The sequence below is a fragment of the Streptomyces sp. NPDC102274 genome (assembly GCF_044766385.1).
Lineage (GTDB): Bacteria > Actinomycetota > Actinomycetes > Streptomycetales > Streptomycetaceae > Streptomyces.
Window position 1 is genome coordinate 57,672 of record NZ_JBIWLW010000019.1, and the last position, 55,573, is coordinate 113,244.

Annotated in this window: 53 protein-coding genes and 1 pseudogene (2 of these 54 only partly in view); 26 read left to right on the top strand and 28 right to left on the bottom strand. The window is 70.2% G+C overall.

Annotated elements, in window-relative coordinates; translation table 11 throughout:
• From ACIRQP_RS24450 to ACIRQP_RS24490, 9 genes are all read right to left on the bottom strand, one after another.
• Nucleotides 1-583, bottom strand: partial view of an ADP-ribosylglycohydrolase family protein gene (locus tag ACIRQP_RS24450; RefSeq protein WP_403893252.1) — the 5' portion only. 851 nt of this gene lie to the left of the window's left edge; only the first 583 of its 1,434 coding nucleotides appear in the window; its start codon is at nt 581-583; its stop codon lies beyond the left edge, outside the window.
• Complete coding sequence (locus tag ACIRQP_RS24455) at nt 583-1,755, bottom strand: ADP-ribosylglycohydrolase family protein (protein ID WP_403893253.1); 1,173 nt, start codon at nt 1,753-1,755, stop codon at nt 583-585. Before ACIRQP_RS24455 ends, ACIRQP_RS24450 begins: the two co-directional genes overlap by 1 nt.
• Nucleotides 1,752-2,930 (bottom strand): ADP-ribosylglycohydrolase family protein, encoded by a 1,179-nt coding sequence (locus ACIRQP_RS24460; protein WP_403893338.1) that lies wholly within the window; start codon nt 2,928-2,930, stop codon nt 1,752-1,754. The genes ACIRQP_RS24455 and ACIRQP_RS24460 overlap by 4 nt, the downstream gene beginning before the upstream one ends.
• 59 nt (nt 2,931-2,989) lie before the next feature.
• A complete protein-coding gene (locus ACIRQP_RS24465; protein ID WP_403893254.1) occupies nt 2,990-4,096 on the bottom strand; it encodes an ADP-ribosylglycohydrolase family protein in 1,107 nt (368 codons plus the stop codon).
• Between the two features lie 37 nt (nt 4,097-4,133).
• The gene (locus ACIRQP_RS24470) at nt 4,134-5,453 is read right to left on the bottom strand and encodes an ABC transporter substrate-binding protein (protein WP_403893255.1); all 1,320 of its coding nucleotides are present in this window, start codon (nt 5,451-5,453) and stop codon (nt 4,134-4,136) included.
• A complete protein-coding gene (locus ACIRQP_RS24475) occupies nt 5,453-6,316 on the bottom strand; it encodes a carbohydrate ABC transporter permease (RefSeq protein WP_403893256.1) in 864 nt (287 codons plus the stop codon). The genes ACIRQP_RS24470 and ACIRQP_RS24475 overlap by 1 nt, the downstream gene beginning before the upstream one ends.
• Entirely contained in the window at nt 6,313-7,272 is a 960-nt protein-coding gene (locus ACIRQP_RS24480; protein WP_403893257.1) for a carbohydrate ABC transporter permease, read from the bottom strand. The genes ACIRQP_RS24475 and ACIRQP_RS24480 overlap by 4 nt, the downstream gene beginning before the upstream one ends.
• A 14-nt stretch (nt 7,273-7,286) precedes the next feature.
• Nucleotides 7,287-8,333, bottom strand: a complete 1,047-nt coding sequence (locus tag ACIRQP_RS24485) for a LacI family DNA-binding transcriptional regulator (protein WP_403893258.1) — start codon at nt 8,331-8,333, stop codon at nt 7,287-7,289.
• A 430-nt stretch (nt 8,334-8,763) separates the two neighbouring features.
• A complete protein-coding gene (locus ACIRQP_RS24490; RefSeq protein ID WP_403893259.1) occupies nt 8,764-10,221 on the bottom strand; it encodes an MFS transporter in 1,458 nt (485 codons plus the stop codon).
• 164 nt (nt 10,222-10,385) lie between these two features.
• On the opposite strand from ACIRQP_RS24490, the gene ACIRQP_RS24495 reads away from it, so the two are divergent.
• Nucleotides 10,386-10,841, top strand: coding sequence for a MarR family winged helix-turn-helix transcriptional regulator (locus ACIRQP_RS24495; protein ID WP_403893260.1), 456 nt, complete (start codon nt 10,386-10,388; stop codon nt 10,839-10,841).
• A 174-nt stretch (nt 10,842-11,015) separates the two neighbouring features.
• On the opposite strand, the gene ACIRQP_RS24500 is transcribed toward ACIRQP_RS24495, so the two are convergent.
• From ACIRQP_RS24500 to ACIRQP_RS24515, 4 genes are read right to left on the bottom strand one after another with little or no spacing between them, the layout of a single operon-like run.
• On the bottom strand, nt 11,016-12,164 hold the full coding sequence (locus ACIRQP_RS24500) for an XdhC family protein (RefSeq protein ID WP_403893261.1): 1,149 nt from the start codon (nt 12,162-12,164) through the stop codon (nt 11,016-11,018).
• Nucleotides 12,157-14,367 carry a xanthine dehydrogenase family protein molybdopterin-binding subunit gene (locus tag ACIRQP_RS24505; protein ID WP_403893339.1) on the bottom strand — a complete coding sequence of 737 codons (2,211 nt, stop codon included), beginning with the start codon at nt 14,365-14,367 and terminating at the stop codon, nt 12,157-12,159. The genes ACIRQP_RS24500 and ACIRQP_RS24505 overlap by 8 nt, the downstream gene beginning before the upstream one ends.
• An 8-nt stretch (nt 14,368-14,375) precedes the next feature.
• The gene (locus tag ACIRQP_RS24510; protein WP_403893262.1) at nt 14,376-15,368 is read right to left on the bottom strand and encodes an FAD binding domain-containing protein; all 993 of its coding nucleotides are present in this window, start codon (nt 15,366-15,368) and stop codon (nt 14,376-14,378) included.
• Complete coding sequence (locus tag ACIRQP_RS24515) at nt 15,365-15,967, bottom strand: 2Fe-2S iron-sulfur cluster-binding protein (protein ID WP_403893340.1); 603 nt, start codon at nt 15,965-15,967, stop codon at nt 15,365-15,367. Before ACIRQP_RS24515 ends, ACIRQP_RS24510 begins: the two co-directional genes overlap by 4 nt.
• Nucleotides 15,968-16,195: 228 nt before the next feature.
• Here ACIRQP_RS24515 and ACIRQP_RS24520 point away from each other — a divergent pair, with 228 nt between their 5' ends.
• Nucleotides 16,196-16,837 carry a TetR/AcrR family transcriptional regulator gene (locus tag ACIRQP_RS24520; RefSeq protein ID WP_403893263.1) on the top strand — a complete coding sequence of 214 codons (642 nt, stop codon included), beginning with the start codon at nt 16,196-16,198 and terminating at the stop codon, nt 16,835-16,837.
• A 52-nt stretch (nt 16,838-16,889) separates the two neighbouring features.
• Here ACIRQP_RS24520 and ACIRQP_RS24525 read toward each other — a convergent pair whose 3' ends face one another.
• Nucleotides 16,890-17,741 (bottom strand): helix-turn-helix transcriptional regulator, encoded by an 852-nt coding sequence (locus tag ACIRQP_RS24525; RefSeq protein WP_403893264.1) that lies wholly within the window; start codon nt 17,739-17,741, stop codon nt 16,890-16,892.
• Between the two features lie 86 nt (nt 17,742-17,827).
• Between ACIRQP_RS24525 and ACIRQP_RS24530 the strand changes: the two genes are divergently transcribed.
• Both ACIRQP_RS24530 and ACIRQP_RS24535 read left to right on the top strand, forming a co-directional pair.
• The gene (locus tag ACIRQP_RS24530; protein WP_403893265.1) at nt 17,828-18,631 is read left to right on the top strand and encodes an SDR family NAD(P)-dependent oxidoreductase; all 804 of its coding nucleotides are present in this window, start codon (nt 17,828-17,830) and stop codon (nt 18,629-18,631) included.
• 190 nt (nt 18,632-18,821) lie between these two features.
• Nucleotides 18,822-19,160, top strand: coding sequence for a hypothetical protein (locus ACIRQP_RS24535; RefSeq protein WP_403893266.1), 339 nt, complete (start codon nt 18,822-18,824; stop codon nt 19,158-19,160).
• An 80-nt stretch (nt 19,161-19,240) separates the two neighbouring features.
• On the opposite strand, the gene ACIRQP_RS24540 is transcribed toward ACIRQP_RS24535, so the two are convergent.
• Together ACIRQP_RS24540 and ACIRQP_RS24545 are read right to left on the bottom strand one after the other, a co-directional pair.
• Complete coding sequence (locus tag ACIRQP_RS24540; protein ID WP_403893267.1) at nt 19,241-19,543, bottom strand: SCO4225 family membrane protein; 303 nt, start codon at nt 19,541-19,543, stop codon at nt 19,241-19,243.
• Between the two features lie 66 nt (nt 19,544-19,609).
• Nucleotides 19,610-19,948 (bottom strand): MerR family transcriptional regulator, encoded by a 339-nt coding sequence (locus ACIRQP_RS24545; protein WP_403893268.1) that lies wholly within the window; start codon nt 19,946-19,948, stop codon nt 19,610-19,612.
• A 410-nt stretch (nt 19,949-20,358) separates the two neighbouring features.
• On the opposite strand from ACIRQP_RS24545, the gene ACIRQP_RS24550 reads away from it, so the two are divergent.
• Complete coding sequence (locus ACIRQP_RS24550) at nt 20,359-20,793, top strand: DUF6010 family protein (RefSeq protein ID WP_403893269.1); 435 nt, start codon at nt 20,359-20,361, stop codon at nt 20,791-20,793.
• A 338-nt stretch (nt 20,794-21,131) separates the two neighbouring features.
• Here the strand turns inward: ACIRQP_RS24550 and ACIRQP_RS24555 are convergent, their stop codons facing one another.
• Both ACIRQP_RS24555 and ACIRQP_RS24560 read right to left on the bottom strand, forming a co-directional pair.
• Entirely contained in the window at nt 21,132-21,632 is a 501-nt protein-coding gene (locus tag ACIRQP_RS24555) for an SRPBCC domain-containing protein (RefSeq protein ID WP_403893270.1), read from the bottom strand.
• The gene (locus ACIRQP_RS24560) at nt 21,629-21,949 is read right to left on the bottom strand and encodes an ArsR/SmtB family transcription factor (RefSeq protein WP_403893271.1); all 321 of its coding nucleotides are present in this window, start codon (nt 21,947-21,949) and stop codon (nt 21,629-21,631) included. The genes ACIRQP_RS24555 and ACIRQP_RS24560 overlap by 4 nt, the downstream gene beginning before the upstream one ends.
• A 402-nt stretch (nt 21,950-22,351) precedes the next feature.
• Here ACIRQP_RS24560 and ACIRQP_RS24565 point away from each other — a divergent pair, with 402 nt between their 5' ends.
• The 8 genes and pseudogenes from ACIRQP_RS24565 (at nt 22,352) to ACIRQP_RS24600 (ending at nt 31,723) form a co-directional block, all read left to right on the top strand.
• Nucleotides 22,352-23,302 carry an arsenic resistance protein gene (locus ACIRQP_RS24565; RefSeq protein WP_403893272.1) on the top strand — a complete coding sequence of 317 codons (951 nt, stop codon included), beginning with the start codon at nt 22,352-22,354 and terminating at the stop codon, nt 23,300-23,302.
• Between the two features lie 202 nt (nt 23,303-23,504).
• Nucleotides 23,505-24,773 (top strand): ABC transporter substrate-binding protein, encoded by a 1,269-nt coding sequence (locus tag ACIRQP_RS24570; protein WP_403893273.1) that lies wholly within the window; start codon nt 23,505-23,507, stop codon nt 24,771-24,773.
• A gap of 39 nt (nt 24,774-24,812) precedes the next feature.
• Nucleotides 24,813-24,986 (top strand): annotated as a pseudogene (locus ACIRQP_RS24575) (hypothetical protein); the annotation flags it as partial.
• The gene (locus tag ACIRQP_RS24580; RefSeq protein ID WP_403893341.1) at nt 24,920-25,780 is read left to right on the top strand and encodes a carbohydrate ABC transporter permease; all 861 of its coding nucleotides are present in this window, start codon (nt 24,920-24,922) and stop codon (nt 25,778-25,780) included. The pseudogene ACIRQP_RS24575 and the gene ACIRQP_RS24580, both read left to right, overlap by 67 nt.
• 4 nt (nt 25,781-25,784) lie before the next feature.
• Nucleotides 25,785-26,660 (top strand): carbohydrate ABC transporter permease, encoded by an 876-nt coding sequence (locus ACIRQP_RS24585; protein WP_403893274.1) that lies wholly within the window; start codon nt 25,785-25,787, stop codon nt 26,658-26,660.
• Nucleotides 26,661-26,823: 163 nt separating this feature from the next.
• Nucleotides 26,824-29,322, top strand: a complete 2,499-nt coding sequence (locus tag ACIRQP_RS24590; RefSeq protein ID WP_403893275.1) for a SpoIIE family protein phosphatase — start codon at nt 26,824-26,826, stop codon at nt 29,320-29,322.
• A 133-nt stretch (nt 29,323-29,455) separates the two neighbouring features.
• Complete coding sequence (locus tag ACIRQP_RS24595; protein WP_403893276.1) at nt 29,456-30,343, top strand: hypothetical protein; 888 nt, start codon at nt 29,456-29,458, stop codon at nt 30,341-30,343.
• Nucleotides 30,344-30,547: 204 nt separating this feature from the next.
• Nucleotides 30,548-31,723: an epoxide hydrolase family protein gene (locus ACIRQP_RS24600; RefSeq protein ID WP_403893277.1), complete on the top strand. Its 1,176-nt coding sequence runs from the start codon at nt 30,548-30,550 to the stop codon at nt 31,721-31,723.
• A gap of 64 nt (nt 31,724-31,787) precedes the next feature.
• Here ACIRQP_RS24600 and ACIRQP_RS24605 read toward each other — a convergent pair whose 3' ends face one another.
• Nucleotides 31,788-32,807 carry a helix-turn-helix transcriptional regulator gene (locus ACIRQP_RS24605; RefSeq protein WP_403893278.1) on the bottom strand — a complete coding sequence of 340 codons (1,020 nt, stop codon included), beginning with the start codon at nt 32,805-32,807 and terminating at the stop codon, nt 31,788-31,790.
• Nucleotides 32,808-32,908: 101 nt separating this feature from the next.
• Here ACIRQP_RS24605 and ACIRQP_RS24610 point away from each other — a divergent pair, with 101 nt between their 5' ends.
• The 3 genes from ACIRQP_RS24610 to ACIRQP_RS24620 all read left to right on the top strand — a co-directional run bounded on the left by ACIRQP_RS24610 (nt 32,909) and on the right by ACIRQP_RS24620 (nt 35,020).
• The gene (locus tag ACIRQP_RS24610) at nt 32,909-33,487 is read left to right on the top strand and encodes a DinB family protein (RefSeq protein ID WP_403893342.1); all 579 of its coding nucleotides are present in this window, start codon (nt 32,909-32,911) and stop codon (nt 33,485-33,487) included.
• A 208-nt stretch (nt 33,488-33,695) separates the two neighbouring features.
• Nucleotides 33,696-33,923, top strand: coding sequence for a hypothetical protein (locus ACIRQP_RS24615; RefSeq protein ID WP_403893279.1), 228 nt, complete (start codon nt 33,696-33,698; stop codon nt 33,921-33,923).
• Nucleotides 33,920-35,020 carry a winged helix DNA-binding domain-containing protein gene (locus ACIRQP_RS24620; protein WP_403893280.1) on the top strand — a complete coding sequence of 367 codons (1,101 nt, stop codon included), beginning with the start codon at nt 33,920-33,922 and terminating at the stop codon, nt 35,018-35,020. The genes ACIRQP_RS24615 and ACIRQP_RS24620 overlap by 4 nt, the downstream gene beginning before the upstream one ends.
• A gap of 110 nt (nt 35,021-35,130) precedes the next feature.
• On the opposite strand, the gene ACIRQP_RS24625 is transcribed toward ACIRQP_RS24620, so the two are convergent.
• A complete protein-coding gene (locus tag ACIRQP_RS24625; protein WP_403893281.1) occupies nt 35,131-35,577 on the bottom strand; it encodes a DUF2690 domain-containing protein in 447 nt (148 codons plus the stop codon).
• Between the two features lie 531 nt (nt 35,578-36,108).
• On the bottom strand, nt 36,109-37,053 hold the full coding sequence (locus tag ACIRQP_RS24630) for an aldo/keto reductase (RefSeq protein WP_403893282.1): 945 nt from the start codon (nt 37,051-37,053) through the stop codon (nt 36,109-36,111).
• Nucleotides 37,054-37,136: 83 nt separating this feature from the next.
• Here ACIRQP_RS24630 and ACIRQP_RS24635 point away from each other — a divergent pair, with 83 nt between their 5' ends.
• Complete coding sequence (locus ACIRQP_RS24635; RefSeq protein ID WP_403893283.1) at nt 37,137-37,811, top strand: TetR/AcrR family transcriptional regulator; 675 nt, start codon at nt 37,137-37,139, stop codon at nt 37,809-37,811.
• On the opposite strand, the gene ACIRQP_RS24640 is transcribed toward ACIRQP_RS24635, so the two are convergent.
• Nucleotides 37,803-38,888 (bottom strand): protein kinase family protein, encoded by a 1,086-nt coding sequence (locus ACIRQP_RS24640; protein WP_403893343.1) that lies wholly within the window; start codon nt 38,886-38,888, stop codon nt 37,803-37,805. The two genes, ACIRQP_RS24635 and ACIRQP_RS24640, sit on opposite strands and share 9 nt — an antisense overlap.
• Before the next feature lie 400 nt (nt 38,889-39,288).
• On the opposite strand from ACIRQP_RS24640, the gene ACIRQP_RS24645 reads away from it, so the two are divergent.
• The 8 genes from ACIRQP_RS24645 to ACIRQP_RS24680 all read left to right on the top strand — a co-directional run bounded on the left by ACIRQP_RS24645 (nt 39,289) and on the right by ACIRQP_RS24680 (nt 48,516).
• The gene (locus ACIRQP_RS24645) at nt 39,289-40,692 is read left to right on the top strand and encodes an aldehyde dehydrogenase family protein (protein WP_403893284.1); all 1,404 of its coding nucleotides are present in this window, start codon (nt 39,289-39,291) and stop codon (nt 40,690-40,692) included.
• Nucleotides 40,689-42,212 carry a sugar ABC transporter ATP-binding protein gene (locus ACIRQP_RS24650; protein WP_403893285.1) on the top strand — a complete coding sequence of 508 codons (1,524 nt, stop codon included), beginning with the start codon at nt 40,689-40,691 and terminating at the stop codon, nt 42,210-42,212. Before ACIRQP_RS24645 ends, ACIRQP_RS24650 begins: the two co-directional genes overlap by 4 nt.
• Nucleotides 42,209-43,273, top strand: a complete 1,065-nt coding sequence (locus tag ACIRQP_RS24655; RefSeq protein ID WP_403893286.1) for an ABC transporter permease — start codon at nt 42,209-42,211, stop codon at nt 43,271-43,273. Before ACIRQP_RS24650 ends, ACIRQP_RS24655 begins: the two co-directional genes overlap by 4 nt.
• A complete protein-coding gene (locus ACIRQP_RS24660) occupies nt 43,270-44,247 on the top strand; it encodes a sugar ABC transporter substrate-binding protein (RefSeq protein ID WP_403893287.1) in 978 nt (325 codons plus the stop codon). The genes ACIRQP_RS24655 and ACIRQP_RS24660 overlap by 4 nt, the downstream gene beginning before the upstream one ends.
• Complete coding sequence (locus ACIRQP_RS24665) at nt 44,247-45,710, top strand: mucin-5B (protein ID WP_403893288.1); 1,464 nt, start codon at nt 44,247-44,249, stop codon at nt 45,708-45,710. The genes ACIRQP_RS24660 and ACIRQP_RS24665 overlap by 1 nt, the downstream gene beginning before the upstream one ends.
• 243 nt (nt 45,711-45,953) lie before the next feature.
• Nucleotides 45,954-46,925, top strand: a complete 972-nt coding sequence (locus tag ACIRQP_RS24670; RefSeq protein WP_403893289.1) for an ATP-binding cassette domain-containing protein — start codon at nt 45,954-45,956, stop codon at nt 46,923-46,925.
• Nucleotides 46,922-47,710 carry an ABC transporter permease gene (locus ACIRQP_RS24675; RefSeq protein WP_403893290.1) on the top strand — a complete coding sequence of 263 codons (789 nt, stop codon included), beginning with the start codon at nt 46,922-46,924 and terminating at the stop codon, nt 47,708-47,710. The genes ACIRQP_RS24670 and ACIRQP_RS24675 overlap by 4 nt, the downstream gene beginning before the upstream one ends.
• Before the next feature lie 5 nt (nt 47,711-47,715).
• Nucleotides 47,716-48,516 carry an ABC transporter permease gene (locus ACIRQP_RS24680; RefSeq protein ID WP_403893291.1) on the top strand — a complete coding sequence of 267 codons (801 nt, stop codon included), beginning with the start codon at nt 47,716-47,718 and terminating at the stop codon, nt 48,514-48,516.
• 55 nt (nt 48,517-48,571) lie between these two features.
• Here ACIRQP_RS24680 and ACIRQP_RS24685 read toward each other — a convergent pair whose 3' ends face one another.
• Entirely contained in the window at nt 48,572-49,669 is a 1,098-nt protein-coding gene (locus tag ACIRQP_RS24685; RefSeq protein ID WP_403893292.1) for a glutamate--cysteine ligase, read from the bottom strand.
• 336 nt (nt 49,670-50,005) lie between these two features.
• On the opposite strand from ACIRQP_RS24685, the gene ACIRQP_RS24690 reads away from it, so the two are divergent.
• Nucleotides 50,006-51,034, top strand: coding sequence for an aldo/keto reductase (locus ACIRQP_RS24690; RefSeq protein WP_403893293.1), 1,029 nt, complete (start codon nt 50,006-50,008; stop codon nt 51,032-51,034).
• Here ACIRQP_RS24690 and ACIRQP_RS24695 read toward each other — a convergent pair.
• The 5 genes from ACIRQP_RS24695 to ACIRQP_RS24715 all read right to left on the bottom strand — a co-directional run.
• Nucleotides 50,965-51,363 (bottom strand): hypothetical protein, encoded by a 399-nt coding sequence (locus tag ACIRQP_RS24695; protein ID WP_403893294.1) that lies wholly within the window; start codon nt 51,361-51,363, stop codon nt 50,965-50,967. The genes ACIRQP_RS24690 and ACIRQP_RS24695 overlap by 70 nt on opposite strands.
• Entirely contained in the window at nt 51,360-52,196 is an 837-nt protein-coding gene (locus ACIRQP_RS24700; protein ID WP_403893295.1) for a family 1 encapsulin nanocompartment shell protein, read from the bottom strand. The genes ACIRQP_RS24695 and ACIRQP_RS24700 overlap by 4 nt, the downstream gene beginning before the upstream one ends.
• Entirely contained in the window at nt 52,177-53,280 is a 1,104-nt protein-coding gene (locus ACIRQP_RS24705) for a Dyp-type peroxidase (RefSeq protein ID WP_403893296.1), read from the bottom strand. The genes ACIRQP_RS24700 and ACIRQP_RS24705 overlap by 20 nt, the downstream gene beginning before the upstream one ends.
• Before the next feature lie 263 nt (nt 53,281-53,543).
• Complete coding sequence (locus ACIRQP_RS24710; RefSeq protein WP_403893297.1) at nt 53,544-54,281, bottom strand: class I SAM-dependent DNA methyltransferase; 738 nt, start codon at nt 54,279-54,281, stop codon at nt 53,544-53,546.
• An 89-nt stretch (nt 54,282-54,370) separates the two neighbouring features.
• A protein-coding gene (locus tag ACIRQP_RS24715; protein ID WP_403893298.1) for a hypothetical protein crosses the window boundary here: on the bottom strand, nt 54,371-55,573 show its 3' portion. 324 nt of this gene lie beyond the right edge of the window; only the last 1,203 of its 1,527 coding nucleotides appear in the window; its start codon lies off the right edge, out of view — the gene reads right to left on this strand; it ends in the stop codon at nt 54,371-54,373.

Sequence of the window (55,573 nt, forward strand, 5' to 3'; positions counted from 1 at the left end):
TCTCGGCGAGGGAGGTGGGGCGGGAGCGACGGTTCCAGGGGTACGCCGCCGCGATCCGCGGGTCCAGGTTCCGTTCGGTGAACCAGGTGTTCAGGGGCCAGTTGCCGGTGGAGCGGGCGATGGCGCGGATGCCGTCGAGGGGGAGTTTCTCGACGGGCTTGCCCAGGACGCAGCCGATCGCCCGGCCCAGCCAGGCCGCGTGCAGGCGGTCGGTCTCCGATCTCGGGCCCGGCTCTGATCTCGGGCCCGGCTCCGGTCGTGGGTCCGGCTCTGATCGTGGGTCCGGCTCCGGGTGTCGACCGAACGGCTCGTCCTCACGTACGGCACGGGCCCGGAATACGGTCGGTTCCGCTGCCGCGAGGGGGGACGGGAGCTGGGCCAGTTCGTCCAGCAACGCCTCGGCGAGCAACCTCAGTTCGGGCGAGGCCGGTTCCGGTGACGCGCCGGCTCGCTCCGGCGCCAGATGGCCGCCCGCCGCGATCCAGCGGCGTTCGATCTCCGTCGCGTCCCGGCCGTCCTGTGCCGCCTGGCGCAGCTCGTGCCCGATCAGGTCCTCGGGCTGTACCCAGGTCAGTCGGAGCATCAGAGCCCCGCGACCGTTGTGAAGGCGGCCTCGTGGGCGCGGCGCCGCTCCAGGTCGCGGGCGTACACCTCGCGCGTGACCCGGGCGAGGGAGGCCGCCGGGGCATGCAGATCCAGCCTGCTGGCCCGCGCGATGTCCGTGCTCCATTCCTTCGGCACCGAGCCCTCGCCGTACAGGGCCCCCACGATCGCGCCGCTCATCGTGGCGATCGAGTCGCAGTCACGGCCGTAGTTGACCGAGCCGAGCACCGTGTGCCGGAAGTCGCCGCGACCCACCAGCAGCATGCCCAGAGCGACGGGGAGTTCCTCGATGGAGTGCAGACGAGAGGGGCGGCGGGCGCCGAGAGACGGCTTGCGGTACTCGGGGCCGACCGTGTCGAAGGGAGCCACTGCCTCGCGCAGCGGGGTCAGCGCGTCCTCGAAGTCGTCGTAGCGTGCGGCCACCTCGCACACCGCCTCGATCGCCGACTTCGTGCCGTCCTTCGCCTGCTTCAGGGCATCCCCGACGACGGACTCGGGCGTCGCGCCCGGCGTGAACGCGGACGCGACCGCCGCCGCGAAGACGCCCGCCGCCTCGCGGCCGTACGACGACTGGTGCGCGCCCGCGACATCCAGCGCCTCCTCGTACGCCTTCAGCGGATTGCCCGCGTTGACCGCGCCGACCGGCGCCATGTACATCGCCGCACCGCAGTTGACGATGTTGCCGACGCCCGCCTCGCGCGGGTCGATGTGTCCGTAGTGGATACGGGCGACGATCCACTTCTCCGCGAGGAAGATACGCTGGAGGGGCAGCGCCTCCGCCTCCAGCTCCGGGATCCAGCGGGGGGTGGTGATCAGGTCGGGGACCAGGTGATCGGCGACCGCGTACGCGTCGAGGTGGTCGCGGACCTTCTCGTAGACACGGATCAGGGCGTGCGTCATCAAGGTGTCGTCGGTGACGTGGCCGTCGCCCTTGTGGTATGGCGCGATGGGCCGCGCGGTCTTCCAGTCGTCCTTGTGGAACGGTGCCACGATGCCGTGCACCCGGCCGCCGTGCCGCTCGGCGATGGCCTCCGGGGTCCAGCCCTCGACCGGGCCGCCGAGCGCGTCGCCCACGGCGGCTCCGACGAGGGTGCCCGCGGTGCGGTCCTCCAGTGACGGGACGGGACTCGTCGGGTTGTGGGACGTGGTCATGCTGAGATTCCTTCGGAAGAGGGGGAGTTGGTCGGGCTGCTCATGGTGGCCAGGCGCTCCGCCAGGCCGATCAGGTCCGTGCCGGCCAGACGCGGCAGCGCGCAGCCCGCGAGCGTGCGGCAGGCCGCACGCCAGCTCTGCGGGAACGCGTCGCCACCGCCGAGTGCTCCGGTGAGCGCGCCGGCCAGGGCGGGGGCCGAGTCGGCGACGCGGGAGAGACAGGCCGCGGTGGGGACCGCCTCGCTGACGGATCCGGCCGCTGCCGTGGCGAAGGCGAGGGCCACGGGGACCGTTTCGGCGGCGGCGATGCCGTAGCTGTAGACGTGGTCGACGATCTCGTGCTCCAGAACGGGTACGAGGGCGAACGCGTTGCCGGGCCGGCCGGGGTGCGCGGTCACCGCGGTGCGGGCCAGGCTGACGGCGCGCACCGCGTTGCGGTGGATCTCGGTGCCCTCCGGCAGCTGGGCGAGGGCCTGGTCCACGCAGATGTCGACGGGCGCGCCGCCGAGGGCCGCGGAGACGGCCGCCGCCATGGCGCGGGCGCCGTGCACGCCGTCGCCGTCCTGGGTGTAGCGCGCGTCGAACTCAGCCAGATCCGCGGCGAGTTGGGGTTGGCCCGGGTGTACGACCGCGAGGACCGCGGCGCGTACGCAGGCCGCGTCGTCGAAGTAGTGCGGGTTGTCGTGGCCCGTCGCGGGGGGCCGTAGGCCGGCGGCGAGGTTGCCGAGGCCGGCCCGTACGGAGATGCGGGCGCGCAGCGGCATCTCGGCCGACTCGATCTCGTCCGCGCGGTCGGCGGCCGCCGCGATCTCGTCCGCGAGGGTGTTCCAGGCGAGCGAGAGCGCGGAGCGTACGCGCTGGTCGGCGGGGAGGTCCCCGAGGCCGTCGGCGTAGGCGTCGAGGACGGAGTACGCGGTGAAGGCCGCCCACTCCGCGTCGTCGGACGGGCCGAGACGCAAGGGCTCCGGGGGCTGGTTCAGCGCGATCGGGACGGGCAGGGTCGTCGTGGCGTTCTGCTCCGCGAAGGTGTCCAGTTCGCGGGTGAGGCGGCGCGTCCAGTCGGGCAGTCGGGCGGCGCGGTGCCGGCCGGAGGGCCACCCGGCGGCGTCACCCGCGGCGATGCCGAGGAGCAGGCCCTCGATGCGGTGGGTGGCGTCCGCCGGTGCGGGGAGCATGGGAGTGAGGGGCCTTTCGGTGGTACTGGGCGGTGCGGCGGCGGTGTCCCGGAGTCTCGTCATGCCGTCGTCCCCGCCCGGTCCGGTGCGGCGGGTGTCAACCGGTCCGCGATGTCGAGGACGTGCCGGCCGGCCATGGACGGGAGGCAGCTGCCGCGTACGGGGCCGATCGTCGCCGCCCAGTCGGCGGGGATGGCGGCCTCGCCGCGCAGGGCGCCGGCGAGGGCGCCCGCCACGGCCGCCGTGGTGTCGGCGTCGCGGCCCATGTTGACGGCGATCAGGACCGACTCGCGGAAGTCGCCCCGGGCCACCGCGAACGCGCCGAACGCCAGGCCCACCGCCTCGGGCGCCAGATCCGTCCACGGATAGCCCCCGATGACCACGGCCTTGCGCACCCCTCGCTCCCTCGACAACTGGGTGCTGTCGGGGTCGCGGCGGGCCCGGCGTGCCGCCGACACCGCGCGGTGCAGTGAGCGTGCCGTCCACGAGTCGTCCGGTACGACGGAGAGCGCGGCCTGGACGACCGCGTCCGGGGTGTGGCTGACCATGGCCGCGGCGACACCCGCCGCCACCGCCTGGCCGCCGAGGATGCCCTCGCCGTCGTGCGACACCGTGCCGTCGATCGCCACCAGGCGGGCCGCCTCGGCCGGACGCCCGGCCGCGTACACCCCGAAGGGCGCGGCGCGCATCGCGAGGCCGTCGCTCCAGGCGTGCCGGTGCTGGGCGGAGATGGGGGCGGCGAGGCCACGGCGCAGGTTCTCCAGTGTGCCGCGCTCGCTGAACCCGGCTCCCTTGAACGCTCCCTCGTCACGGTCGGCGATCCCCTCGTGCCAGGCCGCCTCGACATGGGCCATGGTGAGAGCGGAGCCGTGGTCCGCGAGGAGCAGACCCGAGAAGATCGCGTACTCGGTGTCGTCCGTACCGGCCGGGTCGTCGGAGACGAACCCCTGGATACGGCCCCAGCGCTCGCGGATCTGGGAGGGCTTCATGTTCTCGGCCGGCGCGCCGATCGCGTCGCCGACCGCGAGGCCGAGCAGGGCGCCGCGGGCGCGATCCCGCAGGGGAACCGCGGCCGCGGGCCGGGAGACGGGGACGGTACGGCGCCCGCGGGCATCCGGTGCGCCGTCCCTCGGCGGGACGGGATCGGAGTCGAGCCTGACACTCATGGTGGGTTCGTGCTCATTTCTGGGGTCGTGCTTGGTTTCAGCGCTGATAGCGGTCGAGGATGCGGTTGCCGTCGTCCGCGAGGCGTTCGCGCAGTTCCGCGATGCCGAACGCGCCGTTGTAGTACTCCTGGTAAGCGGGGGTGGCGATCTTGTCTTTCCACTCCGGGTAGCCGCGCACCCCGAGCACCGGGGACGGGCGCAGATTGGCCGCGATGTCGGCGCCGGTCTTCCATCCGTATGTGTCGGTGTTGAGGGACGGGTCCTTCAGCGCTTCGGTGCTGGTGGGCAACAGCCAGTCGCCGCGTGCCAGTTGCACCTGGTGCTCGGCCCGGCCGAGGAAGGCGATGAAATCGACCGCCTCCCGCTTGTGTGCGCTGTCCTGGGAGACCGAGAGGGTCTGCGGGATCGTGCCCTGCGTCGGTTCCCCCTTGCCGCTGGGCATCGGCAGGACCGTCCAGTCGAAGCCCTTGGGGGCCTGTTGCTGCACCTGCTGGCGGAAGGAGAAGTTGAGCGGAAGCATCGCGTAGCGGCCCGCGAAGAAGCCGGGCAGGGTGTCCGAGCCCGACATGCCGAGGCCGTTCCTGGGCGCGGTCCGGTCCTCGTTGACCTGTCGGTCGATGAGCCGTGCGACGGCCGAGTCCGCGCTGTCGTAGCGGATCTCGTTCTTGCCGTCGGCGTTCTCGTAGAAGATCTTGCCACCGGTGGACAGCGACAGATTGACGGACTGGGCGACCGGCTCCTTCATGGACCAGGCCACACCGTACTGGTCGGTCTTGCCGTCGTTGTTCTTGTCGCGTGTCAGCTTCTTGCTGACGTCCTCGAACTCGTCCCAGGTCCAGGGATGCTGGGCCGTGGGGATACGGACGTGCGCCTGTTCGAGAAGTGTTGTGGCGGCGATCAGGACGCGCGGCTCCTGGAGGAACGGGACGCCGTACGTTCCCTTGTCGTAGGTGGTGGTATCCCACGATGCCTGCGGGATGTCCTCGCGCAGCGACTTCGGCAGATAGTCGTTGAGGTCGGCGAGGTAGCCGCCGTTCGCGAAGTCGGTGAGGTCGGAGGCGTCGTCGTGGATGATGTCGGGAGCCTCACCGCCCTCGAAGGAGGTGAGGAGCTGGTCGTGGATGTTGTCCCAGCTGCCCTGCACGTATTTCACCTGGACATCGGGGTGGGTCGTGTTCCACTGCTTCACGAGCGCCTTGTTGGCCTCGACGGACTCCTTCTGCCAGGCCAGGCTGAGGAATTCAAGGGTGATCCGGCCGTCGGAGGCGTCCGGCCCCGAGCTGGTGCAGCCGGCGACCAGGGCCAGCGAGAGGGCGGTGGTGGCGCAGGCGCTCAGCCGCTTCGTACGGACGCGCATCAGCCCTTCACCGCCCCGCTGAGCATGCCGCCCACGAGCCGGCGCTGGAGCAGCGCGAAGAAGAGCAGGCTGGGAATGGTCGCGAGGACCGAGGCCGCCGCGAGCGGGCCCAGGTCCGCGACGCCCTCGGCGCCGAGGAAGCGGGTGAGGATCACGGACATCGTCTGGTTCTCCGGAGACTTGAGGAGCACGAGGGCGAAGAAGAACTCGTTCCAGGCGGTGACGAAGGAGAACATCAGCGTCGCCACCAGGCCCGGCGCGAGCAGCGGCAGGACCACGCTCACGAGCGTGCGCAGCCGGCCCGCGCCGTCCATCGCCGCGGCCTCCTCAAGGGAGCGCGGCACCGACTTGACGTAACCCTGGAGCATCCACAGCGAGAAGGGCAGGTTCCAGACGACGTACACGAGGATCAGGCCGATCAGGCTGTTGATCAGGTGCAGGTTCTTCAGGACCAGGAACAGCGGGATGATCACCAGCACGAACGGGAACATCTGGCTCACCAGGATCCAGACGGTGCCGGCCTGGCTGACCCGCGTCTTGTACCGGACCATCACATACGCGGCCGGGACGGCGATCGACACGGAGATCACCGAGGCGCTGACCGCCACGATCAGGCTGTTGAGCGCCGAGTGGAGCAGTGGCTGCGCGTCGAACGCGGCGCGGTAGTTGTCGAGGCCGGGATGGACCGGCAGCCACGTCGGGTTGATCGAGCCCAGCTCCTGGGGCGACTTGAAGGACGTGGACACCAGCCAGAGCAGCGGGAAGGCCAGGAAGACCAGGAAGCCCAGCAGGGCCACGTACTGGCCGGTGCGGCCCGCGGCGCGCAGTACACGGACCTTGGGCAGGGCGGACGTCGCGCTCATGCCGCGTCCTCCTTCAGCTTCTTGCGCAGGAACAGGGTGAGGAGGACCGCGATCACGGCGACCATGACCAGGCCCATCGCGGCCGCGTAGCCGAACTGCCCGTACTTGAACGCCTCTTCGTACGCGAAGAGCATCGGAAGACGCGTCTGCCCGCCCGGACCGCCCTGAGTGAGGACGTACACCAGGCCGAAGGAATTGAAGTTCCAGATGAAGTTCAGGGACGTGATCGCGAGGACGACCGGCTTCAGCGCGGGCCAGGTGACCGTGGTGAAGCGGCGCCAGAGACCGGCGCCGTCCAACTGGGCGGCCTCACGCAGCTCGTGCGGCACGTTCTGCAGACCGGCCAGGAGTACGACCGTGGTCTGCGGCATGCCCGCCCACACGCCGACGACGATGACCGCGGGCAGCGCGTAGGAGAGGTCCGCGAGCCAGTCGACGTTCTCGTGGATGAGTCCGAGCTGGGTGAGCGTCTTGTTCAGGACACCCGCGTCGGAGTGGTACACGAGCCGCCACATGATGCCGACGACGACCTCGGGCATCGCCCACGGTACGAGCGCCAGCGTCCGGGCCAGCCAGCGGAAACGCAGATTCTGGTTGAGCAGCAGCGCGAGGCCCAGGGCCAGTGCGAACTGGAGCAGCGTCACGCACACGGCCCAGATGAGACCGATGCGGAAGGACTCCCAGAACAGCGAGTCGTGGCGCAGGTCGAGGAGGTTGTCGAGGCCGATGAACCGGGTGGCCGCCGTGCGTCCCGCCTGCGCGTCGGTGAACGCGAGGGAGACGCCGTACAGGAGCGGGCCCACGCTGAGTATCAGGATCGGGATCAGTGCGGGGAGGAGCAGGAACCAGGCGTCCCGGTCCAGGCCGAGTGCCTGTCTGCGCTGGGCGGGGGTGCGGGGCGGTGGGGTGCCGCGGCTGCCCGGGGCGGCCTTGGCCCGGGACGCGGTGAGACTCATGGGGACCTCATGCTCTAACTGTTGGCCGCCGTCGGCGTGGTGGAGGCGCGGACGACGAGGCGGGGAGGGGCAGTGGTGGTGCGGGGCGCTATGGGGTGCGTGCCGTCCGGTGTGCCAAGGCGCTCCAGAAGGAGTTCGGCCGCGTGCCGGCCGCGCTCGGTGGAGCCCAGGTCGACGCTGCTCAGCGGGGGCCAGCCGGCCTGCGCGAGAAGGCTGTCGTCCATCCCCGCGACGGCGACGTCCTCGGGGATGCGCAGGCCCCTGGAGTGCAGGGCGCGGGCGACGCCGAGTGCCAGCTGGTCGTTGGCGCAGAACACCGCGTCGGGCCGGGAGGCGCGGTCGGCCAGCAGCCGCTCGGCGGCCTCGGCACCCGAGTCGATGCCGAAGTCGGTGTGCACGACGAGTGAGTTGTCGTAGACGAGGCCGCACTCCGCCATGGCGGTGCGGAACCCCTTGTCCCGGTTGCGGCCGGGCACCGTGTCGGAAGGACCGTTGACGAAGGCGATGCGGCGCCGGCCGGTCTCGTACAGATGGCGCACGGCCAGGGCGGCGCCCGCCACCGAGTCGGCGCGCACGCTGTCCACGGGCACATCGTCGGGCAGCGAACCGATGACGACAACCGGTCCGGCCGCGGTACGCAGCGCCTCGACGTGCTCGTCCGTGATCCGGATGGGGCAGATGATGAGACCGTCGCTGGTGCGGTCGCCCAGGCTGCGCAGCACGGCGAGTTCGTCGTCGACCACGGCCTCGGTGGAGTGCAGCAGCAGCCGGTAACCGGCCGCCTTGGTGACGGACTGGATGGCGCGGACCATCGCGACGTACACCGGGTTACCGATGTCCGGCATCGCGAACGTCAACTGCCGTGTCCTGCCGTCCTTGAGGGAACGGGCCACCGCGTTGGGTACGTAGCCCAGCTCCGCCGCGGCCCGCTCCACCCGCTCGACGGTGTCCCGACGGGCGCCGAGGCCGTTGAGCACACGGGACACCGAAGCGATGGAGACCTCGGCGCGCTCGGCGATCGACACGATCGTCGGCTGCCCGCTGCTCGGTGTCCTCGGCATCGCTTTGGCCCCCTGCGTCCGCTTACTTCCGAGTTTCTGTAAACGTTTCCGGCGACTGGAAACGTTTACAGATATTGCTGCCAGGTTTCCTGACCGTCAATAGGAGGTAAATGTGACGCATCTCATGTTGCGGCGGCGCGGGCGAACTCCGGCCGACTCAGGGGCTGTTCCTGACAGCCCGGACGCACGGCGAACCCATCGGCCGCGCCGGTCCGGCACGCCGAGCGGTTCGCGGGTCACCTGCGCGGGGATCCGGCGGACGGTGAACTGGCCGGTGAACAGGCGGCGGTGGTGGGCGAGCTCCGGTGCGCCGACGCGCGAACCGATCTGTACGCCGGCCTGCGCGGTGGTCGATGCGCCGGTCCGGCATCCGGCCCCACTCGGGCCGGATGCCGGACCGGCGCGCTGTCACCCGGTGCTGCCGCGCGGTTCACGCCTCGACGGCGGACTTCTCCGGATCGGGGGCCGCGGGGGTCTTGTCCGGACCGGCGGCGACGTGGCGCACGGCCGGGATGACGGCGGCGATCGCGGCGGAGACCACGGCGATGCCGCAGCCGATCAGCAGGCCGGCACGGAAGCCGCTCTCGGATGTGATGCTCTGTCCGCCGATGCTGGTCGTCATCTGGGAGAGGACCAGACCGATCACAGCGGCGCCGATGGAGGTGCCCAGGGAGCGCATGAGCGTGTTGAAGCTGTTCGCGGCGGCGGTCTCCGAGAGCGGGACGGAGCTCATGATGAGCGCCGGCATCGAACCGTAGGCGAGGCCCACACCGCTGTTGATCACCATGATGGCCAGCATGATGCCCCACGCGGACCCCATCAGCGCGAGCGAGAGTCCGTAACCCGCGGCGATCACCAGCACTCCGCTGACCAGGGTGACCTTCGGGCCGCTGGCGTTGGTCAGTTTGCCGCCGAGCGGGGAGACGATCATCATCATCAGGCCGCCGGGCGCCATCCACAGACCGGACGCGAGTATCGACTGTCCCAGTCCGTAACCGGTGGCCTCGGGGAACTGCAGCAGCTGCGGTATCACCAGCATGCTGGCGTACATCGCGAAACCGACGAAGACCGAGGCGATGTTGGTGAGCAGCACCCGGGGGCGGGCCGTGGTGCGCAGGTCGACCAGCGGGTCGGCCGTACGCAGTTCCCACGCTCCCCAGGCGGCCAGGAGTAGGACGGCGGCGGCGAACAGGCCGAGCGTGGTCCCCGAACCCCAGCCCCAGTCGGCTCCCTTGGAGACCGCGAGCAGCAGACAGACCAGGCCCGCGCCGAGACCGAGCGCACCGGGTGCGTCGAAACGCTGCCCCTTGGCGGCGGCCGGCACGCCCGGGATCAGAAACCAGATCAGTACCGCGATCACCGCGGCCAGTACGGCGGATCCCCAGAAGAGCACACGCCAGTTCGCGTACTGGGCGACCGCCGCGGCGATCGGCAGGCCGAGGCCGCCGCCGATCCCCATGGAGGCGCTCACCAGCGCGATGGACGAGCTGAGCTTCTGCGCCGGAACGACGTCGCGCAGCAGGGCGATGCCCAGTGGCACCATCCCCATCCCCATGCCCTGCAGGCCGCGTCCGATGATCATCGGGATGACGGAGGACGAGAGGGCGCACACCACCGAGCCCGCGATCAGCGGCACCGAGCACGCGAGGAGCATGCGGCGCTTGCCGAGCAGGTCGCCCAGGCGGCCGACGACCGGAACGCAGACCGCTGCTACGAGGAGGGTGGTGGTGATCACCCAGGTGGCGTTCGACGGCGTGGTGTGCAGAATCTGCGGCAGCTCCGCGATGAGCGGCGTGACCAGTGTCTGCATGATCGCCGCCGTGGTACCGGCGAGCGCCAGCGTGGCGACCACGCCACCCGAGCGGGATGCGTGCTGTGGGGCGTCCATCAGGGACTCCTATGACTGTGCAACGGGAAGCAAGCTTGTGCATCATACATACTGTGTGCAACAAGCACTTTACGTGCATGATTCATACGCACGAAGACGGAATGCGGGCCGTTCGGACACGGTGCGAGAATGACCCGGCGAGAGAGGCAGGAGGCGACATACGCATGACTGGCGCCACCCACGAGGTCGAGTACGAGCAGATGCTGCTCAGCCGCCACACGTTCTTGAACCAGAGAGGCGGACGACGCAAAGACGCCGTACTGGACCGCAGCGCCTACATCCTGCTCAGCCGCATCCGCGTGCAGGGACCGATGTCGATCGGCGAACTCAGCGACGCCTTCGGGCTCGACGCCTCCACCCTGAACCGGCAGACGGCCGCGACGGTACGCGCCGGACTCGCGGAGCGTATCCTGGACCCCGACGGCGGCATGGCACGCAAGTTCCGCATCACGCAGGAGGGCGCGCGCGTACTCGACGAGGAGAGGGAGGGCATCGTCCGCTCCCTGGACCGGGTCATGGCCGACTGGCCCGAAGAGGACATCGCCGCCTTCGCCGCGTATCTGAAGCGCTTCAACACCGACATCGAACGCCTCGGCGGCAGACCCTGGCCCCGCGGGTAACTCCGAGGGGACCGCGGGGCCGGGTACTTTCGCACCACGCACCGACCAGGGCCACGGATACCCCTCGGCGGGTTCCCCGGCCCCGACCACCGCGGGGATGACCGCGGGCAGCCGGGGCGCGAGGCGGGGCAGCCACCGGAGAGTCTCAGACGGCCCCGGAGAGTCTCCGGTGGGTCATGCCGCCGCTCGGGAGCGGGCCTCGCCCTCCTCCCTTCCGTCCACATCATGGTGAATGGGTGTCCCCGAACCGGTCAGCGGAACCCCTGTCCCGCCCCGGCGCGCCGCGATGATCTCCGCCGCGATGGACATGGCGGTCTCCTCAGGGGTGCGGGCACCGAGATCGAGGCCGATCGGCGAGCGCAGCCGGTCCAACTCGCTTTCGGTGACGCCGACTTCGCGCAGTCGCCGGTTGCGGTCCTCGTGGGTGCGGCGCGAGCCCATCGCGCCGACGAACGCGACCGGCAGCCGCAGGGCCGTCTCCAGCAGCGGAACGTCGAACTTGGCGTCATGAGTGAGCACGCACAGGACGGTCCGTCCGTCGGTCGCGGTACGCCGGAGGTAGCGGTGCGGCCAGTCGACCACGAGTTCGTCGGCCTCCGGGAAGCGGACGCGGGTGGCGAAGACCGATCGGGCGTCGCACACGGTCACGTGGTAGCCGAGGAACTTGCCCGCCCGTACGAGCGCCGTCGCGAAGTCCACGGCGCCGAAGACGATCATCCGGGGCGGCGGCACCCTCGATTCCACGATCAGGGTCACGCCGCCGGGGCAGCGCGATCCGTCCTCCGCGATCTCGACCGTGCCGGTGCGTCCGCTGTCCAGCATCGCGCGGGCTTCCTCCGCCACCGTCCGGTCCAGTTCCGGACGTCCGTCGAAGCCGCCCTCGTACGATCCGTCGGGGTGGACGAGCAGCGCCCCGCCGAGCAGTTCGTCCGGTCCCCGGGCCACCCGGGCGAGTGCCGCCGTCTCCCCCCGGGCGGCGGCCGACACCGCCCCCCGGAACACCAGCGAGTCCGCGCGTACCGGCGTGACGAGGACGTCGATGACGCCGCCGCAGGTGAGCCCCACCGCGAAGGCGTCCTCGTCGCTGTATCCGAACCGTTCACGCACTGTCCGGCCGTCCCGGAGCGCCTGGACGCACAGGTCGTACACCGCCCCCTCCACACAACCGCCGGAGACGGAGCCGATGGCGGTGCCGCTGTGGTCGACGGCCAGGGCGGCGCCGGGACCGCGCGGCGCGCTGCCGCCGACGGCCACGACGGTGGCGACGGCGAAGTCCCGGCCCTCCTCGAGCCAGCGGTCCAACTGCTCCGCGACATCAAGCACTCCGGGCTCCCTCCGCGTTCCGGGCTTCCTCCTCCGCGCGACGCCGGGCTTCGTCCGCCGCCCGCAGGACGCGGTCCGGACGGATCGGCAGATTCCGGTGGCGTACACCGGTCGCGTGCCACACCGCGTTGGCGATCGCGGCGGCGACGCCCACGACACCGATCTCGCCGATTCCCTTGATCCCGACCGGGTCGTCCGGGTCCGGGTCCTCCACCCAGTCCGCCTCGATGAGCGGCACGTCGGCGTGCGCGGCGAAGTGGTAGCCGGCGAGATCGGCGCCGACGTGGCCGCCCGATTCCTGGTCCCTGATCGCCTCCTCGTGGAGGGCCATGGACAGTCCCCAGGTCAGTCCGCCGATGAACTGGCTGCGGGCGGTGAGCGGGTTGACGATCCGGCCCGCGGCGTAGATGCCGAGCAACCGTCGTACACGTACCTCACCGGTGGTGACATCCACCGCGACCTCGGCGAACTGCGCTCCGAAGGAGTGCCGTTCCTTCTTCGCGAGGGCGCCGATGGCCTCGGCCGTGTTCGACCGGGCGGTGATCCCCTCCGGCGGAATGGTGCCTCCCAGGGCCAGTCGCTCCCGCAGTTCGTCCGCCGCGATCGTCACCGCCCATGCCCAGGAGCGCGTGCCCATCGAGCCGCCGGCGAACATGGCCGGGCCGAGATCGCTGTCCGCGAGGCGCATACGGACGCGGTCAGGACCCACCCGCAGCGCGTCCGCGGCGACCAAGGTCATCGCGGTCCGCGCGCCGGTTCCGATGTCCGTCGCGTTGATCCGCACGGTGAAGGTTCCGTCCGGCTCGGCGGTCACGGCCGCCGTGGACGGGCCGGCTCCTGAGGGGTAGGTGGCCGCCGCCGTTCCGGTGCCGAGCAGCCAGCGCCCCTCACGGCGCAGACCGGGACGCGGGTCACGGTCCGCCCAGCCGAACCTGCGGGCGCCCTCCTCGAAGCAGGCGAGCACCTTGCGGCTGCTGAACGGCAGCCCGGACAGGGGACCCGTCTCGGGTTCGTTGCGTGCGCGCAGCGCGATCGGGTCCATGCCGCACTTCTCGGCCAGTTCGTCCAGGGCGGATTCGAGGGCGAAGGATCCCGGTGCCTCGCCCGGTGCGCGCATCCAGCTCGGGGTCGGCACATCGAGCCGTACGAGCCGGTGAAGCGTGTGATGCGCGTCGGCGTCGTACAGCACGCGCCCCAGCACGGCGCTCGACTCGACGAATTCGTGCACGGTCGACGTAAGACTCAGTGCCTGGTGGTCGAACGCGCGCAGCCGGCCGTCGGGGTCGGCACCGAGCCTGATCCGCTGCGCCGTGGGGCTGCGGTAGCCGACGAGGGAGAACATCTGACGGCGAGTCAGCACGACACGGACCGGGCGGTGGAGGACGGTCGTGGCCATCACCGCGGCCACTTGGTGCGGGCTGAGCCCCTTCGATCCGAAGCCGCCGCCGACATGCTCGGACCGCACACGTACGGAGGCCGGATCGAGGGAGAAGAGCTTCGCGAGCTCGGTCGCCACCCAGGTGCTGCCCTGATTGGAGTCGATGACGTCGAGCCGCCCGCCGTCCCAGCGAGCCGTCGCCGCGTGCGGCTCCATCGGGTTGTGGTGCTCCTCAGGAGTGGTGTACTCCTCGTCCACGACGACGGCGGACGCGTCGAGCTGGGCGGCCAGGTCCCCCTTCTCCGTCTCCGCCCGGACCATCGGGTTGCTCTCCGGCGTGTACGCACCGGAACGTCCGGCGAAGAACGCGACGTCGTGCGGCTCCTCGTCGTAGCGCACCACCAGCGCCTCGGCGGCTTCCCTGGCCTGCTCGGACGTTTCGGCCACGACCAACGCCACCGGCCATCCCACGAAGGGGACCCGGTCGTGCTGGAAGATCCCGAGGACGGGGTTCGGCCGCCCCACCATGCCGACATAGTCGGTGTCGACGCGTGGCGCGTTCCCGTGGTGCAGCACGGCGAGGACGCCGGGCATGGCCAGGACGGGGGAGTCCTCCACGGAGCGGATACGGCCACGGGCCACGGTCGACAACACCAGCCAGCCGTGGGCGAGTTCGGCGAAGGGTATCTCTCCGGCGTAGCGTGCCGCCCCGGTGACCTTGTCGCGGCCCTCCACGCGGGTGTGGGCGGAGCCGACGGCTCCCGTCACGGCGGAGAACCGGGTCGTCGTGGCCGGCGTCGTCGGTGTCGGCGTCGTCGGAGTCATCGGTGTCGTCATCGGCTCGCCTCCTCGGTGAGTTCGGTCAGCACGGCCACGACGAGGTTGCGCGTCAAGGTCACCTTGTATCCGTTCTCGGGAAGCGCCTCGGCCGCTTCCAGTTCGGCATCGGCCGCGGCGGCGAACGCCTCCGCGCTCGCCGGGCCGCCGATCAGTACTCGCTCGGCCGCACGGGCCCGCCACGGCCGGGACGCGACCGCTCCGAACGCGAGGCGCACATCGCGTACGACACCGTCCTGAACATCGAGCGCGGCGGCGATCGAGCCGATCGCGAACGCGTACGAGGCGCGCTCGCGCACCTTCCGGTACCGCGAGTGGGCGGCGACCGGGGCCGGCGGCAGCGTGACGCCGGTGATCAGCGCGCCGGGCGGAAGGGCGGTCTCGATGTGCGGGGTGTCTCCCACCGGCAGATAGAACGCCGCGATCGGCGACTCACCCGGCCCGTCCGCCGTTTCGTACGAGATGACGGCGTCGAAGGCGGCGAGCGCGACCGCCATGTCCGAGGGGTGGGTGGCGACGCAGTGCTCGGAGGCGCCGAGGATCGCGTGATTGTGGTGCTCACCCGCGAGTGCGGGGCAACCACTGCCCGGTGCACGCTTGTTGCACGGTTTGCCGAGGTCGGTGAAGTAGCCGCAGCGGGTCCGCTGGAGGAGATTCCCGCCGACCGTGGCCATGTTACGCAGCTGTCCCGAGGCGCCGGCCAGCACGGCCTGCGCCAACGCCGGGTAGTGACGGCGCACTTCGGGGTGGGCGGCGAGATCGCTGTTGGTGACGGTCGCGCCGATGCGCAGCCCGCCGTCGTGGGTGAACTCGACTCCGGCGAGGGGAAGTTCGATTACGTCGACGAGCAGCGCGGGCCTCTCCACGCCGACCTTCATCAGGTCGATGAGGTTGGTGCCGCCACCGAGGAAGCGGGCTTCGGGGGCGGCGCCGAGCAGGGCGACCGCTCCGGCGACGTCGACGGCACGTTCATAACCGAACTCCCTCATGCCGCGGCCTCCTTGACCTCGGCCTCGGCCGCCTTCTCGACCTTGACCGCTTTCTCGGCCTCGACCGCCTCCGCCGCCCGCGCGACGGCCTGCACGATCGACACGTAGGCGCCACAGCGGCACAGGTTGCCGCTCATCCGCTCGCGTATCTCCTCGGCGGTGAGTGCGGGCACCCCCGCTTCCGGCCGGACATCGCCGGTCACGGCGCTCGGCCAGCCCGCCGCGTGTTCCTCGATCACCGCGAGGGCCGAACAGATCTGCCCAGGTGTGCAGTAGCCGCACTGATAGCCGTCGAGGTCGAGAAAGGCCTGTTGCACCGGATGTAGCCGCTCACCATCGGCAACGCCCTCGATGGTGGTGATCACGCGCCCCTCGGTCGCGACCGCGAGCTGAAGGCAGGAAACCGCCCGGCGACCGTCGAGCAGCACCGTACAGGCGCCGCATTGGCCCTGGTCGCAGCCCTTTTTGGTACCGGTCAGATCGAGATGCTCGCGCAGGGCGTCGAGCAGGGTGGTGCGATGGTCGACGGGCAGTGCGTACTTCTCGCCGTTGATGTTCAGTGTGATGGCGCTGTGCGTCGATGAGGGGGCTGGGGCCATGATCAGCCTTCTTTCGCGTTGCTGATAGGCGTCGAACGAGACGATCCCGACGAATGTCCGGGTGCGAGAGGGCACGAGTCGGCCATACTGGCCGGATTTGCCGCTATGGTGGACCTAAGTGGACAACTGTCCGCCTGTTGTCGAACCTAACGGACAGCTGTCCGGTTAGCAAGGCGGGGCTTGACCGTGATTCCGGAGGGAGGACGAGTGCGACCGGAAGGTGAACGCATGCGGGAAGAGACGACTCTGCGCTCGGACGCTCAGCGGAATCGCGAGCGCATTCTGGAAGTCGCGCTGGCCGAGCTGACGCGAACCGCGGACGCCCCGCTGAGCGCGATCGCGAAGAAGGCGGGCGTCGGCCAGGGGACGTTCTACCGTAATTTTCCCAACCGCGAGGCCCTCGTCCTGGAGGTCTACCGCTACGAGATGCAGCAGGTCGCCGACACCGCTGCCCAGCTGCTCCGGACCCGCGCACCCGACCAGGCCCTGAGGGAGTGGATGGACCGCCTGGCCCAGTACGCCATGACCAAGGCCGGCCTGGCCGGCGCGCTGCGCAATACCACCGGCAAGTACGGCAGCCTGGGGCAGCTGGGTCACGAGCCGGTGGCCAGGGCGGTCACGCTCCTGCTGAACGCGAACGAGGAGGCAGGCACCGTCCGCCCGGGGCTGACCCCCGACGATTTCGTGCTCGCCATCGCCGGGCTCTGGCAGCTCGACCCGCACAGCGACTGGCAGCCGCGTGCGACGCGACTGCTCGACCTCGTGATGGACGGACTGCGGGCGGGGGCGTCCGGAGGGGGCGGGCCCGAGGCGGCCGGGCCCGCGGCCGGTCGGTCCGGAGCCGACGGGCCGGGGGACGGACAGAGTTGAGGTGGGAGCACCTGAGGTGGGAGCACCTGAGGCTTGCGGACAGGGCCCCGGATCAGCCGGTCACGTCCATGCGCTGAGTGCCGACGACCGACAGCAGTCGCAGCGCCTCCTCGGACGGTGAGCCGGGGGTGGCGGTGTAGATCACGACCCGCTGGTCCCGGTCGGTGATGTCGAGGACATCGCAGTTGACGGTCACCGGGCCGACCAGCGGGTGTGGGAACGTCTTGCGCAGGGTGGGCGTGGCGCACACGTCGTGGGAGACCCACAGGCGGGTGAACTCCTCGCTGCCGGCGAGGAGTTCACTCACCAGCTCGGTCACCTCGGGATCGTCGGGGTAGCGCGCGGCGACGGCGCGCAGATGCTGGGCCGAGGTACGGGCGAACGCGTCCGCGTCCGACACTCCGTACAACCGCCGTCCCCCTGGGTACGGCCCGAGGAAGACGCGGCGTATAAGGTTGCGGTCGCGTCGCGACACGGCCGAGAAGTCTTCCATGAGAGCGGCCGCGAGATCATTCCAGGCGATCACCTCCTGCGCCGCGGACGTCACGATCGCGGCGGCCTGCGGCAGTCGGCGCAGCAGGTCGAGGATGCTCTGCCGCACCTCGCGCGACGGACCGGGCGGAGGGGCCGGCGGTGCGCCGGCGAGGTGGTGAAGGTGGTCGCGCTCGGGGTCGGACAGCCGCAGGGCCCGAGCCAGCCCGGCCAGCACCTCACGCGACGGGCGCGGGCCGCGGGCCTGCTCCAGCCGCGTGTAGTACTCGGTCGAGATGAACGCCAGCTGCGCCGCCTCCTCGCGACGCAGCCCCGGGGTGCGACGGCGCGTCCCGGCGGGCAGCCCCACGTCGGCGGGGGCGATCCGCTCGCGCCTGCTGCGAAGGAAGGCCGCCAGTTCTTGTCTGTCCACACGTTAAGTGTGCGCGGGGGTGCGGAGCATATCCAGGTATCGCCGGTGCCTGGATAGGCACCGCGGACCGGCGCAGGCTCGCTGCCATGGACAACACACCACTCACCACCGACACACCCACCGCCACCGACCGGGGCCTGCTGGCCGGCAAGGTCGCCTTCATCACCGGTGCCGGTCGCGGTATCGGCGCCGCCGCGGCCCGGCTGTTCGCCCGGGAGGGCGCCCGGGTGCTGCTCGCGGCCCGTACGGAAGCCCAGTTGAAGACGGTGACCGAGGAGGTCCGGGCGGCGGGCGGCACCGCGGAGTACGTGCTGTGCGATCTGGCCGACGCGACCTCGGTGCGCGCCGCCGTGGACCGCGCGGTGGACCTGTACGGCCGGCTCGACGTCGCCTTCAACAACGGTGCGACGATCGTGCCGCCGGGCCCGCTGGACCAGGTGCGGGAGACCGACTTCGACCACGTCTACGCCGTGAACCTCAGGGGCCCGTGGCTCGCCATGGTCGCCGAGATCGCGGCCATCCGGGCCACCGCCGGGACGGGGGCCATCGTCAACAACTCCAGCGTCGGCAGCCTGATGGGCAACCCCGAACTGCCCGCGTATGGTGCGATGAAGCGGGCGGTCAACAGCCTCACCGAGTCGGCTGCCATCACCTACGGTCCGGAAGGCATCCGCGTCAACGCCATCGCCCCCGGCGGCACGCTGACCGAGATGATCCGTACCTGGGAAGCGAGTTCACCCGGTCTCGTCGAGCGAATCACGGCGAACACCCCGCTGCGCCGCGCGGCCGACCCCGACGAAATCGCCGAGGCCGCCGCCTGGCTCCTCAGCGACCGCTCCTCCTACGTGACCGGCACGGTCCTGCGGGTCGACGGCGGCGCGCGGGCCTGAGCCGGGGACGCCGTCGTGTCGTCGTCGGCATGGATTCCGGTGCGGCACGGACTTCGATGCGGCACGGATTCCGGTGCGGCACGGATTCCGGAGAGCGAAGGACGGCGGCGTCGGCCCCGTCGGAACCATGCAACGCGTTGTCGCGTCTGTCGTGGGCATGAGCGAAAGCACCACGCGAGCGACCACGGGCATGAATCCGACAACCCGGGGCGCCGTCGGATGTTTCCTGGCCGGCCTCGGCGCCGCGACCGCGGCGCTCGTGTGGGCGCCGCGGGCCGCCTTCAGCATCGACGGTGGATTCGAGGGCCATGCCCGCGATCTGAGCGTGCTCTTCGTCGATCTGCCGCTCATCGCGCTCGGTGGCGCTCTGGTTCCGCTGTTCGCCTGGTCACTGACCACGAAGTGGGTGCACCGCCCCTGGGCCGGCGCGCCCGCGGCGGTGGCCGCGCTCGCGCTCGGCGTGTGGGGGCTCACCGAGTGGTGGACCCCACGCCAGCAGCCGGATCCCGGTTACGGCCCTGGGATCTGACCCCCGCGCGACCCCATCCCGGGGAGGCCGAGGCATGCGGTGAGGGCGCCGGGGGCGGTGGCCGCGCCGGGGCGCTTCCCTCAAGCAGTCGGTTTCGAGCCACCGCGGCCCTGGCCCAGGGCGCGGGCGCACCAACCGATGAGCACGGCGTTGACCAGAGCGCCGAGACCGATGGCGATGAAGATCATGGAGCTGTGGTCCGGCAGCAGGAGCACGATCAGGCTCACCGGTGCGGTGGCGATCAGCGGCACCACTCCGGCGAAGGAACCGTCGGGGTTGTCGCCGAGGCTCACCACAACGGCCCAGATGACCAGGGCCGCGCACACGGCGAGGTAGACACGGGCGAGAACGCTGCCGAGCGCGTGGCGCACGGTGCGCGGCACCGGGTGTCCCGGTCGGCCCCCCATCTGCGCGACGCGCTCGGGGCGGAGCACGCGCGGCGACGAGGGTCAGGTGCCGGATGTGCGGCGGGGCGTGGCCTGCGAGTTGCGCAGCTCTTCGTTGACGCGCCGGGCTTCTTCGAGTTGGTCTTCGAGGATGACGATGCGGCAGGCGGCTTCGACGGGGGTGCCCTGGTCGACGAGTTCGCGGGCGCGGGCGGCGATTCTCAGCTGATAGCGGGAGTAGCGTCGGTGTCCGCCGTCGGAGCGCAGGGGAGTGATGAGACGGGCTTCGCCGATGGCTCTCAGGAAGGCGGGGGTGGTGCCGAGTATTTCGGCGGCGCGGCCCATGGTGTAGGCGGGGTAATCGTCGTCGTCGAGACGGCCGAGAGAGTCTTCCGCGCTCATGTACACCCCTGATCGGGTAATGCGTCGAGGGTCTTGGTGCCGTACGGTCCCAAGACCCCAAGCGGCCCCAAGGCCCCGGGCGCGACACCATGTGCCGGCCCACTGAGATGCCGGGCTTCTGTTTCCGCACCGCTGTCACTGGCTACGGAGGGAGACGTTAATCCCGGTGGATCCGCATGTCTACTCTCACCGTGACAGATTTTAGACAAGGCGGAACGCAGGGTTTCTGCCGGGGCGCGGCGGTTCCCCGCCCGGCGGTTCTCCGAGCGATGGTTTCCCCGCCCGGCGGCGGGAACCCGTTGGAACCTGTCGGTAATGCCGCTGGGGGGGTGCACGGACCCGGACATAGCGTCGTGAGCAGTCCCCGCGCCGTTCCGGGCGCGCCACCCGCCCCAAGAAAGGGCACCCCCATGCAGTACCTCGTGCCGATCGGCATCGGTGTCCTCTACGCGTTGCTGATGTCCCTCATCCGCGAACCGCACCGACGGCGCTTCAACGCGGTGATGGTCGCCGGAGCGGGTGCCGCCTACCTCAGCGGTGGCGGCCTGGGTGGCTGGGAGTTCGCGTTCACCGCCCTCGTCACCTATGTCGCCTTCCGCGGCCTGGACTCGTGGACCTTCATCGGCATCGGCTGGCTGCTGCACACCGCGTGGGACGTGGTGCACCATCTCAAGGGCAGCCCCTTGATCCCTTTCGCCCACGACTCGTCGCTGGGCTGCGCGATCTGCGACCCGGTCATCGCGCTGTGGTGCCTATGGGGAGGCCCGTCACCGCGTGATCTCCTCCACAAGGAGCGCCCCGCGCTGCTCAAGGACCAAGCCACTCCACGGGAAACGACTTCCTAGGTCCTGTCCGGTCGGTCTTCGTGGGCCCGCGGCGTCTGGTGCAGGGGGTACCCCCGTGCCGTTCAGGCCAAGGGGGAGCATCGCAAGGCGGAGGATCGGCGTTGTGGATGGCCCGGCCGTACGAGGACGATCCGACAACGCGGCGAGGTGCCGTGCCAGGCGTCGCGGGCCCACGAAGATCGACCGGACAGGACCTAGGTGTACCGCCCTGTCCGGTCGACAGGACCTGGCCGCGACACCTCGTGCGCCCGGCCGCCACCCGCGCCGGGCCGTCTCCCGGCAATGTTCGCCCCGTCACGTGAACATTGCCGGTCGCGGCACCACGCCCTGTCCGGAACCTACTTCGTCATCGCCTCGCCGGTCTCCAGCAGGGTCTTGAGGTCGCTGAGCAGCAGGCTCCAGCCACCACCCGCCTCGATGATCTCTCCCGCGAGCTGGGCCGCGTGGGCCGGTGCGCCGGTGACGTCGTGGGTCACCGTGAGTCTGGTGACACCGCCGTACGGCTCTTCCTCGATCTCGTAGGTGAGGCGCGTGAACGGTTCGCCCGCCAGCTCGGGCGAGAAGAGCATCCGGTACGTCTGGACGAGTTTGCGCGGCGGGTCCGCTTCGACGATCTCGCCCTCGATGATCTGTTCCGGCGCGCCGTGGCGGCGCATCTCCTCGCTCGACAGCACCCGGTATGTACCGCCGGCCCGGGGGTCGAGTTCGGACGCGCAGCGGTAGCCGTACCTCTCGCTCCACCCGGGCTTCGTGATCGCGTCCCAGACGGCCTGGGGTGTCGCCCTGATGTAGACCCGGTGGACCTGAACGGTCCTGGTCTCCTCGGCAGAGACTGTCATGTGTTTCCCTCCAGCTCGTTCTTGAGCTCGGTGAGCGCCGTCACCTGACGCTCGGTGTACTTGTCGATCCACCGGTCGTGGATCAACCGGATCGGTACCGGGTTCAGGAAGTGCAGCTTCTCCCGGCCGGACTTACGCGTGACGACAAGTCCTGCTTCCTCCAGCACCTTCAGGTGTTTCATCGCTCCGTACCGCGTCATCTCCACCTCGGACTCCAGTTCGGTCAGCGTGCGGCCGTCGCGCGCGAAGAGCAGGTCCAGCAGGAAGCGACGCGTCGGATCAGCCAGCGCCTTGAAGACACGGTCGTCGTCGGTCACGGCTCCAAAATAGGTGACCAGATGGTCACATGTAAAGCCCTCCGGGTACCGCGCGGAAGCCGCCGGCCCACGGCCGGCCCACGGCCGGCATACGACTGGTGCGCGGCTGGTGCGCGGCCCTCCCGGCCGCGTTGCCCGCGGCCGGGTCGATGGCCGTCCGGCCCCCCCGCTCGACCTTTGACCCAGGTCGACGGTTTACGGTCGACGACGTGAGCACGACGCGGATCTCCCAGCGCGCCGAACGCGGCGGCGCCCCGGCCACCACCCTGCGCTTCTACGAGGGCGCCGGGCTGCCCGCGCGGTGGTTCACCGCTCTGTGACCACCTCGGCCACCGTCCTTTTCACCGCCCCGTGCGAGGAGTACGTACGTTGTCGTCGTCGTCATCCGGTCCGGTCGCGGGCATGGAACGCCACCAGGTCGCCGTCTATGTCGGGGCCTTGGCCGCCGGAGGGCTGGTGGGCTGGGCCGCGCCGGACGCGGGACCCGGCTTGGAGCACGCCATCAACCCGGTGCTGGCCGCCCTGTTGTACGTGACGTTCCTACAGGTGCCCGCCTCGGAGCTGGTCCGCTCGCTGAGGGCGGGCCGGTTCCTGGCCGCCACGCTGGTGGTGAACTTTCTCGTGGTGCCGCTGGTGGTCGCCGCGATGTTCGCCTTCCTCCCGGACGACCGGGCCGTCCGCCTCGGCGTGCTCCTGGTGCTGCTGGCCCCGTGCATCGACTACGTGATCGTCTTCAGCGGGCTCGCCGGTGGCAGCAGCCGGCGCCTGCTCGCGGCCACTCCGCTGCTGCTGCTCGCCCAGATGGTCCTGCTGCCGGGCTACCTGTTCCTGTTCATGGGCCCGGACCTGGCCGACGTGGTGGCGGCAGGCCCGTTCGTCGAGGCGTTCGTCATGCTGGTCGTCATCCCGCTGACGCTGGCCTGGCTCACCCAGGCCTGGGCCGCGCGCCGCCCGGCCGGGCAGAAGGTCACCGACGCGATGGGCACGACGATGGTGCCGCTGATGGCCGCCACCCTGTTCACCGTGGTCGCCTCCCAGGTGCCCAAGCTCGGCGACACCGGCAGCCTGGCGGACGTGGTCCGCGTCGTGCCGTTCTACGTGCTCTTCCTTGTCGTGATGGCGTTCGCCGGACTCGGCGTCGCCCGTGCGTTCCGCCTCGACGCGCCCGCCGGGAGGGCGATCGTGTTCACCGGCGCGACCCGCAACTCCCTGGTCGTCCTCCCCCTCGCCCTGGCCCTGCCCGACGCACTGGCCGTCGCCGCGGTGGTCGTGGTCACCCAGACCCTGGTCGAGGTGATCGGCATGGTGATCTACGTCCGGGCCGTACCCCGGCTGCTTCCGCTCCGGGAGTGACCCGCGAATCCGTGAATCCGTGAACCCGCGCGCTTCCGGCGGCGGCCGGGCAGCTACGCCGTCATCCATTCGGCTGTACTTTCACGAGCCCGCTGACGGTGGGCAGTTGACCGCTGACGAGCCGAGTCGCGTGTCGGCACACGGGGGACGTTTCATATGCGAGCAATCTTGCTTACACGTACCGGCGTCACACTGATGAACCATGCGCCACTCGACATCCTCGGCCACTCGCCTCAGCCGCCGGCAGCTGCTGGCCGCCTCCGGCGCCCTCGCGCTGACCGCCGCCTGCGGCTCCAACACCGGCCGTGGCGGGGGAGCGGACGGTGGTGGCCCCGCGCTCGACCAGTGGTACCACCAGTACGGCGAGGCCGGCACGGAACAGGCGGTGAAACGCTATGCGGCCGCGTACCGGAAGGCGCGGGTGACCGTCCAGTGGCGGCCGGGGAATTACGACCAGCAGACGGCCGCGGCACTGCTGACCGAGAACGCACCGGACGTCTTCGAGGGCGGGCCGACCCTGGACCAGATCCGGGGAGGTCAGGTCGCCGATCTCACCGGCCTGCTGGAGGGCGTGCGGGACGATTTCAATCCCGCGGTGCTCGCCCCCAAGACGTATCAGGGCAAGGTCTACGGCATCCCGCAGGTCATCGACACACAGATGCTCTACTACCGCAGGAGTCTGCTGGACAAGGCCGGTGTCCGGCCGCCGCGGACCCTTGACGAACTGAACGACGCGGCACGGGCGTTGACGACGAAGGACGTCAAGGGCCTCTTCCTCGGCAACGACGGCGGGGCCGGCGTCCTCGGCGCCACCCCGCTGCGCGCCGCGGGCCTGGAACCGGTCACCACCGAGGGAGAAGTCGGCTTCGACGACCCGCAGGCCGCCAAGACCCTCGGCAAACTGCACCAGTTCCACGCGGACGGCTCCCTTCTGCTCGGGGCTCCCACCGACTGGTCCGATCCGTCCGCGTTCATCCACGGGCTGACCGCCATGCAGTGGACGGGACTGTGGGCCCTGCCGCAGATCCAGCAGACGCTGGGCGACGACTTCGGTGTCCTGCCCTTCCCCGAGGACGGCCCACAGGGCGGGCCGTCGGTCCCGGTCGGTGCCTACGGCGCGGCCGTCAGTACGCACAGCGGCCAGATCGATGCCGCGAAGGCGTATGTGAAGTGGCTGTGGGTCGAACGCACCGACTATCAGGAGGACTTCGCGCTCTCCTACGGCTTCCACATCCCCGCCCGGACCTCGCTGGCGAAGAAGGCGGCCGGACTCACCGAGGGCGCGGCGGCCGACGCGGTTCGGTTCACGACCGACCACGGATACGCACAGCCCCTGCTGTGGACCGACAAGAGCCTGACCGCCTACCAGGACGCCCTGAGCCGGATCATCACCGACGGCGCCGACCCGGCCGCACAGCTCAGGCCGGTCATCGCCACGACGAAGGCCGAGCTGAAGCGGGTGCGGTCATAGCCCCCCGGACAGCCAACCGGGCAGCCAACGGGGCAGCCACGCGGACAGCCAACGAGGCAGCCGCGCGGACAACTCACCAAAGCCGCCGCTCACTTGGGCGGCGCCTGCGCGGACCCCAGAACCGCTACGTGTGGTTCTGGCTCTTCGTGGGCCCCTTCGCCATCGGGCTCGCTCTCTTCACCTACGTACCGTTGGTCTGGAGCGTGTGGCTGAGCTTCTACGACGCCCACAACACGGTGACCCCCACCGAGTTCGTGGGCTTGGACAACTACACCGAAATCCTCGGCGACCCCTCTTTCACCTCCAGCCTCACCACCTTCGCCGTCTTCTCCCTCTTCATCGTCCCGGCGACGTACGCCCTCTCGCTCTCCCTCGCGCTGATGGTGCACCGGCTGCGCTTCGCCCAGGCGTTCTTCCGGTCGGTCTTCTTCCTGCCGACCGCCTGCTCCTACGTCGTCGCCGCGATCATCTGGAAGCTGTCGGTCTTCAACGGCGTGCGGTACGGGCTGGCGAACACGGTGCTGGGCTGGTTCGGCGGCGCCGACATCGCCTGGCTGTCGACCACCAGACCGCCCTGGTACTGGCTGGTCATCGTGACCGTGCGGCTCTGGCTCCAGGCCGGCTTCTACATGGTGATCCTGCTGGCCGGGCTGCAGCGCATCCCGGCCACCCTCTACGAGGCCGCCGCGGTCGACGGCGCCCGCCCCGGCTGGCAGGTCTTCCGGCACATCACCTTCCCGCAGCTGCGCCCGACCTCCGTCGCCGTCGTCCTGCTCCTGGTGGTCAACGCCTTCCAGGCCTTCGACGAGTTCTACAACCTGCTCTCCACGGCACGCGGTTACCCGCCCTACGCCAGGCCGCCCCTGGTCTACCTCTACTACGCCGCACTGGGCCAAGGGCAGAACCTGGGGCTCGGCAGCGCGGGCGCCGTGATCCTCGCACTGATCATCGCCGTGGTGACGGTGGTACAGGCGCGCTGGTTCGGCCTCGGACGCCGGGAGGACTGACCCCATGCGACGACACCCGACCAGCGGCCCGGCGGCGTACTCGACGAGCCGGGCCTTCCAGCGCTTCGCCCGCGGACTGCGGCCCGTCCTGCTCATCGCGCTCGCCGGGCTCTTCCTCATCCCGTTCTATCTGCTGGTACGCAACGGACTGGCCGCCGAAGCGGACATCACCGGGACCGGCTGGACGTTCTTCCCGGACAGCCTCCACTGGGACAACCTCCGGGAACTGTTCGACGACAGCAGCGTCCCCATGCTGCACGCCCTGTGGAACTCCGCCGTGATCGCCGTCCTCACCACCGCCGGAACCCTGCTGCTCGCCTCGCTCGCCGCATACGGCCTGGCCCGCATCGAATACCCCTACGCGAACCACGTCTTCTACGCGTTCCTGGTCACCCTCATGATCCCGTCCGCCGTGACCTTCGTCCCGAGCTTCGTCCTGGTCTCCTCGCTCGGCTGGATCTCCACCCTGCGCGGACTGATCATCCCGACCCTCTTCAGCGCCTTCGCGGTCTTCCTCTTCCGCCAGTACTTCCTCGGCTTCCCGCGCGAGCTGGAGGACGCGGCCCGGGTGGACGGGCTCGGCCACTGGCGTACGTACTGGCGGATCGTCGTGCCCAACACACGGCCGGTCTTCGCCGCCGTCGGCGCGATCGTCTTCATCGGCTCCTGGAACTCCTTCCTGTGGCCGCTGGTGATCGGCCAGGACCGCGACGCCTGGACCGTACAGGTCGCACTCGCCACCTTCACCACCGCTCAGACCGTCAACCTCCATGAACTCTTCATCGCCGCCGCCGTCTCGATCCTGCCCCTGCTGGCGGTCTTCCTGGTGCTGCAACGCCACATCGTCGCGGGCGCCGAGCGCTCCGGTATCGACGAGTGACCGGGCCCGGACAGGCCCCCATCCTCCGCCTTGCGATGCGCCCCCGTGGCCCGAACGGCACAGGCCGTCGATGTCGTGACCGCGTCAACTGACCGAACTCTGAACTGGACACCTGAATCCACCCCGCTTTGCGGGGGCCGATCGACAGACCTAGCGTAGGAGGGTGTGCGATCTCGGGACGGCGTCCGATGCCGGTTCGGCGTACGGGAACGCCGGCGCGGCGCTGGCGGTGGTCGACTCCGCGGGGACAGTGACGCGGTGGACGGGCGTCGCGTGTCGGCTGCTCGGCTATCGGGCCGAGGAGATTCTGGGCCGGCCGGCCGGGATGCTGCTGGCGTCCTCGGGTGAGGAGCGGGACTGGTTCGCGAAGGAGTGGTCCGGGAGCGCCCGGCTGCTTCGCCATGACGGGCGGACGGTGGACATGCGGCTGCGCGTGTCCGCGCTGCCGGGGGCGGAAGGGAGCATCGACTGGCTGGTCTCGGTGACCGGCGCGGCGGGGTCGGTACTGGAGTCGGTCGCCGAGAACTGTCCGTTCCCGATGGCGGTCTGGGACTCGGATCTGCGCATGGAGTGGCAGAACGAGGCCTTGGCGCGGGCCTACGGAAGCCCCCGCGAGGAGCGGCTCGGCCGGCCGTTGGAGGAGTCGCCGCTGTACGCGGACACCGGCCAGGTCGAGGCGCTGATACGGCGGGTGCTGGAGAGCGGCGTCCCGGTGGTCGACCACGAGCTGGACCAGCGGGACGGTCGTCGGCGCCGCACGTACGCGCTGTCGGTGTTCCCGGTCGAGAACGCGCGGGACGGCTTGCCCCGGGTGTGCTCCATGAACGTGGACGTCACCAGCAGTCGGCTGACGCGGGAACGGTTGACGCTTCTGAGCCGGGCGAGCACGCTCATCGGCACCACCGCGGACGTCATGCGGACGGCTCAGGAGGTGGCGGAGATCCTGGTGCCGGGGCTCGCGGACTACGTGTGCATCTGCCTCGTGGAGTCGGTCGAGCTCGGCGACACGCCCCTCGCGCGGCTCGGCTCGAAGGGCGACAGCGTCCCGGCGTTCCAGGTCGCGGGGACGGCGTCGATCCATGAGGACCTCCGGGAGTGGCGCCGCGGGGCCACGGTCCTGGTCCCCCCGCGCTCACCCCTCGTCGAGGTCCTGTCCTCCGGCCGGCCCCATCTGGAGCCCTTCCTCGACGCCTCGCCCGGCACCTGGCTGGACCACGACCCGCCATGGCGGGAGAGGATCAGCGCCCTCGGTATGCACAGCCTGCTGATCCTGCCGATCCACGCCCGGGGTGAGATCCTGGGCATCGCGGTTCTCGTCCGTACAAGGAATCCGGTGCCGTTCGACGAGAGCGACCGGATGGTCGCGGAGGAACTCTTCAGCCGGGCGGCGCTCATCCTGGAAAACGTCCGCGGCTACACCCGTGAGCACAACGCGGCCTTGGCCCTGCAGCGCAATCTGCTGCCGAGCAATCCGGCCGGCGGGAGCGCCGTCGACGTGGTGTGGCGCTACCTGCCGTCGGACAAGCGGGACGGCGTCGGCGGCGACTGGTTCGACGTGATCCACCTCTCCGGCGCCCGGGTCGCCCTCGTCGTCGGCGACGTCGTCGGGCACGGCATCAACTCCGCGGCGACCATGGGCCGGATCCGCACGGCGGTGATCACTCTGGCCGCCCTGGACCTTCCCCCCGACGAGTTGCTGACCAACCTCGACGACCTGCTCGCCCGTCTCGCGGCGGAGGAGGCGGACGCGAGGACCCCGCCCACCATGATCATGGGGGCCACCTGCCTGTTTGTGGTCTACGACCCGGTCAGCGGGCGGTGTACGGCGGCGCGTGCTGGCCACCCGCCGCCGGCGCTCGTCGACCCGTCCGGTGCCGTCACCCTGCTCGACGTACCCCCGGGGGCGCCTCTCGGCGTGGGCACCGGGACTTTCGAGGCGGTGGAGTACGAGCTGAGCGAGGGAAGCGCGCTCGTTCTCTACACCGACGGGCTCGTCGAGACCCGTGACCACGACATCGACTTCGGCCTGAACCGTCTGTGCCGCGCCCTCACCCAGGGGCCGGGGGCCCCGCTGGAAGACCTGTGCTCGGCCGCCGTCGACACCATCCCCCGCGGAGAGCAGGCCGACGATGTGGCCGTGCTCCTCGCGCGGACCCGGATGCTCGGCCCGGGCCAGGTCATGGAGTGGGAGCTGCCCGGCGACGCGGGGGCCGTCGGGGGCCTCCGAGCCGAGGCCCTACGGACGCTGACCGAATGGGGTCTGGAACGCCTGGTGCCCGCCGCCGAACAGATCATCGGCGAACTGCTCGCCAACGCCGTACTCCACGCGGTGGCCCCGGTACGACTGCGCCTGATCCGCCACGAGGTGCTGGTGTGCGAGGTCTCCGACTGCAGCTTCAAGACGCTGCGGCCGCGCAGCGCCGGACCGGCCGACGAGGGCGGTCGCGGTCTGGCGATCGCCACCTCGCTCGCCTCCCGCTTCGGTTCCCTGAGGACGCCGCACGGCAAGAGCGTCTGGGCCGAACTGGAGCTTCCGTGCGGCTTCCATGGCTCCCCGTCCCCGCCAGTACCCCCGTTGCGCGGGACCCTGACTGACGGCGGGCGGGCGATGTCCCCGTGGGCGGCGCCGGATGTTCCCGGCCGACCCGTGGCACCGCCGTGATCCGTGACGAGTCCTGCGTGGAACCCGGCCCGGGGGCAGTGCGTCACAGGGGCGGCGGGAGTTCCGCACTGTCCGCGCGGCTTCCGCTCGTCGTCGTCAGTACCGTCAGCACCGTCAGTCCCCGGGGGGACCCATGCGTACGAAGACCGGACGCACCGTCAATCCGCTCGTCCTGCTCGGCCTGTTCACCGCCGTAGGCGGTGCCGTTGTCGGCTGTGGCGGCGACAAGGCGGCCGACCGGGAGGCCCGTGCCCGCGAGGTCGCCGGAGCCTGGGACGGTTCCGAGGCCGCCAAGGCGTGGGGCGGTGGCTACTACCCGATGGGGGATGCGGTCCAGCTGCCCGGGAACGGCTTCCGCGGTGATGCCGACAAACGCGCCTACGAGACCCAGAACTTCGTCCTGCGCGGCGAACTTCCCGCCACCCCGCGCAAGGACGGACAGGTGAGATGGGAGAGCGGCGGCTCACTCACGCTGCCGCTGACGGGGGCGCGGACGGCGTACGAGAGGGTGGCCGGCGGCAGCAACGACGGACCGCGTCTCACCGTGACCGGGGCGAAGCTGGGCGAGATGACCCTCGCCACCAGTCGTGGCCCGGCGACCGTCCCGGCCTGGCTGTTCTCTCTGGAGGGCTACGACACTCCGCTCAAGCGAGTAGCCCTCGGCCCGTCGAAGCTTCCCGCGCCGCCGATCAAGCCGGCCGAGGAGGTGTCCGCCGACGAGCTGACGCAGCTCGGCCGGCTGGTCGAGGTGGCCGGGGACGGCCGGTCCGTCACCGTGGTGGCCAACCACGGATCCTGCGACGACGGCCCCGCCGTGGACGTGCTGGAGACGAGTGGCAGCGTGGTGCTGTCCGCGTCCGTCGTCGGGACGAAGGACGGTCCCTGCACTGCCGATATGCGCCACGAAGAGCTGACGGTGAAGCTGGACCGGCCAATCGGCGACCGTATCCTCCTGGACGCGTTCACGGGCCGACCGGTGCCGTACGGGCAGCCGAACCAGCCCTCGCCGAGCTGGAGCTGACCTGCCGTCGGAGCGAGCCGGCCGCGTCACCGTTCCAGGCTTCACCGCGAGACGGAGAGCGGCCGTCGGGTCCGTAGGCACACGCTCGACCGGGCACGGCGATGTGCTGCCCACGCTGCCGGTCGATGGCTACGTCGCCGGCGTCCGGCGTGTGTGCCGTCGACGGTGGAATCGAGGCCACGCCTTCCCCATAGGATTGATGCCATGCCCGACGCCGCCCCCCGCCCCGAGCCGTTCGTTCCGCAGACCGCCCCCGCGGCGCTGGAGGACCTCCGCGCGCGGCTGCGCGCGACGCGCTGGCCGGACGCGCCCGAGGACGCCGGGTGGTCGCTCGGGACCGACCTCGCCCACCTCCGCGAGCTCGTCGCCTACTGGGCGGACGGTTTCGACTGGCCGGCGCAGGAGGCGGCGCTCGCCCGGCTTCCCCACTTCCGCGTCCCGCTCGGCGGCCTCGGGATCCACTACGTGCACGTCCGGGCCGTCGCGCCCGCCGGGCCCGTCCTGCCGCTCGTCCTCAGCCACGGCTGGCCGGACTCGTTCTGGCGCTACACGAAGGTCATCCCACTCCTCACCGATCCCGGCGCGCACGGCGCCGACCCGGCCGACGCGTTCGACGTGGTCGTGCCCGACATGCCGGGCTACGGATACTCCGACCGCCCCACCGGCGCGCCGCTCGACTCCATCGCCGTCGCCGGACTGTGGGCCGAGCTCATGGGCGTCCTCGGCTACCCGCGATTCGGGGCGGCGGGTGGCGACATCGGCAGCCACGTGAGCCGTTACCTCGGGCTCGACCACTCCGACCGGGTCGTGGCCGTCCACCGCATGGACGCGGGCCTGCCCGTCTTCACCGGGGACCCGGCGGATCTCGAGCCCGAGGAGCGCGCCTGGTTCGAGGGCGTCGCGACCTGGGGCGCGACCGAGGGCGCCTACGCCGCCATGCACCGCACGAAGCCGCAGACCGCTGCCTTCGGGCTCACCGACTCGCCGGCCGGGCTCGCCGCGTGGATCGTCGAGAAGCTCCGGGCGTGGAGCGACTGCGACGGCGATGTCGAACGGTGCTTCACGAAGGACGAGATCCTCACGAACATCACGCTCTATTGGCTTACGGGGACGATCGGCTCGTCCATGCGCATGTACCACGCGAACGCCGCGATCCCGCCCGCGCAGCACGCGCGCCGGGTCGAGGTGCCGTCCGGTTTCTCGCTCTTCCCCGGCGACATCGTCCGACCGCCGCGGGCATGGATCGAGCGCACGGCGAACGCCGCGCGCGTGACCGAGCCCGCGCGCGGCGGGCACTTCGCGCCGTTCGAGGAGCCCGAGCTCTACGCGGAGGAGTTGCGCGCGTTCTTCCGCCCGTACCGGGTGGCGGCGACGGGCTGAGCGCCCCGCCGCGCGCGGGCGCCGCCGACGGGGCTCGACACGTAGCGTGCGCATGGCGCATGGCTCATGGCACCGGGGGCGGCATGGCGGGCGCGTCGGTCGCGGCGTTGGCGTAGCGGCGGGCCAGGTACCCGAAGGCGTCCTTGAGTTCGGCCGGGCCGACGACCTCGATGTCGGCGTCGAACCGGCCGATGGTGGCCGCCAGGCCGGGCCATGACCACGAGCCCAGAACGAGCCGGCAGCGGTCCGGACCGAGTTCTTCGACGACTCCGTCGCGGGTGTAGCGCGACACGGCGGCGGCGGGCAGGTCGAGGATCACCTCGCCGCGGCAGGGCCAGTCGCCGGCGCCGTCGGAGCCCTGGAACCTGCCGGCCACGAAAGCCGCCACGTTCCCTCCGGGCAGTTCACGCGGGGTGAAGCGGGGCCCCGTGGGGATACGCGGGGTGATCCGGTCCGCTCGGAAGGTTCGCCAGTCCTCACGGTCGAGGTCCCAGGCGACGAGATACCACCGCCCGCCCCAGGTGACGAGGTGGTGGGGCTGCACCCTGCGCGGCGGGGGTTCGGCGCGGTCGTCGCCGGTGGCTCCCGGTGGAGATGCGGGGGCGTAGTCGAAGCGCAGCACCTCGCGGGTGTGGACGGCGGCGCTGAGTGCCATGAGCAGGCTGCTGCCGACCTGGGGGTTCGGCCGGATCGCGGGCGGCTCGACGGTGGTGACCCGGAGGGTGTCGATACGGTGGCGCAGCCGGGCGGGCATGACCTGCCGGACCGTGGTCAGCGCGCGTGCCGCGGCTTGCTCGATGCCGGCGCCGGTGGTGGTGGCGATCTGGAGCGCGACGGCGAGGGCCACGGCCTGCTCGTCGTCGAACAGCAGCGGGGGCAGCTCCGTGCCGGCGTCGAGCCGGTACCCCCCGTCGGGCCCCTTGAAAGCCGCTATGGGATAGCCGAGTTCGCGCAGGCGGTCGACATCGCGGCGCACGGTGCGCGGGCTGACGTCCAGCCGCTCGGCCAGCAGCGCCCCGGGCCAGTCCCGGCGCGCCTGGAGCAGGGAGAGCAGCGAGAGCAGTCGTGCTGAAGTCTTCGGCATGTCTTCCATGGTGCCGTGAGAAGAGGCCACATCCTGTCCGCTTCTGCTGCGACTGTTGTCTCGTGCCAGACAACGAGAACGAAACGAAGGACCTGATCACCGTGACCGCCACGACCACGCCCCCCTCCACCCTCGACGCCGAGCGGACCGACCTGCTCGCCCAGCTCGCGGCCGCGCGACGCGCGCTGACCAACACGGTGCGCGGGCTCAGTGATGAGCAGGCCGGCGAGCGCCCGACGGTCAGTGCGCTGTGTCTGGGCGGGCTGATCAAGCATGTCGCGTCCATCGAGGAGGGATGGATGCGCTTCGCGGTCGAGGGCCCGTCGGCCCTGCGTTACGACCTGCCCGACGGCGTCACCTGGGAAGACTTCGCGGCCGGCACCGCACACGAATTCCCGCAGTGGGCGATCGACCACCGGAACGACTTCCGGATGCTGCCCGGCGACACACTGACCGGGATCGTCGCACGTTATGAGCGGGTCGCCGCCCGGAGCGAGGAGGTCATCGCCTCCGTGCCCGACCTGTCGGCGACGCACCCGTTGCCGGAGGCGCCGTGGAACGAGCCGGGAGCGGTGCGCAGCGTGCGCCGGGTGCTGACGCACGTCATCGCCGAGACCGCCCAGCACGCCGGGCATGCGGACATCCTGCGCGAGACGCTCGACGGGCAGACGTCAACCTGACCGGTGACGGATCCCGACCGGGTCGGGCCACCGCCCCGACCCGGTGCCGCGCACGGGACGCGGTGAACCGGACGCGGTGAACCAGGGCCTCGGGACGCGGTGGACCAGGACCGGGCGGCGGCTGCCCGTCGGCCGTCCGGTCCTGTGCCCGCCGGCCGTCCGGTCCTGACCCCAGGACATACACGGAATCGAAGGGAACGGCGCCACCGTGAAGATGCGTGAGCCGGGGCGGACCGGTATTCAGGTCAGCTCCTACCGCCCGGACAGCATGATGTCCGGCGACGAGGTCCTCGGCCGGATCGACGAGATCGTGCCGCCCGCCGTCGAACGCGCGGCACCGGGGCGTGTGGCGAGAGCAGCGCCGTCCGCCCCCAGAGCGGTGCCCGTGCCCGCCGCGGTATCGGCCGGCGAGCGTGCCGCGGGCGTGACCCGGTGACCGTTCTCGACACCCGGGCGCTCAACCGCGCGACGCTGGCCCGGCAGTTGCTGCTCGATCGCGCCGACGTACCGGTCCTCGACGCCGTCGCGCACCTCGGCGGTCTGCAGGCGCAGGAACCGCAGGAACCGTTCGTCGGACTCTGGTCGCGGCTGCGCGGGTTCGATCCGGCCGCGCTCTCGGATCTGCTGACCGGACGGCGTGTGGTGCGGACCCATCTCATGCGCCGCACCGTCCACCTCGTCACCGCCGGCGACGCTCTGGCCTGGCGTGCCCGCCACGACACCATGCTGCGCCAACGGGTACTCGGGAACTACCGCCGCGAGCTCGAAGGGATAGACCTCGACGAGCTCGCCGCGGCGGGCCGGGCGGTCATGGCCGACAACGAGCCCCGCTCGATGACCGAGCTCGCGCGGGCGCTCGCCGAGCGCTGGCCCACGCCGGGGTCGCGAGCCCTGGGGGAGATGCTGATCGCCGCCCTCGTCCCGATGGCACAGCTGCCGCCGCGCGGGCTCTGGCGGACGCGGGCGGGGGTGCGCAACGTCCCGCTCTCGTCCTGGCTGGGTCGCGAGATCGACCCTCCGTCACCGGACGGCGCCGATCCTGTGGGCCAGGCGCTGGTACGGCGCTATCTGGCCGTGTTCGGCCCCGCGGCCTCGGCCGACCTGCGCGCCTGGTGCGGCCTCGCCGGGCTGCCTGCCGCGGTCGCCGCGATACGCGAGGAGCTGGTCACCTTCCGCGACGAGCGGGGCCGGGAACTGCTGGACCTCCCCGACGCGCCGCGCCCCGACCCCGGCACACCCGCCCCGGTGCGGTTCCTGCCGGCGTTCGACAACGCGATCCTCGGCTATCACGACCGCGGCCGGATCATCGACGACGCCCACCGCGGCCTGTCGGTCGCGGGCGCTCGCGTTGTCCTGGTCGACGGCCGGGTCGCCGCGACCTGGAACGTCGAGGCAGGCACCGTGATGGTGACCCCGCTGCGCCCCCTCTCCCCGGCCGACCGCGCCGCCGTCGCCGAGCAGGGGCGGGAACTGGCGTCATTCCTCTCCGACAACGACAGCCACCGCGTACGGATCACCGTTCCTCCCCGCTGAGCGACACACCCGCGAGCCTCTTTCCCCGAGCACGGGACCGGGTGGCGCACTCCGGTCGACGCCGTCGGAGGGCTCAGCGCGCGGGCTGTCCCGGCACGACCGCAGGTGAGTCACCGCCACGCGGTGGCCTCGGTGGCGCGTACGCAGTAAGTCTCATAGGTGCTCTCGCCGTTCGATTTCGGGACCGCGCAGGCCGATACCTCGAACTCGCCATCCGTGGTCGCGACCATATTGGTGAACTTGTCGTTCCCGTATTCGATCTCCGCGGTCCGTTTGGTTCCGCCGGTGACCGCCACGGTGACCAGATCTCCTTTGTTGCCTTGCTCGATCCTCGCCCAAACCGCCTCGCATTCCTCGCTGTAACGGATCTGGAGAACAGCGGGGTTACCGACCGTGGGCTTGAACGTGCGTGCGTCCTCCGCACACCCCTGATTCTGTGGATTCTTGCCCTCACACGCTTCGCCGGGGCAGGTCGGCTCATCGAGGAGGGTCTTTATCCAGTGTTCCCCGAGCGGGGTCAGAACGGCCCCCGCGACCGCCCCCACGGCGGCGGACACCAAGGCCAAGGCCGCGGCGTTGCGGTTCAGATTGAGCCGGAGACGTCTCCTGGAAGCCGGTGACGGGGGCGCGGGATCGGGGGTCGCCGGTGAGCCGCCCTCGGTGTCACTCGCCGTCATGGATCACCTCTATGAAATTGACGGTGAATCAGGTGAAGAATCAGATTCTTTGCCTCTTCTCTTGGAGTCAAGGGGCGGAATGGGAGTGAAGGAAGCATCAAGTCCGCTACGCGTGCGCCCCGCGAACGCCTGCACCACCCGCTCGTCGGCGATCTCACTCCTGCTGCGACCCGCCGAACACGCCGAGGCGAATGAGTTCACCCGGCTCTGGACGGACCCCGAGACCGTGGTCGGATCGGTACCGATGGATCCGAAGTCCCGGTTCGGCGGTCGCCGAGAAGTGTCCTATTCCCTTCTGCCCGAGTACTGGGGCCATGGATACGCCCGCGAAGTCGTAGCCGCCATAGGTGTGTCGACCCGCGGGGTGATGGCAGCGAACCGGGGTGCGCAGTGGGCGTTTCCCGGCGTAGGTCAGCCGAGCGATATGTCCGCCGAGCGTGACGGGACGGCGTCGAGCGCGTCGAGCGTCGCGTCGTCGAGCGCGATGCTGCCCGCGGCGACGTTCGCTTCGAGATGGCCGGCGTCGGCGGTGCCCGGGATGAGAAGCACGTTCGGGGCGTGTCGAAGCAGCCAGGCGAGGCCGACCTGTGAAGGGGTGCTGTCGAGGGACTGCGCCGCGGCGCGCACGGCCGGCTCGTCGGTCACCTTCGGTATGCCGGGGAACGCGCCGCCGAGCGGGAAGTACGGAACCCAGGCGATCCCCTCGGCGAGGCAGAGTTCCAGCATGTCCTCGTCCTCGCGGGTCACGAGGCTGTAGGCGTTCTGCACGCAGGCGATGCCTGCCGGGATCGCCCGGCGCAGGATGTCGAGAGTCACGCTGCTCAGCCCGATCGAGCCGATCTTGCCCTCATCGCGCATCGCGACCATCACCGCGAGCTGGTCGTCGAGGTCGACCACCTGGTCCGCCTCGGGCCGGAGGCCGGGGCCGGTGTCGAGGCGGCGCAGGTTCACGGTCGGGATCCGGTCGACATCGAGGCTCGTGAGGTTGTCCTCGACGCTGGCCCGGAGCTCTTGGGGCCGCTGTGCGGGACGAAGCGGGAGGGGGCCGCCGGGGTTCGGGTCGGCGCCGACCTTGCTGACGACGAGGACGCCGTCCTCGGGGCGGATCGCCTCACGGATAAGCCCGTTGACGAGACCGTCGCCGTAGAACTGGGCGGTGTCGATGTGGTCGACGCCGAGTTCGACCGCGCGGCGCAGGAGCGCGATGGCGGCGCCGCGGTCGCCCCGGAGGCGCTCAAGCTGCATCGCACCGTAGCCGACGCGGGAAACGGGGCGGTCGGCGAGCAGGCCGCGGCCTCCAGGACGCGGCACCCCGGTGGCTGTGACCTCGGGGGACGGCGTGCTGCTGGGTGTCATGGAATTCCGTCCTCGTGAGATGATAAAAGAAGCGGAGGGACCTCCGCTAATGGGACTGTAGCACTACCGGAGGTGCCTCCGCTTTGAGTCTGCCCGAACCGACGCCCACTGGCGTTCAAGCCGATCTGCCCGCCGGTGCCGATCGCCCGGTCCGCGCCGACGCGCGGCGCAACCGCGAGAAGCTCGTCGCCGCCGCCAGAGCCGCCTTCGCGGCCGCCGACGACACCGTCACGCTGGAGAGCATCGCCCGCGAGGCCGGGGTCGGAATCGGCACGCTCTACCGCCACTTTCCGACCCGCGAGGCACTCGTCGAGGCCGTCTACGCCGCCGAACTCGACGACGTCGCCACGAGCGCCCCCGGCCTGCTCGACAAGCTCCCGCCCGAGGTCGCGCTCCGTGCGTGGATGGACGGCTACGCGGCATTCGTCGCGACGAAGCGCGGGATGATCGACACGCTCCGCACCGGCTGGGCCTCGGGGCGGATCGCGACACCGACCACACGGGAGCGCGTCACCGCCGCGATCGGAACGATCCTTGCGCAGGGAGCACGCGAAGGTTCACTTCGCGCGGACGTCGATCCCGGGGACGTCACCACGATGCTTCTCGGCGTATTCCTCGCCACGGCGGCCGGCCACACTCCTGAGCGGACCGGTCGGCTGCTCGACCTCGTCGTCGACGCACTGCGCCCGGGAGACGACGCACCGAACCTCGCCGAACGGGACTTTCGCGACACGCCCCAGGGTCTGTCTTCAAAATAGCGCCGTCCGCCCGAGGGGCGGGCCTGGCGGCGTCCGGTGTGTACGGTCGATCCGGCGGATCTCCTCCAGTGGGTACGGGGTCTCCCTGCTCTCGTTGCGGAGCTTGCCGAAGAAGTCCGACATCAGGGCGGCGAACGGCGCGTTGCGGGTGAGGATCGCCGCGGCCGCCTCCGGGACTCCCGTGGGGCGCTCGCCTCGGGCATACGCGCGTACCTGCGCCTCGCGGTCGTCCCTCCCGTATCCGTACAGAGCGGTGACCAGCCAGTTCGCCAGGTAGCCGGCCGTGTAACAGCGGTCGTAGGTCTGATGCCGGTCGAAGAAGTCGACGTGGTCCCGCGACAGCTCGAAGCGGGACGAGATCGCCAGGCCGTAGTCCGCGAAGTAGAGGCGCCGGCCGTCGGTCAGGATGTTCTCGAAGTGCGCGTCGAAGTGCAGGAGTCCGTGGGCGTTCATGAACGAGGTGCCGGCCTCCAGGTCCTTCTCGACCATGACGCAGGCGCGGTCGGTGGTCTCCTCACCTGTTTCGATCTGAGCGGTCATCCACTGGTGCAGGTTCTGCGGGATGTACTCCAGGAACAGCGCGACGCTCGCCGAGGACCGCTGGAGAGCCCGGATCCGGCGGCGCACCCCCGGTCCGCCTCCCCAGTAGGCAACAGTCCTTTCGACGTCGGCCAGTTCATCGGGCAGAGGCGTCGAGTCCGGCACCACGCGCCAGTGGTACATCAGGGGGAAGCCCTCGTATTCCCCCGCGAGCACCCAGTTCGTCGTCATGGCGTGCACGGCGAGCTCTCTCCAGGCCCCGAAGCCCGGCCCGCCGACGCCGTACTGGCAGAAGACGGGCAGCTCGAACAGGTTCGCCGTGGACCGGACGTGCTCGGGTCGCCTTTCCAGATCGGTGAGGGGCACCCGCTTCACGAAGACCGGGGTTCCGGCGACCTCCAGCAGAGCCGATTTCCCGCCGATGCCGGAACCGATCGGCACGGCCGTATCCACCAGCTCGCTCAGAGCGCGATCACTGTACAGGGCCAGGGATGTGGAGACGGCGCCATGGGCGGTGAGACGCGCGCCGCGCGACATGTCAGGGACTTTCACTGCTGCCTCCACCTGGGCGTCTACCGTGATCCCGCATCGGCCGCGGAACTCCGCCGAGCGGCGCCCGCGCTCGACACGTAGCTCTGGGGCCTTGCCCCCGGAGTGCGACGCCTGGCCCCCGGAGTACGACGAGGGTACGCGGTGGCCGCGGTGACAGAGCTGCCGTACGACTTCCCGCCCGCCACCGTGCTGCAACCTACTTACTTGCCAAAAGCACCGCCCGGAACGCCTGGCCAATGCAGTATTTGCCGTCTTCAAGAGTGACTGAAAGGCGACGGGCAAGCATTTTGTCACCGCTGTTGACTAACTACGGGGTGGGTGTCAGCATCGCTGCGACTTCTGGAGATTCGTCTGCCCGGTCAAGATCGCACAGGAGAGCCGACGTATGACGTCCCGCACCACTGCTGTGTCCGTACACAATCCAGGAACAGGTGAAGTCCTGGGCGAGATCGAGGACTTCACAGCCGAGCGCATCGGCGCCGCACTCGAAGCCGCGGCGAACGGTCAACGCGCCATGGCCGCGCTACCCGCCCACGCGAGGGCACAACTCCTGCTGAAGGCAGCGGAGTTGATCGAAGGAGAGGCGGACGGGCTCGCCCGCCGGCTCGCCGCGGAGAACGGCAAGCCGGTCTTCCAGACCACCGAAGAGGTCCGCGCCGCCATCAGGATCTTCCGTGGCTTCGCGGGCGAGGCCACCCGGCTTCTCGGGAGGCAGATTCCCCTCGACGCGGTGCCGGGCCTCGAACGCCATCTCGCCGTCACGATCCGCGAACCCCTCGGCCCTGTCGCCGCGTTGGTGCCCTTCAACTATCCCGTCGAGCTGTACGCGCACAAGGCGGCCGCGGCACTCGCCGCGGGCAACGCGGTGCTCGTTCACCCGCCCGTGCGGTGCCCGCTCACACTCATCCGGATCGCGGAACTCATCGCCGCCGCCGGCTTCCCCGACGGCGCGCACCAACTGCTCACCGGCGGGGTACATGTCTCCCAGGAACTGGCCACCAGGGCGGGCGCCGCGGCGATCAGCCTGACGGGATCCACCACCGCCGGCCGGGAGATAGCCCGCCGTGCCGCGGACACCCTCAAGAAGGTCCATCTCGAACTCGGCGGCAATGACGCCCTGATCGTCTGCGACGACGCCGACATCGAAGCCGCGGCGCAGGCCGTGATCCTGGGACGCCTCGCACGCGGCAACGGGCAGATCTGCTGCGCGGTCAAGCGCGTATACGTCCAAAGCGGCGTGCACGACGCCTTCGTGGACGCCCTCCTGTCGGGCGCCGCCAAGCTCAGCGTCGGCGATCAGCTCGCCGACGGCACCGATGTGGGCCCGCTCATCAGTGAGGCCGCCGCCCAGCGCGTGGAGCAGGCCGTGGGCACCCTTGTCTCGGACGGTGCCCGCAAAGTGGCGGGCGGCGCCCGCCGTGGCGCCTTCTACGATCCCGCCGTCCTCGTCGACGTGCCCACCGACAGCGCTGCCTTCAACGAGGAGATTTTCGGACCCGTCGCCCCCGTGGCCCGCTTCGAGGACCCGCTGGACGCCGTGCGGATGGCCAACGCCTCCCCGTACGGGCTCCAGGCCGCCGTCTTCACCCGGGACATCCAGCGCGCCTTCACTCTCGCCGGCCGGCTCGAAGTGGGCGGCGTCGTGATCAACGGGAGCACCGCGCTGCGTGCCGAGAACCTGCCCTTCGGCGGTCCCAAGGACACGGGCGGTTCCGCCGAGGGCCTGCACGACACGGCTCTGGAGTTCACCCGGCAGAAGACGGTCATTGTGATGGAGGCCTTCCGGTGAGCGGTGCGCCCGCTCCGCCGGCTCTCGACGTGCGCGGGGTGCACAAGTCGTACGGTGCCACCAAGGTGTTGCACGGCGTGGACCTCAAGGGCCACGCCGGTGACGTGCTCGCCGTGGTCGGCGCGAACGGCGCGGGAAAGTCCACCCTCATCAAAATCCTCGCGGGCGCGGAGCGGATGAGCAGCGGTGAACTGCGCCTCGACGGGGAGACCGTCGCATTGCGCTCCCCGCACGACGCGCACACCCATGGCATCAGGACCGTCCACCAGGAGCTCACCCTCGTCCCTGAACTGTCCGTCACGGAGAACCTGTTGATGGGCCATTATCCGCGCATGCTCGGCGGCCTCATCAACTGGCGGGCCGCGCACGCCCGCGCCCGGGTACTCCTGGAGGACATCGGATTCGGGGCGATCGATCCTCGGACCAAGGCAGGAGCCCTCACCGTCGCGCGCCAGCAGATGGTGGAGATCGCCAAGGCCCTGGTGGACGAGAACGGAGAGCCGAGGGTGCTGGTCCTCGACGAGCCGTCGGCAGTGCTCGCGGGCGCGGACCTGGACGCCCTGTTCGCTCTGATCCGAAGGCTTCAGGAGCGCGGCGTGGTCATTGTCTACGTGTCGCACCGGCTCGCCGAGGTCACCGAACTGGCCACCACCATCGTCGTCATCAAGGACGGCCGGGTCGTCGTCGAGACCACACCGCGCCACACGGACGAGAACGAGATGATCCGTCTGATGGCGGGACGCCGTCCACAGCAGCTGTACCCCGACCGGCGCACCGACGTGGGCCGGGAACTGCTCTCGGTCCAGGGGCTCAGCAGACCAGGTGAGTTCGATGATGTCTCCTTCGCCCTGCGGGCCGGTGAGATCACCGGACTGTTCGGCCTGGTCGGGTCGGGCCGCAGCGAGCTGGCTCACTGCGTCTTCGGTGCCCGGCGTGCGGCCGCGGGGACGATCAGGGCCGAGGGCTCACGCACCGACCGGTTCCGCAGCCCCAAGGAAGCCATCGGGGCGGGGCTCGCGCTGGTCACGGAGGACCGCAAGCGCACCGGTCTGGTCCTCGGCCTCAGCACGGAGGACAACATCGGCCTGACCACACTCAAGACGGCGACCAGGGGACCTCTGCTGGACACGGCCCGGCGCAGGCGGGAGGCCCTGGCGATGTCCGAACGTCTCGACATCAGGCCCGCTCATTCCCCGCGGTTGCCCGTACGCGCGCTCAGCGGCGGCAACCAGCAAAAGGCCGTACTGGCGAAGTGGCTGCTCACGTCACCCCGCGTGCTCCTCCTCGATGAGCCGACCCGTGGTGTCGACATGGCGACCCGTGTGGAGATCTACCGAATGCTCGACGAACTCGCCCGCGACGGAATGGCCGTCCTGCTCATCTCGTCCGACCTCACCGAGGTACTCGGCGCCACCGACCGCGTGCTGGTGATGCACGAGGGACGGATCGCCGCCGAGCTTCCCTCTGGCCGTACGTCCGAGGACTCCGTCCTCGCCCACGCGATCGGACACGCCGCATGACGGACCAACTCTCGGCTTCTCCGAAGGATTCCGAGCATCTCTCGAAGAACGGCGCCGACGGGGTGGCAGGAGGCCCGCGGCTGCCCAGGCTCAGGGTGGCGGGGCGCGACATCACCCTGGAAGTGGGCCTGACCGCGCTGCTCGTCGTCTTCATCGCGATCGCCGGTGCGACCACCGACGCCTTCCTCACCGAGGCGAACGTGACGAATCTGCTCAAGCAGATGGTCACCACCGGACTGCTCGCTTTCGGCATGCTCACCGTGATCCTGACGGGCGGCATCGACCTTTCGGTCGGCTCGGTGGTCGCCTTCTCCGGCATTCTCGCAGCGGGTCTGTCCGCCGGGTTGCCCGTGTGGCTGGCGATGCTGATCGGAGTGGCGTCGGGCATCGGGTTCGGTCTGGTCAACGGGGCACTTGTGGCCCGCTTCCAGCTCGCCCCCTTCGTGGTGACACTCGCCGCGCTCACCACCATCCGCGGTCTGGCCTTCGTCTACTCGGAGACCCCGGTCGCGCCGGAGAAGGCAGGCTTCTTCGAACTGGGATCCGCCGCGGTAGGCCCTGTGCCTGTTTCCACGATCATCATGATCGCTGTCTTCCTGCTCGGCGGAGTCTTTCTCGGCCGCACCCCGGCAGGCCGCGCACTGACCGCGATCGGCGGCAGCGCGGAGACCGTACGCCTCGCGGGCATCGGCGTACGACGTCATGTGGTGCTCGCTTACACCATCAGCGGCGCCTGTGCCGGACTCGCGGGCGTCATCCTCGCCAGCCGCGTCGGCATCGCCCAGCCCAGCGTGGGCACCGCCTTCGAACTGGACGCCATCGCCGCCTGTGTGATCGGTGGTGCCAGCCTGGCAGGCGGCAAGGGCACCGTGCGCGCCACCTGCGCCGGTGTTCTGGTGCTCGCGCTGATCAACAATCTGCTCAATCTCTATGACGTACAGAGCTTCTGGCAGCAGGTGTTCAAGGGGCTCATCATCGTTGCCGTCATTCTCGTCCAGCGCGCGGGGCGGCTCCGCCCCGCCGCCGGAGCGACGACCCCGGGAAAGGGATCGCTGTCATGATCGCCCACAGCAAGATGCGATGCGCCGGCCTGCTGGCCGGGGCCGTCCTCGTCACCGCCGTGTCGGGCTGCTCGTCCGACGGTGGGAACACGAGCGGCAAGGGGGACGGCGAATACACGGTAGGCGTCGCCAACTTCACTTTGAGCGGACCTTACTTCAACGGTATGGACCGCGCGATCAAGGCTCAGGCGAAGAAGAAGGGCGTCGAGGTCCGCAGCACGGACGCGGGCGGTGACGCGGCCAAGCTCGCCTCGAACGTCGAGGACCTGCTGAGCAAGGGCGTCGACGCGGTCATCATCTCGGGCGGCCCCCTGGAATCGGCCCCCGCCGTCCTCAACGCCATCAAGGCCGCCGGCAAACCGGCCGTGCTTGTCGACCGCAAGTTCAAGACCGGCGACTACACGAGCTGGATCGGCCCCGACAACGAGGCGATCGGCAAGCAGAACGGCGAGTTCCTGGCCGGTCAGCTACCCGACGCCGCCACGGTCGCGATCGTCAAGGGGGGACCCGCCGACAACAGCATCGGCCTGGCCCGCACCAACGGCGTCAAGAGCGCCCTCACCAGCGCCGGACTCAAGATCGTCGAAGCCCCCGACTTCGGAAACTGGAGCTCCGACGGGGGACTGACCGTGACGGAGAGCCTGCTCGCCTCGCACAAGGACATCGACGCGGTGTTCTGCGAAAACGACGCCATGTGCCTGGGCGCCCAGCGCGCCATCAAGGACGCCGGCCGCGACAAGGACATCGTGCTGGCCGGCGTCGACGGCCAGGCAGAAGCCCTCAAGGCCATCTCGGACGGCACGAACTACCTGGTCACCGGCCTCAACGACGCCGATCAGATCGGCAGCCTCGGATTGGACAGGGCCGTCGACATCCTCGACGACAAGAAGACGGAGAAGGACACCGTGGTTCCTTCGCCGCGCGTCACCAAGGAGAACGCCGGCAAGTACTACGACCCGGACGGGGAGTTCTGATGAACCGCACCGACTCGCACCGAACTCGTCTCCCGCTGCGGAGAACACACCGCTACGCGATGACCGCCCTGCTCGGCGGCGCACTCGCCCTCACACCGCTGCTCGCCGTGGCACAGACCTCGGGCGGATCCGCTCCCGCGTCCGTCGAGGCACAGAAGCCGCCCACCCAGAAGCAGAAGTGGAAGCTCCTGCACTCCGAGAACTTCGCCGAGAAGCTCGACCCGGGGAAGGCGCCATGGGTCAGGGAAGCCTACGACAACCCGTTCGACACGGTCATGGACGACAACGGCAAGTGGTACCAGAACGACTACGGTGACGTCTGGAACGAGCAGCTCAACTCCTTCGCCACGTACCGGAAGGAGTTCCCGGTCGGCGAGGACGGCTGGCTGACCGCGTCGCTGTCCGCCCGCGACTGGGACAAGGACGGCACCATCGAGAAGCCGCCGTCCATCATCAACGGCAAAGCGGGCAAGTCCACCGTCGCGAAACTCGACGTCCCCGACCACACGGGCGGCGCCATCTTCCGGCCCACCGAGTCACTTCCCGAGCAGTACCGCATCGAGTACAAGCTCAAGACGCTCGACTTCGGCGGCAAGCGCAACGGAACCATCGACTATGACAACCGCATCAACGGTTACAGCAAGGACGGGTGCAAGACGCAGCACCCCTGGGGCGAGGGCTCCAGAAGCCCCGGCTGGGAGGGCGACGCCGCCGCCCCGTACTGCGAGTGGCAGGACGTCCGCGAGGGCAAGTACGGCTACAACGGGTTCCACTACCTGTCCATCGTGGACTTCGCCGACCCCGCGCCCCGTAACAACCACTTCTGGCACTACCGGCGCAAGGTGCTCATGGACTCCTTCGCCCAGCACCCCGACCGCGTCGGTACGGGCACCGGAGGCCGCGTCTGCAACGCGAAGACCAACGAGTACTACGACTACAAGGACAGCAGCTTCAACACGGTCAACATGTGGATCAGCGGACTGCCGAACTGGGCCCCGGGCCAGGGCGGCCTGGCCGGTAACTCGCAGTGGTTCATGACCAGTTGCTCCAACGGTGTCGCCGAGCAGCAGTTGTCGTCCGCGGCCGAACTCCAACCGGAGCTGATGCCGAACGAGGACTACACCTTCGCGATCGAGCGCGACGAGACCGGCTACACGCTGGAGGCCGGCGGAAACTTCGCTCGCGCCGGACAGCGGACGCTCCGCTTCCACCGCGACTTCATCGTGGACGACAAGCCGATCTGGCACTACAACGTCAAGCCCGACGAGTACGACGGCCGCTACAACAACACCCTTGTCCAGGGCAAGGACCTCAACGGCAAGGCCGAATGGCCTGACCAGTGGCCGAAGGACTCCGCCTACCCGGACTCCTTCGTCATCGGCGACCTTTACACCAATGTGTACGAGGGCAGCGCGAGCCTCACGGACATCAAGCTGTTCGTGCCGAAGCCCGGGAAGAAGTGAACTGACCCACGAAGTCCACGGCTCCGCCTCCTCACCCGGCCACCAGCGGGCGAGGAGGCGGAGCCACGTCACACCGGGCCGCCGGATACGCGACATGGGCGGACTTGGTGTCCTGCCCATACCGAAGGCGACGGGAGCGCCGATGCCTTGATCGGTAATTCGGTGGCGGGGAGGGCGAGTTGACGTGCAGACTCGCTGATCGACCACTTCCCGCGGGATCCGCGCGGTCCAGGAAAGGCACGTATGCCCGTCATCGAGGTGACAGATCTCGTCAAGGAGTTCCGCAGACCCAAGCGGCAACATGGCTCGTTCGCGGCCGTCCGCACGCTGCTGACCCGCGAGTACACCGTCAACCGGGCCGTCGACGGCATCAGCTTCCGGATCGAGCCGGGCGAGATGGTGGGTTACCTCGGTCCCAACGGCGCCGGGAAGTCCACCAGCATCAAGATGCTCACCGGTATTCTCGTGCCCACCTCCGGCACCGTCCGGGTCGCCGGGGCCACGCCCTGGCGTGACCGCGCCCGTAACGCCCGCCAGATCGGCGTGGTCTTCGGCCAGCGCAGCCAGCTCTGGTGGGACCTGCCACTGCGCGACTCGCTGTGGCTGATCGGCCGGCTCTATGACGTGCCCGCGGGCCGGTTCGCCGAGAAGCAGAGGCAGTTCACCGAACTGCTCGACCTCGGCTCCTTCCTCGACACCCCGGTGCGTCAGCTCTCGCTCGGCCAGCGGATGCGCGGGGACCTCGCCGCCGCGATGCTCTACGACCCGAGCATCCTCTACCTGGACGAACCGACCGTGGGGCTCGATGTCGTCGCCAAAGAGCGAATACGCGGCTTCGTCGCCGAACTCAACCGCGAGTCCGGCACCACGGTCGTCCTCACCACCCACGACCTCGACGACGTCGAGGAACTGTGCAAGCGCATCGTGCTCATAGACCGCGGCAAAGTCGCCTACGACGGCGACGTGGAGGACCTGAAGGCCCGCTACGCCCCGCACCGCGAACTCGTCGTGCAGACCGATCACCTCGATGGGGTCGAGGGTGCCGAGGTCGTCCGCCGCGAGGAGGGCAAGGTGTGGCTCCGATTCGACCCCGCGCAGACCTCGCCCGCCCGCCTGGTCGCCGCGGTCCTGGCGGAACACCGGGTGACCGACCTGTCGATCGTGGAACCCGAGTTGGAGAGCGTCATCCACCGGATCTACGCGGACCGCGGATGAAAGCCCATCTCGCCTGTGCCCGGATGGAATTCCGCGTCGCCGTCGCCTACCGCACGTCCTACCTGTCGACGTTCGTGATGATGTTCCTGCAGATCTACCTGCTGACGGTGGTGTGGAGCGCGTTCTACGACGGCCGCGAGGACGTGGACGGGGTCACCCTCGGCACCATGACGGCGTACGCGACTCTGGCCACCCTCCAATACACGCTGGTCAGCCCCTGGCGGTCGTCGCCCATCGATCAGCGGGTGCGCGAGGGCAAGGTCGCGGTGGACCTGCTGCGCCCCATCGGCTTCCCCGGGCAGATGCTGGCCGGCCAGCTCGGATGGATCTCCGCCTCGGTGCCGGTCCTGGTGGTGGCGCTGCCGTTCGCGCTGCTGGTCGGCGCGGGCCGGGCCCCCGAGTCGTCGGCCGCCGGGTTCGCCTATCCGCTGGCTCTGCTCGGCGCGCTGGTCGTCAGCCAGCTGCTGGGATTGCTGCTCGGCATGGTGTCCTTCTGGACGCTGGAGGTGAGCGGAGCCCTGCTGGCCTACCGCTTCGTCGCGCAGTTCTTCTCCGGGGCCCTGGTCCCGCTGTGGTTCATGCCGGACCCGGTCAGGACCGCCGCGGAACTGCTTCCCTTCCAGGCGACCGCGCACGCCCCGGCCGCCATCTACCTCGGCCAGGTCGAGGGCTCCGGCATCGCCGCCGCTCTCGGGGTGCAGCTCCTGTGGATCGTCGCCCTGAGCGGGGTGGCCGCGCTGGTCTGGTCGCGGGCGCGGCACCGAGTCATGTCACAGGGCGGGTGAGGGCGATGCGATGGCTGCGTGTCTATCTGCTGCTGGCCGGTGCGGCGTTCCGTTCCGAATTCCAGTACCGGGGAAACCTGTTCATCAACATCATCGGCGGTCTGTTCTACCAGGGCGTCGGGCTGGCCTTCATCTGGGCGGTCCTCGATCGTTTCGGCGAGGTCGGCGGCTGGGGGCTGACCGAGATCGCCTTCCTCTACGGGCTGCGGCTCACCGCCCACGGTCTGTGGCTCGTCCCGGGCCACCAGCTGATCCATGTCGACGAGGTCGTCGTCGAGGGCGAGTACGACAGGTATCTGATCCGGCCCGTGTCGCCGTTGATCCAACTCCTCACCCGCAGACTCCGGCTGAGCGCGCTCGGCGACCTGCTGGGCGGGTTCGTGCTGTTGGCCTTTGCCTCGGCCCAGGCGCCCGTCGACTGGTCACCGGGAGCCGTCGGCTTTCTGCTGCTGGCGGTTGTCGGCGGCGCGCTGGTGGAGGGTTCACTGCAACTCGCGGCCTCGGGACTGGCGTTCAGGATGAAGAAGGTCACCCCGATCAAGTTCGCCATCGACATGATCTTCAGCGACTTCGGCAACTACCCGCTGAAGATCTTCGGCTCGGCCGCCGGCTTCGGGCTGACCTTCGTCTTCCCGCTGGCGTTCGTCGCCTACCTCCCGGCCACCGTGTTGCTGGACCGCGAGGAGGAACTGGCCGTGCCCGCGTGGCTCGGCTGGGGCGCACCCGCCGTCGGCGTCCTGCTGATGTACGCCGCATATCGCTTCTGGGAGCAGCAGTCCCGCCACTACGAAAGCAGCGGGCACTGAGCAGGACAAGCGCCGTCGTGCCCGCGCCGGCCTCTCACTTCAGAAATCCGGACTCTCACTTCAGAAATAAGGAGCGGAGATAGGCCGACACGTCGGTCAGGTCGCCGCCTTCCTGGACGATCTTCCGTTGCCGGCCGGCCCAGGAACCGTTCGCGCGCATCTCCGTCAGCAGATCGCTGACCAGGGCGAGGTCTCCCGCGTCGGACAGCGCGGGGGCGACCTGCTCCACCAGCCGGTCCACCAGGGTCCAGGCGGGTAACGGGTGCCCGGAGGCCAGGTCCAGGGCGTCGCCTTCCAGGCCGTACCGAGCGGCCTGCCAATGGGCCGCTGTCAGTAACTGATCGGAAACTTGAGGGAGTTGGACATCGCGTTCCACTGCCTCCAGGCAGGTGGCGACCAGTGCGCGGGTCAGTCCCGCCAGCATGATCACGGTCTCGCTGGTGGGACAGACATCCATGACCCGTATCTCGATGGTGGGTACGTCCTCGGAAGGGCGGGCGAACCAGTACGCCATTTTCCGGTCGAGGAGCACCCCCGAGCCGACCAAGCTGTCGAGCAGAACGTCGTACTGTCCTGCGTCGGCGAACAGCGGCGCCGGTCCCGCTACCGGCGTGTATCCCCACCAGGTTGACCGAAAGCTCGCGTATCCGGTCTCCGCCCCCAGCGAGATGGGGGAGTTGGCGGCGAGTGCCTGCAGCGTGGGCAGCCAGGTCCGAAGGTGATTGCTCACCCGGACGGCATGTTCCCGGTCGGGCATACCGACGTGGACGTGCAGGCCGCACGGTATATGGCCGAACACGAGAGCACCGTACTTCTGGCGGATCGCGCGATAGCGGGGGACGCTGGTCGGCGGCATGTACGGTCCGGACACCAGTTCCGTCCCGCACGCCAGCACCGCGCAGTTCGCTTTCTCCGCGGCGGCCGCGGCGGCGGAGCGCAAGGAGCGCACGTCATCGGCCAGCAGGGACAGTTCGCGATGCGGTTCCGTCACGGCCTCGACCACGGCCGCGGACACCTCCGGCTTCAGCCGTTGAGCGGGTCCGGTGGACGGCGCGGCGGCGATCACCGCCTCGGAGGCGGGCACGGCCGCCCCGCTGTCCGGGTCGACCAGCAGGAACTCCTCCTCAACACCGACAGTCAGCGGCATGGCCATGGGGTTCCCCTCCCGGGCTTCGGAGACTTGAGTATGTGGGTGGCGGAGCCCCACCGCCATACCCCTCACCCGTAAACCGGCCACCGGCCCCGGAGCGCCGTGTGTCGGACAGACCCGGTGCGGGTGCCGTGGCGCGGTCCGTCGACGAGCAGGGCGATCATGCGCCGCGTGTGACGCCGCGCGGCGGCGTGCCCGCGCCGGCGGAGCCCCGTCTTGCCAAGCGGAACAATGTTCCGTATCGTTCAAGTTGAACGGTGTTCCGCTTACGCGAGCATATCGCGCCGCGGCGGGCACCAGCCCACACACACGGGCACCCACCCACACACGAGGAGAACCGTGAAGTACCGCACGCTGGGCCGGACCGGTATCAAGGTCAGCCCCTACTGCCTCGGCGCGATGATGTTCGGCGCCGTCGGCAACCCCGACCACGACGACTCCGTCCGGATCATCCACAAGGCACTGGACGCGGGCATCAACTTCGTCGACACCGCCGACGCCTACTCACGCGGCGAGTCCGAGGAAATCGTCGGCAAGGCACTCAAGGGCCGCCGGGACAACGTCGTGCTCGCCACCAAGGCGCACCTCCCCATGGGGGACGACCCCAACCAGCGGGGCAACTCGCGGCGTTGGCTGGTCCGCGCGCTGGAGGACTCCCTGCGCCGGCTCGGGACCGATCACGTCGACCTGTTCCAGATCCACCGGCCCGCACCCGACACCGACGTGGAAGAGACCCTCTCCGCTCTCACCGACCTGGTGCGCGAGGGCAAGGTCCGGGCCATCGGCTCCTCCAGCTTCCCCGCCTCGGACATCGTCGAGGCGCAGTGGGTCGCCGAACGGCGCGGTCTGCGGCGGTTCCGCACCGAGCAGCCGCCGTACTCGATCCTCGATCGCGGCATCGAGCGCGAGGTACTGCCCGTCTGCGAGCGTTACGGCATGGGCACCCTGGTCTACAGCCCCCTCGCGGGGGGCCTGCTCACCGGCCGTTACCGCAAGGGCCGGCCGGCCGACAGCCACCGGGCCGGGTTCGGCCTCAAACATCTGAGCGACGAACGCCGCCTCGACGCGGTCGAGCAGCTCATCCTCCTCGCCGAAGAGGCGGGGATGCCGTTGGCACACCTGGCCCTGGCCTTCGTGATCGCCCACCCCGGCGTCACCTCCGCGATCATCGGACCGCGCACGATGGACCATCTCGACGACCTTCTCGCAGGCGCCGGGACCACCCTGACCGACGACATCCTCGACCGGATCGACGCCATCGTGCCTCCCGGCACCGGCATCGGAACGCTCGACACGGCCTACGCCCCACCCGCCGTCCAGCAGACCGCGCTGCGCCGCCGCTCGTCCGACGAGCGCTCCGCCGCCTGATCTGTCCCCGACCGGATCAGGCGTCCCCGCGAGACCTCGCCGGCCACCTGGAGCGCGAAGCCGTCGGTGAACCGGCGGCGGCCGTTCTTCTCGTTCACCCCCGCGGTGATGACGACGATCGCGGCGTCGGCCGGGTCGTCGTAGCCGCCGGAGCGTACGTCGACCGTGGGCGACAGCGGCGCCGCGTAGCGGAGGCCGGCGGCGACGCCGTCGGCGCGGGCGGTGTCGCGGTCGATCAGCACGATCTCCCGGCAGGTTCCGCCGCGTTCGACCAGGGACAGGGCGGTGGCCGACCCGACCGCGCCCGCCTCGACGATGGCGACCTTCATGTCTGTCCCTCCGACGGGGCGGCGGGCCGTGGGCCCTCCACCTCCACGGGCACGACCGCTTCGCTCGTGTACACGAGGAAGGTCAGCGTCTCCTGGAAGTACAGACGGATGCTGCGCTCGTCGTGCGACAGGTAGCCGATGGACACGTCCTGGCCGATGCGCAGTTCGAAGTCGCCGCCCCGGGTGGACAGGAGGAAAGCCCCGTCGATCGCGGGCGCCCAGATGATGTCGCCGTCCAGGAGCCGGGCCATGTGCTTGATGACCGGATAGCCGTAGTGGGAGGTCTCACTGACGAGGGTGTACGCCTCGGCGCTCAGCGCCAAGGCGTACGGGCCGCCGACCCCCGCCAGCCGCAGCGCGCTCGCGGCCTTGCTGACAACGGTCGGGTACTCACGCACATCGGCGGGCACGGTCAGGGCCCGGTTCGAGGAACTGGCGCGCAGCCCGGCGATGCCGGCGGCGGGATAGCCCTCGAACACGGCCCGGTCCTCGGCGAACGCGATTCTTCGCGCCGCGTCCTTCACGGGTTGCCAGTCCGCGTCCTTGGCCCCGCGTTCCACATCGTCCACCTGCTGCCGGTCCACGGTGAACGGCACGCGCAGCTCCACCAGGGGCTGAAAGCCGCGTGCATGGGCCGTGACCCCGTCCGCCGGAGCCTCGGCGGCCTCAAGACGGCCGGTGCCCACACCGGATGTCTCGGCGCCGCCCGGGTCGGGAACGTCGACGATCCGGCGGCCCGCCACATGGCGTGTGAACGTGCGTCGCGCCTCCTGCTCCATGTCGGCCCACGCGGCGGAGGAGATGGGCGCCAGTTCACGGTGCAGATTGTTCATCAGCGGTGCTCGCCTTCTGTTTCTGTCGCTCTTTCAGGCCGCCGATTCCCAGGGTTCCGTCTCCCAGGGAGCCGTCCACGGCCGGGAACGGGGCCACAGAGGGAACGGCATCGGTGTCGGCTCTCTCGCTCCGGCCCGGCGGATCCGGAAGATTGTCCAGGAAGTCGCTGCTGGGCACGTAGAACAGCGACCCGGTGACCGGTGTGGAGAAGTCCAGGATCCGGTCGTGGGACACCGGAGGAGTGCCCAGGAACATGCGCTCCAGCATCCGCTCGGTCACGGTCGGGGTGCGGGCGTATCCGATGAAGTACGTGCCGAACTCGCCCTGTCCGACGGTCCCGAAGGGCATGTTGTCGCGCAGGATCTCGTGCTTGGTGCCGTCCGGGTCCTCGATCGTGGTCAGGGCCACGTGGGAATCGGCCGGCTTGACGGCGTCGTCGAGCTCGATGTCGGACAGCTTCCTGCGCCCGATCACCATCTCCTGTGCCTCGACCGTAAGGGTGTTCCAGGCCCGCAGATCGTGCAGATACTTCTGCACGATCACATAGCTGCCTCCGGAGAACGGCGGGTCCTCGTCGCCGATCAGCACGGCGGCGCTCGCCGCCCGGCCCGTCGGATTCTCCGTGCCGTCGACGAATCCGAGCAGGTCACGCACGTCGAAGTACTTGAATCCATGGACCTCGTCGCACACGGTGACGACCTCGCGGAGCCGCGCCATGATCTCGGCGGCGAGCGCGAAGCACAGGTCCAGGCGGGCGGCTCTGATGTGGAAGAGCAGGTCACCGGGTGTCGACACGGATCGGTGGCGGGATCCGTTCAGCTCAGGGAGCGGATGCAGCTCCGCCGGGCGTGGCCCGGCGAACAGGCTGTCCCACGCCTGCGAACCGATGCCCACGACGACGCCGAGCCTGCCGTCCGGTGTGGCGCGGAAGCCCACCGCCCGCCGCAGCCCGTTCAGGTCCGACAACAGCTCCCGTGTGACCGGCCCGCCGCCCTGGTTGATGGTCAGGACCAGGAAGATCGCCGCGGCTGTCAGCGGGGACAGCACCGGCTGAGGAACCGGCTCGTGGGAGTGGACGCCCATGGGCATCCCTTTCTCGCGGTCACGGATCGGAAGGGAACGGTGGTCGCAACGCCGAAACGCGCACAATCCGGAGAAGGCGGCCGCACACCGGCCCCTCGCCCGTACGGGGTCGACATGCGCGCGGTGCCCGCGAGGCGGCGCCTCCTCGTCCACGGTAGGGCGGGACCCCGGCACCCGCCACCGCGCCGCTCGGCGCCTCTCGCCCCTGGGCCGTACCGCGGTGACGACGGCACTGCGTCCCGGACCGCGTCCCCGTCGAGCTACTACGTCGGCGGGACGCGGTAGACGGAGACGTGAGAACGCGACTCGGCGGTGAACGTGCCCCCGGCCCAGTCCGCATGCCTGGTCTCCAGCTCGAATCCGGCCAGCCGGGCCATGAGGTCGAGTTCGGCCGGCCAGATGTAGCGATGAGGGCTGCGGAACAACCGCGCCTCCCGGGTCTCGTCGAACCGGAAATGGTGCGACACCACGTGCTGGCTCAGGACGTCGTAGGTGTCCAAACCGATGTAGCCGGGCTCGCACTCCCAGACGGTGGCCGCCTGGCCCGGTGGCAGCTTGCGCAGCTCGGGCACCCAGAGCTCGATCACGAAGCGACCACCGGGCGTGAGGTGGCGGGCGGCGTTGCGGAAGCACTGGACCTGCTCATCCTGGGTGAGCAGGTTGGAGATCGTGTTGAAGACGAGGTAGACGAGGGCGTACTCCCCGGGGGCGACAGTGGTCGCCATGTCACCGATGATCACTGGGATCGACGCTTCGTCCGCCTTGGTTCGCAGTAGCTCCACCATCGGGAGCGAGAGCTCGATGCCGGTGACGGAGACTCCTCGCTCGGCGAGCGGGACGGCCACCCGGCCGGTCCCGATCGCGAACTCAAGCGCCGCTCCGTCCCCCGCGAGCTGAGCGAGGCGGTCCACGGTCGGCCCGACGATCTCGGGCGCGAACATGCCGGAGCCGGGCGTGTCATAGCGCTGGGCGGTATCGGCGTCCCAGATCTGCTGCTGCATTCCGTCGACGCTCGCTGCGCGCCTGGGCGATGTCCAGCAATTTCTCGCATCGATCGCGGTCCGAGGGTGGAGCGTCCCAAGGGCCGCCCTCAGTCCATGGGCCGCTCGGCCCGCTCACCGCTCCGCGGCAGGCGGCTCAGAGCGAGGCCCAGAACCATCACCGTGTACGCACACAGCACCGAGACCCCGGCCCACCACGGAAGCGGGAAATATCCGGTGGAGGGCGCGTAGTGGGCGACGACCTGCGGATATTCGGTGAGGGTCTGCTGGACGGCGAAGCCGGCGGCCGGGGTGACCCGCAGCAGCCACTGTGACAGTCCGTCGGCCAGCAGCGGGACGGCGGTCACGGCGTACGGGACCGCGATCGCCGAGGCGGAGAGGAGGATCGCGGACCACCCGCGCCGCATCAGGGCGCCGCATGCGAGGGCGAGTACGGCCATGAGGGCGAGCACGGCGGCGGTGCCGACGACGACGCGCACTTCGGCGAGCGTGGACGCCCCGACGACGGGTATCCCGTTCCCCTTCAGGATGGCCAGACCGGCCGGGATCACGGTGCCCACGGCGAGCAGACCGGTCACGAACGTGACGGCCGCGACGAGCGTCGCCCGCGCGGCGAGCACCCGGCGGGTGATCGGCACGTCGCCCGCGTGTGCGGGGCGGGACCCGGACGCGCCGAACCGCGCCGCGACCACGAGCACGATGAGCAACGCGAGAACCAGGCCTTGGAGGAGGCGTTCCATGGGGCGGCCGCCCTCGGTATTCACGGGCCCGATGTCGCCGGTGCCGGTGACGGTCATCGTGCCGTTCGGCCCGACCACCGCTCCTGACGCCTTGTGGTACTTCTCCCAGTCGGTGTGGTTCATCTCGCCGACGGACTCGCCGCGCCAGCCCTCGGCGGGGTCCGTGCCCGCCAGGGCGACGTTGTCGAAGACGCCGCCGGCCTGGGTGAAGCGCGTCTCCTCGGTGGCGCCGCCGAGGCCGACGCGCCGCAGGGTCAGATCGCCGGGGGAGGTGGCGAAGAGGCCTACCTGGGCGGTCCCGGTCAGTTCGGGCAGCTTCGCCGTGCCGACCCTCGCCCACTGCTTGCCGTCGGCGGACTCGTAGCCGGTGACGGTGCCGCCCGACCGCGTCAGCCGCAGCCACCGTGGCGACCGCGCCGAGACCCCGCCGGAGCTGCCGGCGATGTCATGGCGGTAGTCGTACTGCATCCGCACCCCGTGGCTGCCGGTGAGCATCAGCGCCGCATAGGAGGACCCTTGGCGGACACCGTCCTTGATGATGATCCCGACCTT

What these genes read in the sequence shown, in the direction of transcription:
- ACIRQP_RS24455 (WP_403893253.1), bottom strand. Translation starts at nt 1,755, where the DNA reads ATGACCACGTCCCACAACCCGACGAGTCCCGTCCCGTCACTGGAGGAC.
- ACIRQP_RS24460 (WP_403893338.1), bottom strand. Translation starts at nt 2,930, where the DNA reads ATGCTCCCCGCACCGGCGGACGCCACCCACCGCATCGAGGGCCTGCTC.
- ACIRQP_RS24465 (WP_403893254.1), bottom strand. Translation starts at nt 4,096, where the DNA reads ATGAGTGTCAGGCTCGACTCCGATCCCGTCCCGCCGAGGGACGGCGCA.
- ACIRQP_RS24470 (WP_403893255.1), bottom strand. Translation starts at nt 5,453, where the DNA reads ATGCGCGTCCGTACGAAGCGGCTGAGCGCCTGCGCCACCACCGCCCTC.
- ACIRQP_RS24475 (WP_403893256.1), bottom strand. Translation starts at nt 6,316, where the DNA reads ATGAGCGCGACGTCCGCCCTGCCCAAGGTCCGTGTACTGCGCGCCGCG.
- ACIRQP_RS24480 (WP_403893257.1), bottom strand. Translation starts at nt 7,272, where the DNA reads ATGAGTCTCACCGCGTCCCGGGCCAAGGCCGCCCCGGGCAGCCGCGGC.
- ACIRQP_RS24485 (WP_403893258.1), bottom strand. Translation starts at nt 8,333, where the DNA reads ATGCCGAGGACACCGAGCAGCGGGCAGCCGACGATCGTGTCGATCGCC.
- ACIRQP_RS24490 (WP_403893259.1), bottom strand. Translation starts at nt 10,221, where the DNA reads ATGGACGCCCCACAGCACGCATCCCGCTCGGGTGGCGTGGTCGCCACG.
- ACIRQP_RS24495 (WP_403893260.1), top strand. Translation starts at nt 10,386, where the DNA reads ATGACTGGCGCCACCCACGAGGTCGAGTACGAGCAGATGCTGCTCAGC.
- ACIRQP_RS24505 (WP_403893339.1), bottom strand. Translation starts at nt 14,367, where the DNA reads ATGACTCCGACGACGCCGACACCGACGACGCCGGCCACGACGACCCGG.
- ACIRQP_RS24510 (WP_403893262.1), bottom strand. Translation starts at nt 15,368, where the DNA reads ATGAGGGAGTTCGGTTATGAACGTGCCGTCGACGTCGCCGGAGCGGTC.
- ACIRQP_RS24515 (WP_403893340.1), bottom strand. Translation starts at nt 15,967, where the DNA reads ATGGCCCCAGCCCCCTCATCGACGCACAGCGCCATCACACTGAACATC.
- ACIRQP_RS24520 (WP_403893263.1), top strand. Translation starts at nt 16,196, where the DNA reads ATGCGGGAAGAGACGACTCTGCGCTCGGACGCTCAGCGGAATCGCGAG.
- ACIRQP_RS24530 (WP_403893265.1), top strand. Translation starts at nt 17,828, where the DNA reads ATGGACAACACACCACTCACCACCGACACACCCACCGCCACCGACCGG.
- ACIRQP_RS24535 (WP_403893266.1), top strand. Translation starts at nt 18,822, where the DNA reads ATGAATCCGACAACCCGGGGCGCCGTCGGATGTTTCCTGGCCGGCCTC.
- ACIRQP_RS24545 (WP_403893268.1), bottom strand. Translation starts at nt 19,948, where the DNA reads ATGAGCGCGGAAGACTCTCTCGGCCGTCTCGACGACGACGATTACCCC.
- ACIRQP_RS24550 (WP_403893269.1), top strand. Translation starts at nt 20,359, where the DNA reads ATGCAGTACCTCGTGCCGATCGGCATCGGTGTCCTCTACGCGTTGCTG.
- ACIRQP_RS24555 (WP_403893270.1), bottom strand. Translation starts at nt 21,632, where the DNA reads ATGACAGTCTCTGCCGAGGAGACCAGGACCGTTCAGGTCCACCGGGTC.
- ACIRQP_RS24565 (WP_403893272.1), top strand. Translation starts at nt 22,352, where the DNA reads ATGGAACGCCACCAGGTCGCCGTCTATGTCGGGGCCTTGGCCGCCGGA.
- ACIRQP_RS24570 (WP_403893273.1), top strand. Translation starts at nt 23,505, where the DNA reads ATGCGCCACTCGACATCCTCGGCCACTCGCCTCAGCCGCCGGCAGCTG.
- ACIRQP_RS24585 (WP_403893274.1), top strand. Translation starts at nt 25,785, where the DNA reads ATGCGACGACACCCGACCAGCGGCCCGGCGGCGTACTCGACGAGCCGG.
- ACIRQP_RS24595 (WP_403893276.1), top strand. Translation starts at nt 29,456, where the DNA reads ATGCGTACGAAGACCGGACGCACCGTCAATCCGCTCGTCCTGCTCGGC.
- ACIRQP_RS24600 (WP_403893277.1), top strand. Translation starts at nt 30,548, where the DNA reads ATGCCCGACGCCGCCCCCCGCCCCGAGCCGTTCGTTCCGCAGACCGCC.
- ACIRQP_RS24605 (WP_403893278.1), bottom strand. Translation starts at nt 32,807, where the DNA reads ATGCCGAAGACTTCAGCACGACTGCTCTCGCTGCTCTCCCTGCTCCAG.
- ACIRQP_RS24630 (WP_403893282.1), bottom strand. Translation starts at nt 37,053, where the DNA reads ATGACACCCAGCAGCACGCCGTCCCCCGAGGTCACAGCCACCGGGGTG.
- ACIRQP_RS24640 (WP_403893343.1), bottom strand. Translation starts at nt 38,888, where the DNA reads ATGTCGCGCGGCGCGCGTCTCACCGCCCATGGCGCCGTCTCCACATCC.
- ACIRQP_RS24645 (WP_403893284.1), top strand. Translation starts at nt 39,289, where the DNA reads ATGACGTCCCGCACCACTGCTGTGTCCGTACACAATCCAGGAACAGGT.
- ACIRQP_RS24655 (WP_403893286.1), top strand. Translation starts at nt 42,209, where the DNA reads ATGACGGACCAACTCTCGGCTTCTCCGAAGGATTCCGAGCATCTCTCG.
- ACIRQP_RS24660 (WP_403893287.1), top strand. Translation starts at nt 43,270, where the DNA reads ATGATCGCCCACAGCAAGATGCGATGCGCCGGCCTGCTGGCCGGGGCC.
- ACIRQP_RS24665 (WP_403893288.1), top strand. Translation starts at nt 44,247, where the DNA reads ATGAACCGCACCGACTCGCACCGAACTCGTCTCCCGCTGCGGAGAACA.
- ACIRQP_RS24670 (WP_403893289.1), top strand. Translation starts at nt 45,954, where the DNA reads ATGCCCGTCATCGAGGTGACAGATCTCGTCAAGGAGTTCCGCAGACCC.
- ACIRQP_RS24675 (WP_403893290.1), top strand. Translation starts at nt 46,922, where the DNA reads ATGAAAGCCCATCTCGCCTGTGCCCGGATGGAATTCCGCGTCGCCGTC.
- ACIRQP_RS24680 (WP_403893291.1), top strand. Translation starts at nt 47,716, where the DNA reads ATGCGATGGCTGCGTGTCTATCTGCTGCTGGCCGGTGCGGCGTTCCGT.
- ACIRQP_RS24685 (WP_403893292.1), bottom strand. Translation starts at nt 49,669, where the DNA reads ATGGCCATGCCGCTGACTGTCGGTGTTGAGGAGGAGTTCCTGCTGGTC.
- ACIRQP_RS24695 (WP_403893294.1), bottom strand. Translation starts at nt 51,363, where the DNA reads ATGAAGGTCGCCATCGTCGAGGCGGGCGCGGTCGGGTCGGCCACCGCC.
- ACIRQP_RS24700 (WP_403893295.1), bottom strand. Translation starts at nt 52,196, where the DNA reads ATGAACAATCTGCACCGTGAACTGGCGCCCATCTCCTCCGCCGCGTGG.
- ACIRQP_RS24705 (WP_403893296.1), bottom strand. Translation starts at nt 53,280, where the DNA reads ATGGGCGTCCACTCCCACGAGCCGGTTCCTCAGCCGGTGCTGTCCCCG.
- ACIRQP_RS24710 (WP_403893297.1), bottom strand. Translation starts at nt 54,281, where the DNA reads ATGCAGCAGCAGATCTGGGACGCCGATACCGCCCAGCGCTATGACACG.